Here is a 57671-nt window from a genome sequence, read left to right on the forward strand (position 1 = left end):
AGCCCCTCTCAGCGTGTCGTCAAAACTGTCCGGCTGAGGGAAGTCACCGCCGATGTCGAACCTCGTGAAATAGCGCTTCCCTCCCACCTTCTTGACCTTGCTGAGAGTGATCGTCGCGTCGTACGGATTCGTCTGGCACGCGGGCAGGCACCACGTCCCGCTCAGCTTTCCGCTGCCGACCGCCCTTCCCGGCCCCCAACTCCTCCAGGTGATCCCCTTGAGGGTGCTGAACTCGGACACGACCAGGTTCGCCGGACGCTGGTCGGGCCGCCCGTCCTCGGCCCCGTACAAATTGATCACGTAGACCGGCTCCGCCTCCGGGGACACCACATGAGCCACCGGCTCCTCCCCAAGAGGCGCCACCTGCGACACCCCTGCCCCACAGGCCGCCGACATGAGCCCGAGCAGCGCGACCACCACGGTCACGATGATCCTTCGCATGTGTTCCCCCTTCGTTCTCGTGCACGCCGGAACTCAGACGGGGAGCGCGTCACCACGCCCCCGTATCCGGCACGCCGGTGACAGTAGGAGGGAAACTTCTCGGTCTTCCTGCGGCTATGTAACAGCGCGTCATCACCACATCGAGCCGATCAAGTAGAGGCGATGAGGACCACCACAGAGACCGGCATCGCGCAACCATTCGGCCGTTATGGCCCTTCCGTAGGGGTGGGCGGCAGTTCCACAACGGCGGCGTCGGGCCGTACGGCATGGTGCCGCTGGGGCATGGCGCGCCGGTTTTCCCGGGAGCGGAACGGCGGCGCGAGGCATACGGCATCGGCGGGAAGGGGGGGTCGAGCTGGGGAGTCCCCTCTTCGAGGTGGTGGCCGTGCTGGCCCAGGGGGTCAAGCAGCGGGAGTTGCTGAACTGGGGCGGGGCAGCGTTTCGGGTACTGGGGGTCGCGACGATCGAGCCTCACGCCTTCGAGACGGGCCGGGGCCGGTTCAGGACTTCGACGCCGGTGGTGATGAAAAGGAGCTGACAGCGCCAGAAGTCCCTCGTGTTCGTTGAGCAGAAGTTCTCGCCTCTACGGCACAGCCCACTGTCGTGGGTGGTCCGGCCGGTGCCCGACCACCCACGTGCACCGCGCCCTACCGGCCCAGCACCCGGCGGATCCACGTGCGACGCGTCTGAAGCGCGTACGCCGCCAGTTTGCTGTCCGGGCAGAAGACCTCGAAGCCGTGGAAGCCGCCGCTCCACACGTGGAGTTCGGCCTCGCCGCCCGCGGCCCAGATCCGGTTGGCGTACTCGACCGACTCGTCACGCAGGAGTTCGGCGGATCCGAGTTCGATGTAGGCCGGGGCAAGGCCGGACAGGTCGGTCGCTCGGGACGGCACGGCGTACGGCGAAACGTCGGGATCGCCGACCTTGTCGCCCAGGACGGCCTGCCAGCTGAAGACGTTGATGTGCCGGTCCCAGGTGCCGATGCCGTCGTACTGGTGACTGGAGACCGTCTCGCTGCGGTCGTCCAGCATGGGGACCAGCAGGAGCTGCCCGGCCAGCTTTGGGCCCTTGCGGTCGCGGGCCATCAGGGCCATCGCCGCGCTGAGGCAGCCGCCCGCGCTGCCGCCCATGACGATGATCCGCTCCGGGTCGAGACCCAGCTCCTGTGCGTGTTCGGCCATCCAGACCAGTCCGGCGTAGCAGTCCTCCGCGGGGCCGGTGCCGGGGTTCTCCGGGGCGAGACGGTACTCCACGTTGACCACCACGAAGCCGAACTCGACAACGAGGTCGACCAGGCGGGGGGTGTCCATGTGCCGGTCGCCCATGACCAGGCCGCCGCCGTGCATGTTGTACAGGCCGGGGGCGCCCTGGACCCGCTCCCTCGGGCGCAGGACGGTGACGGCCAGATCGGGGCCGCCAGGCTGTCCTGGAATCGTCCGCTCCTCGACGTCCACCGGGCGGTCGCCGATGACCGCCTCCGGCGGCGCCGCCATGGCCGCCATCCCCGCGCGTGCGGCGGGCAAGGTCTCCAGGGTCACCGGCGCCGGGGCCGGGCCGTCACCGCGCATCGCGGCGAGCATCCGCTCGAGCTCGGGGTCGAAGGGAACGGGGGTAACTGTCGTCATGCGAAACCTCGGCGCTCTGGAACGCGGGCGTCCTCGCCCGTCGCCGTCAGCATAGAAGTCACCCAAGGTCCCGGTTGTCCGCCCCTGCCTTCCTCTTGCTCCGGCTGCCATCCGTCGACCGGCCGGGCGCCGTCCAGTGCCCGCGGCGGGCGGGAGACCCCCGCAGCTTCACGCGGGCGCCCCGATGGCGCCGCCGTTCTCCAGCACGTCGCCCAGTTCGGCGGCCACCGCGTCCGCGCCGCCCAGCGAGAACGCGATCTGGCGACCCCAGAGGAAGTAACGGTGAATCGGGTAGTCGACGTCGGCGCCGATGCCGCCGTGCAGGTGCTGTGTGGCGTGCACGACCCGCAGCCCACCCCGGGACGCCCACCACTTGGCCACGAGCGTCGCGGCCTCCGCCTGATCCTCCTGACCGGTGTCCATCAGCCACGCGGCGCGCTGGGTGGTGAGCCGGATGCTCTCGGTGTCCAGATAGGCGTCCGCGGCCCGTACGGCCACAGCCTGGTTGGTGGACAGCGGCCGGCCGAACTGAACCCGCTCTGAGGTGTAGGCCGCGGTCATCCGCAGCGCCTCCTCGCACACGCCGAGCTGGACCGCGGACATCGCCAGCCGGGCGCGCCGCCGGATCCACCGCGCGATCTCGGCCCCGTCACCGGACAGCACGTCCACGGCCGGTACCACGGCTCCGTCGAAGCGGACGGCGGCGTGGCTCTCACGGCTGGTGACGTGCGCCGCGGTGATGCTCACACCCGGCTGGCCGGTCGAGACGACCATGACCGCGACCTCGCCGGACGTCGTGCCGACCGGCACGACGATCGCGGCGGCGGCCTCGGCGCCGGGGACGGAGGCCAGGTCGCCCCTGAGCGTCCAGTTCTCGCCGTCCCGCTCCGCCCTGACCGCCCAGGAGTCACCCGAGGTGTTCTCGAACGCGCCGGTGAGGATCGCCGAGCCGTCCAGCACACCGGGTAGCCAGCGCTCGACCTGCTCGGCGGTGCCGAACCTGGCGAGGGGCAGGGCCGCCATGCTCAGCGTGGCCCACAGCGGCACCGGAGCCACGCGGCGGCCCTGCTGCTCCAGCAGAGTCACCAGCCCGAGCATGCCCATGCCGGCGCCGCCCGCCTCCTCGGGCAACGGAATCCCGAAGACGCCGGCTTCGGCCAGAACCGACCACAGCCGCCGGTCGATCCCGCCTTCGGAGATCTCAACCTCACGCACCCGGTCAACCGGCGCCAGGTCCCCGAAGATCTTCTCGGTCAGGCTCCGGACCGCCCGCAGGTCGTCGTCGAGTTCGAAGTCCATATGAATTCCTCCTGCTCTTGGCTGGTCACGTGGCGTTCGCGTTGCGTCGGGAGGCCAGCGTCATGCCCAGGCACTTGGCCGCCACGATCTCCCGCATCACTTCGTTGGTTCCGCCGCCGAAGGTGTTGTTCTGCGCCCGGCGGCCGAGGGTCTCCACCCGGCCCTCCAGCGCGGCTCCGGAACTCCCGGGGCGGAGCAGCCCCTGCGCGCCGAGGATCTCCTGCAGCATTCCGTACGCGCTGACGACGGCCTCGGTACCGAAGATCTTGGCGGCGGCGGAGTCTCCGCCGCCGAGGCTGTTGCCCGCCACATCGGCGATCAGCCGCAGGTTCATCAGGTCGGCAGCACTGAGCAGCGCGTAGATCTCCGCGAGTTTGCCGCGCACCCACGGCACGTCGAAGAGCCTGCCGTCTCCGGAGCGCTGCCGCTTGGTCCATTCGAGGACCTCGGAGAACAGCTCGTTGGCGATGCCGCCGCGGGCGGCGAGGGCCACCCGCTCGTGGTTGAGCTGGTTCGTGATCAGCTTCCAGCCGCCGTTGAGCTCGCCCACGAGGTTGACGACCGGCACCCGGACGTCCTCGTAGTAGGTCGCCGAGGTGCTGATCCCGCCGACGGTGTGGATCTCGGTGACCGAGAAACCGGGGGCCGTGGTCGGCACCAGGACGACGGAGATGCCCTTGTGGCGTGGCGCGTCGGGGTCGGTGCGGACGGCCAGCCAGATCCAGTCCGCGTACACGCCGGCGCTGGTGAAGATCTTGTTGCCGTTGATCACCAGCTCATCGCCGTCGAGCCGCGCCCTGGTCTGCAACGAGGCGAGGTCGGTTCCGGCGCCCGGCTCGGTGTAGCCGATCGCGAAGATGAGCTCGCCGGTCAGGATCCGCGGCAGGAAGAAGTCCTTCTGCTCCTGGGTTCCGTGCTTCATCAGGGCCGGGGCCACCGTGTTCAGGGTGACCAGGGACAGCGGCGCGTTGGCCCGGATGACCTCGTCGTAGAAGACGTAGAGGGCCTCGGGGTCCTCACCTCGCCCGCCGTACTCCGCAGGCCAGCCCAGGCCCAGCCAGCCGTCCCTGCCCATCTGGCGCAGGATCCGGCTGAACGTCGGCCCGCCCTCGGTCTGGTCCACCAGGTCGCGGCGGTCCTCCTCGTCGATGAGGCCGGCGAAGTACTCGCGCAGTTCCTTGCGCAGGGCTCTGGACTCCGGGGAAAGGTCCGGGTGCATGGCGTGCAACTCCTTTGTGCGACGGTCGGGACAGGTCGTGCCAGCACGGTGACCTGTCATGGCGTGAGGCCGGCTCACCGGGGGAGGCCGAGGACCCGCTGTGCTATCACGTTGAGCTGGATCTCGATCGTGCCGCCTCCGAAGAGAACAGCCGGAAGCCCGATGTGGTCGATGACGTGATCGGCGTCCGGATCCACGACACAGCCCAGGGGACCGAGCAACCTCAGCAGCTCGCGGGAGCCCTCTCGCTGCGCAAGGGTGTTGTAGACCTTGAGCACGCTGATCTCGGCGCCCACGTCGAGGTTCGACAAGCGGGCCAGGACGCTGCGCAGGTTCAGGGCCGACAACGCGATCTCGCGCGCGACGCCGCGCCCCAGCGCCCGCACCGTCTCCTGCCTGCCGGCGTCGTGCCCGCCGGTTTCGAGGAGTCGCCTGATGCGGTCGGCGGAGCCGTGATGGAGCTTGGTCGAGCCCATGCTGAGCCGTTCGTTGGACAGCGTCGTGACCGCGAGCCTCCACCCATGACCGGGTTCCGCCACCAGGCACTCGTCCGGCACGAAGACGTCGTCGAGGAAGACCTCGTTGAACTCGGAAAGACCCGTGGCCTGGCGCAGTGGCCGCACCTCAACCCCGGCCGACCTCATGTCGACCAGGAAGTACGACAGCCCCTGGTGCTTGGGGACGTCGGAGTCGGTCCTGGCCAGGCACACGCCCCAGTCCGCCTCGTGGGCGAGCGAGTTCCAGACCTTCTGCCCGCTGAGCGACCAGCCGCCGGGTACCTTCCGCGCCTTCGTGGACAGGCCGGCCAGGTCGGAGCCGGCGCCGGGCTCGCTGAACAGCTGGCACCAGACGATCTCCCCACGCAGGGTGGCACCGATGAAGCGTTCCTGCTGGGCGGTGGTTCCGTGGACGAGAAGGGTGGGCAGCACCCACTCCCCGATGACGGTCGTTGGCTGGACCAGGCCGCGACGCGCGAACTCCCCGCCGATCACGGCCTGTTCCGCCGGGCCCGCGCCCAGGCCGTACGGGGGCGGGTAGTGCGGTGACACGAGTCCGGCGTCGGCCAGCCGGGCCCGGCGTGCGCCGCCGCGGCTCGTGGCCCACCCGGAGCCGGTCACCTCCTCCTCGGGGAGCGCGAGAACCTCGTCCAGCGCGTTCCCCACCTGTATGCGCAGCTCAGCGAGGTCGTCCTCGCCGACGAAGGAGAAGTCACGCCGTCCCTTCAGCGCCGCCTCACCCAGACGGGTGGCCCACCGTTCCTCCGCGCCCGCGGCGGAGGCGACACTGATCGCGCGCCGCCAGTAAAGATGGGCGTCGTGTTCCCAGGTGAAACCGATCCCGCCGAGCACCGTGACGCATTCCAGGGCGGTGTCGACCGCCAGCGGCAGCGCGGTGATCGCGGCCTGCGCCGCGGCCAGTTCCTGCTGGAGCGTCGGCTGGTCCGCGGCCCGGGCGGCGTCCCAGGCCGCCGCACAGGTGATCTCCGACCGGACCAGCATCATCGCGGCCTTGTGCTGCACGGCCTGGAAGGCGCCCACGGGGCGGCCGAACTGCACACGGGTCTTGGCGTGCTCGACCGCGGTGTCGAGACACCAGGCCGTGATCCCGCTCGCCTCCGCGGCGAGCAGGGCGTTGACGGTGAGGTCCACGCGGGCGGGCACAAGTCCCCGGAGCACCCGCTCCTCGTCCACCCGGTGCGCGTCGAGTTCGAGGCGGCCGACCGAGCGGGTCAGGTCGGTCCCGTCGTCGGCGCCGATCGCCACCGAGGGTCCCTCTGCCAGCCGGAACCACAGCGACTCACCCGGGCTGTCCTCGACGTCGGCGCGCACGATCACGATCTCGGCACCCGGAAGCCCCAGCACGGGCCCCGTGGTCCCGCTGACGGTCCACCCGTCCCGGCTCCGCGCCGCACTGAGGCCCCGCCCCACCACGAGAGCACCGGTCGCACCCTCGCTGAAGGCCGTCAGCAGTTCACCTGCGGGTTCCAGGGACCCACTACCGGCCTCGCCATCCGTCCGGGCCGAGGCGACCACGGCGCTCGCGAGCACCGTCGGCAGGTACGGGCCGGGAAACAACGCCTTCCCCAGCTGTTCGGCCACCACGGCCAGTTCTGGCAGGCCCGCCCCGCCGCCGCCATACTCCTCCGGCAGATGCAGGCAGTGCAGGCCCAGAGGCAGCATGGCGTCCCAGGAGTCAGGGCGGCCCCCTGCCGCATACTCGGCGAACCGCGCTCGGGTCGCCTCGACCGGGGCGGTACGGCGCGCGAACGCCGCCACGCTCGCGGCGAGATCGCGGTGCTCGTCGTTCAAGGGGAGAGGCACAGGTCATTCCTCGTCATGGAAGGCGTCGCGGAAGGTGTCGGGAAGGTGCGGTGACGGTCCGGCGTCCGTCAGAGCCGTTCGAGGATCAGGCAGGTGGTCGCGGCCGAGGCGCAGATCGCGATCATCGCGGTCTGCCGGTCGCGGCGTTCGAGCTCGTCGAGGGCGGTCGCGATCAGCCTGATCCCGGTCGCGCCCGCCGGGTGGCCGAGCGCGATGGCGCCGCCGTTGACGTTCAGGAGCTCCTCGTCGACGTCGTGGACCCGGGCGAACGACATCGGCACCGAGGCGAACGCCTCGTTGACCTCGAAAAGGTCGATGTCGCCGATCGTCATCCCGGCCCGCTTCAGCACTCTCGAGGCGGCGGCCACGGGACCGTCGAGCATGAACTCGGTGTCTCCCCCGATCACGCACTGGCCCAGGATGCGAGCCCTCGGGGCGACGCCGAGCGAGCGGGCGCGCTCCCGCGACATCAGGACGGCCGCGCTCGCGCCGTCGGACACCTGGGACGACGTGCCCGCGGTGTGCAGGCCGTCCTCCTTTGTCGGGTTGAGCCGCCCCAGGGCCTCCATGCTGGTCTCCCTGATCCCCTGGTCACGGTCGACGACCTGAGCGTCCGCCCCGTCCTCACCCGGCACGGAGACGGGGATGATCTGGGAGTCGAAACGGTGCGCGTCCCAGGCCGCCCGTGCCCGCTCCTGCGAGCGCAGGCCGAACGCGTCGATGTCCTGGCGGGTGAGCCCCCGTCTGCGAGCGATCCGGTCGGCCGCGGTGTACTGGTCCGGCATGTCCACCGACCAGTCGGCCGGGCGCGGAGTACCCGGGCCCAGGCCGACCTTTGCGGTGAGCGGCACCCGCGACATCAGCTCGACACCGCAGGCGACGCCGACGTCGAGCGTGCCCATGGCGATCTGCCCGGCGAGCAGCAGCACCGCCTGCGCGGCCGTTCCGCACTGGGCGTCGATGGTCGTCGCGCCGGTGTCCGTCGGCAGGCCCGCGTGCACCCAGGCGGTACGGGCGATGTTCCCGAACTGCTCACCGATGGGCGTGACACACCCGCCGATCACCTGCTCTACGAGCGCGGGGTCCACATCCAGCCGATCCAGCACCCCGCGCTGGGCGCGGCCGAGAAGGTCGGCGGCGTGCAGCCCGGCGAGCCAGCCGTTCCTGCGTCCGAACGGCGTGCGCGCCGCGTCAACGATGACCGGTTCCACCGGCCTGCTCCTTTCCGTCGAAACCTGTCACGTCGAGTCCTCGTTCCTTGGTCAGGTCGAGGCTCACGAAGCTCTGACCGGTGGCGTCCTGTGCGCAGCCGATGCCCCGGCCTGCGCCGGTCACCGGTGCCCCGCGTCCCCCGAAGCGTCTGGTCCCCGTCGTCCTCGCCGTCACTTCCATGCCGCCGCGAACCGGTGGATGCTGTCGGTGATCCGCTTGACCTCGGCGTCGCTGAGCCCGTGGCTCATGCCAAGGGTCATGCCGCGTTCGAAGACCTCGTCGGCGAACGGCAGTCCTTCCTCCGGCTGCCGGAACTCGACGCCGGCCATCATCGGGTGCCGGGTCACGTTGCCGCTCCACACCGTCCGGGTGTCGATGCCGTCGGCCTCGATGGCCTCCTGCAGGTCGCTGCGGCTGAACGGCGCGTCCTTGCTGATCGTCATCGGGTAGCACAGCCAGGCGGTGTCGAGACCCTCGGTCTCGCGCGGCACGGTGAAGAACTCGGGGTGGCTGCCGTAGGCGGCCGTGTATGCCGCGAAGATCTCCTTGCGCCGTTTGTGGTTGTCCCCCAGCTTGTTCAGCTGCTGCACGCCATAGGCCGCTCCCAGCTCGGACGGCTCGAAGTTCCACGGCAGGACGTCGAAGATGAAGTCGTTGTCGTAGTCGACGCCGTCGAGGTCCTCGCGGAAGACCCTGCCTGCGCCGGAGGTACCGAACAGATTCGGCTCGGACCGGCGACCCCACCGGCGCAGCAGCAGGGCCTTGTCGCGAAGCCCGTCGTCGTCGACCATCACCATGCCGCCCGTGCCCGCGCAGGTGATGATGTGCGCCATTGAGAAGCTCGTGACGCTGATGTCGGCGCGGGCGCCCGTGGGCGTGCCCCTCAGGGTGGGGCCCAGGGCGTCGCAGGAGTCCTCGATCACCTTCAGGCCGTGCCGGTCGGCGATCTCGCGTACGGCGTCCCAGTCGGGGGCGTTGCCGGCCAGGTTCGGCAGCAGGATCGCCCCGGTCCTTTCGGTGACCATCGCCTCGATCTTGGTCACGTCCACGTTGTACGTGTCCGGTTCGACGTCGACGAAGACCGGCACCAGTCCGGCGCGGACGATCGGCGCGACGTCGGTGGAGAAGGTGAGCGGCGAGGTGATCACCTCGCCGCCGGCCGGAAGACCGAGCAGTTCGACGGCCAGGTAGAGCGCGGAGGATCCCGAGTTACACATGACGCCCAGCGCCTTGCCGCTGAGGGTGGGGACGCGCGTCTCCATTTCGTTGACGTGCCGCCCGATTCGCAGGCCCTGGTGCCCGCTGCGCAGCACGTTGAGGACGGCCTGGATCTCCTCTTCTCCGTGCACCGCCCGGGCATAGGTGATTCGTTCGGTCATCGTGACTCCTTGATTCGGGGGGTGAATGTTCTGCGTGGCTCGTTCAGCCGTCGGCGCCGAGCACGAGTGCGCTGTGCGGCACGGGCGATCCGCCGGTCACGAGAACGTTCTCGATCGGCTTGGCCGGCTGGTTCGTCGAGGTGCCGCGGATCAGGCGCACGCCTTCGGCGATCCCGTTGACGCCGTGGATGTAGCCCTCGCCGAGCTGTCCGCCATGCGTGTTGACGGGCAGCAGGCCGTCGACCTCGAGGTTGCCGTCGGCGACGAAGTCCTTCGCCTCGCCGAGTCCGCAGAAGCCGTACTCCTCCAGTTGGAGCAGGACCATCGGGGTGAACGCGTCGTAGAGCACGGCCGCGTCGATCTCCGCTGGCCCGAGGCCTGCCTGACGCCACAACTGGTCGGCGACCAGGTTGACCTCGGGCAGTCTGTCGATGTCGTCGCGGTAGTAGCTGCTCATTGAGATCTGCTGCGGGCCGACGCCCTGGGCGGCCGCCCTGATCACGGCGGGCGGGTTGGGCAGATCGCGGGCCCGCTCGGTGCTCACGATGACCAGTGCCTGCCCGCCGTCACTCTCCTGGCAGCAGTCGAGCAGGCGCAGCGGCTCGGCGATCCAGCGAGAGTTCTGGTGATCTTCCAAGGTGATGGGACGCCGGTAGAACCACGCCTTGGGGTTGTTGGCGGCGTGTTTGCGTGAGAGCACCGAGATCCGCCCGAAGTCCTCGCTGGTGGCGCCGTATTTGCGCATGTACAGCATCGCCAGGAACGCCTCCTGCTGGGCGGGCGTCAGCAGTCCGTAGGGGTTGATCCAGTTGCGGTACTCCTGGTCGGTCGAGGGGGTGTAGGCGAACGGCGGCGGACCGGCGCCGAAGCGGTGGCCTGAGCGCTCGTTGAAGGCGCGGTACACCACGACCACCTCCGCGACGCCCGTCGCCACGGCGAGAGCGGCCTGCTGCACCGGAGCGCAGGCGCCTCCGCCGCCGTGCGGAATGCGGCTGAAGAACGAGAGCCGGGGAATGCCCAGCGCGCGGGCGACGGCGATCTCCGGGTTGTTCTCCATGGTGAACAGGGAGAAGCCGTCCACCTCGGCCGGGTCGATGCCGGCGTCGTCCAGGGCCGCCAGCACGCTCTCGCAGGCGAGCCGCCACTCGCTGCGTCCTGAGTCCTTCGAGAATTCGGTCGCGCCGATGCCTGCGATCGCCGCGGCGCCGGAGAGTCCGTCCCCGGTCATGCCCCGTCTCCTTCCACCCGTTCCACCCGCGCCACCGTCACGTCGGCGGTCACGTGGACTCCCCGTTCGTTGCCGCCGGTCACCCGCAGCGTCACCGTCCCCGTACCGGTCTCGGTGACCTCGCCGGAGAAGCGGAGGGTGTCGCCGGGGAAGGCGGGCACCCCCAGCCGCAACGAGACCCGGGTGATCCGCGAGTTCGGGCCGGACCAGTCGGTCACGTAGCGGTCGACGAAACCGTTGGTCGAGTTGATGCTCAGGAAGATGTCCGGTGTGCCGCGCCGCCGCGCCTTGCCCGGGTCGTGGTGCACATCCTCGAAATCCTGCGAGGCGATGGCGGCGGCCACGATCGTCGTACGGTTCAGGGGCAGGTCGAGCGTCGGCATCGGTGTGCCGACGGCGCAGTCGTCCAGGTTCATCGCTCTCCCTCTCCACGGCGACGGAGCCGGGGCAGGATCTCGCCGTGCGCGTGTTCGGCGAAGCACACCTCAAGCTCCATGCCGAACTCGATCTCCTCACGGTCGACGCCGGAGATGTCGGCGACGAGCCGGGGCCCTTCCTCCAGGTCGACGAGGCCGACGACCAGGGGGTAGTCGAACGCGTCGTCGCGGGGATGGTGGATGACCGTGTAGCTGTGCAGGGTGCAGCGCCGGCTGGCCTCCAGCGTGTCCCAGTCGAAGGACCGGCACTTCGGGCAGGCAGGCGCGGGCGGATGGCGCAGGGTGTGGCAGTCCGCGCATCGCTGGATCTCCAGGCGTCCCGCACGCGCCGCCCGGAACCAGAACTCGTTGTCCTGGGTCACCACCAGCCGCGGGACCGCGGTCCGCACGGCGCTCTCCCGGGCCTCGCTCATACGGCCTCCGCCCTGGAGTCCGGAGCGAATCTGAGCAGCCGGAACCGCTCCTTCACCAGGAGATCGCCGTCGGAGTTCAGATACTCCTTCAGCAGGGTGACGAAGCACCCCTCTCCCAGCGCGGTCCTCTTCAACGGCGAGATCGCCTCGATGGTGAAGCGCGCGGTGACGTGGTCACCCGGGTGCAGTTCCCGGACGTACTCCTGCTCCACGTTGGTCGCGACCACGGACGTGTAGCCCGCTTCGTCGAGCATGTTCATCAGCCGCGAGTACGCGAAGTCCTCGACGGCTCCTTCGGCCCGCAGCCGCTGGATCTCACGGTGTCTGCGGTAACCGGCCATCACCCATGTCGAGACCATCGCGGGCGGGCAGACGACGTCCGGCCTGCCGGTGGCCCTGGCGGCTTCCCTGTCCACGTATATCGGGTTATGGTCGTCGTGCGCCTCCACCCAGTTGCGGATCATCGCTTCGTTGACGGCGTATCTCGCGACTCGTGGTGGCTCGGCGACACTGCCGACGAACCGGCCGAGCTCCGCTTCGAGACTCTGGACGGGCACCTTCACCCCTTCACTTGAGCAAGCGCTTGATCCGGGAAGGTAACACCGGCCGGGGAAGCCCGGACAAGGCCGGTCCCACTGAGTGGGCGCGATCCCGAGGACGGCGCGCCGGATCCGGGAGACCGCGGACGCGCGGCGGTGATCCGGCCGCCCGCACGGGACCGACGTCCCGCACGTCCACAGCTCCTCTACGCTCATCTGTGAGCACGCACGAAGCACCGCGAACTGAAGGAGACCACCTTGGGCTCGATGCCAGACCGGCGCGAGAAGATTCTCGCCGTCTCGGCAGAGTTGTTCGCCACCAAGGGAATCGCGTCAACGACCGTACGCGACATCGGCGAGGCGGCCGATGTGTTCTCCGGCAGCCTCTACCACCACTTCAAATCCAAGAACGCGATCGTCGCCGAGATCCTCGCCCGGTACATGAACGACATCCAGCGGCGGTTCGCCGAGGCCGTTGAGCACTCGCAGCAGCCGCAGGAGGTCCTGCGCGGCCTGATCCTGGAAACACTGGTCATCATCGAGCAGCACCCCCACCCCACGGTGATCTACCAGAACGACCGGCGTTACCTGCGTGACAACGGCCTGCTCGAGCCCGTGGACCATGCCTCTCGCTCGGTCCGGGAGTACTGGATGACCGCGATCCGCGCCGGTGTCGCGGACGGGAGCCTGCGCGACGACATCCCCGCGGAAGTCTTCTACCGGTCCGTGCGCGACTCGCTGTGGGCGTCGATGCACTGGCCCATCCGCGGCGGCTACTCCACCGCCGAGTTCGCCAACCTGCTCGCGAGGTTGTTCTTCGGAGGATTCGCCACCGAACGCTGACGGCCGCGACAGCCTGCTCTTCGGGATCCGCGTGCACCTGTCCGTCCCCCTGAAGGGGCGCCGTACAGGGACACAGGCCGCCGCCGCGCACGAAGCGGGGCCCGTGTCCTGGGATCGGTTCGACGCGGGGCGGCGGTTTTCAGGCCGGGGACGGGTCCGAGGCGTCCGCCGCCCCCGATCGGTAGGTGATCAGCCGGATCGCCGGGGCGGAGAGCACGTCGACGTGGCCGCTGCCCGGGACCTCGACGTGCGCGAACCCGCCCTCGAAGGCGACCAGCGCCTCCTGCACGCGGTCGGTCCGCCCGCCGTCGGGCCCCGTCAGGTGGTAGCCGGGGACGAGCTCGACGGAGGCGGTGCGCCAGGTGAGGTTCACGCGATCACCTCGGGGAAGTCCAGGTCGGGCCGGGCCAGGTGGTTGAAGTGGTTGGACAGGGTGTTGAGCGCGACATGGGCGACGATCTCGGCGAGCTCGGCATCGGTCACCCCGGCCTTCCTGACCAGGGCAAGATCCTCGTCGCCCACCCTGCCGCCCGTCCGGACGACCTCCCGGGTGATCCGCAGCACCGCTTCCGCGTGCGGGTCGTCGTCCCGGGCGTCACGGGTCCGTTCGAGCTCCTCCCGGCTCATACCCAGCAGGCCGCCGCGCAGGGTGTGCGCGCTGACGCAGTAGGTGCAGTGGTTCTCCTGCGCGACCAGCAGGGCGATCTGCTCGCGCAGTCTCGCCCTGAGCACACCGCGGGCGAGCGCGTCACGCATCGCCAGGTAACCGCGCAGCGCGGCGGGACCGTTGGCCAGCGCGGCGTACAGGTTGGGCACCCGGCCGAGCCGGCGTCGCGTCTCCTCAAGCAGGCCGTCAGGGTCTTCGGTCAGCTGTGGCAGCCGAGGCATGGTTACCTCCAAAACAGTACCGATCAGTTCCGTTTAAATACGGTACCGATCAGTTCCATTTGCGTCAACGGCGGCTAGAATCGGTGGTGTGCCGACCCGAGCCCGTGAACGCCTGCTGGACACCGCCGAAGAGCTCTTCTACGCCCAGGGCATCCGCGCCGTCGGCGTTGAGCAGATCCTGACCGTCTCCAAGGTCGGGCGCGCCTCGTTCTACCGGCACTTCTCGAGCAAGGACGCCCTGGTGGTCGCCGTGCTCGAACGCCGCGACCTCCAGTGGCGCGAGTGGCTGGCCGAACGGGTCGCCGCGCACGGCGGCGGGCCGCTCGCGGTCTTCGACGCGCTCGCCGAACGGTTCGCCCGCGCCGACTTCCGCGGCTGCGCGTTCATCAACACGATGATCGAGACGGCCGATCCCGGCAGTGCGGCCCATCAGGTCGCCGCAGGCCACAAGAGCCGGGTGACCGGCTACGTCGAGTCGCTGCTCACCACGGCGGGGCACCACGCCCCCGCCGCGCTCGCCCCACAGCTCGTCATGCTCATGGACGGCGCGATCGTCACCGCGCTGCGCGAGCGCTCCACCGCCTCCGCCACACAGGCCCGGGCCATCGCCGCGGTCCTCCTGGAGTCGACCGAACCCCTGACCGCCTCCTGAACGCCGGCGGGACGCCGCGGGGAAGGCCGTGCCCGGCCTCCCCCGCGGCGGGAGCGCTCAGGAAAGAGCCCTCCCGGTGGGGACGGCCCGTCTGCGGGGTTCGTCCGCGACGTCCGCCCGCGGAGGACGGGGCCCAACCGGGACGACGAGGTGCGTCGGCGGCGGCGCCGTCTCGTCGACGCTCGCGGTGAACGTCTTGCGGTCGTCCCGGCAGACGAACTGCATGACGTGCCTGCCCGCGGCGGCGGCGCGGATCAGGCCGCCCGTCGTGGCCCACACCCCCGACTGATAGAAGTTCTCCAGCCCCGGCAGTCCTGGTCCGTGCTTCTTGACCAGTTCCTCCAGGGTCTCCCCGCTCTCCACGAACGGCTGCCAGCCGAGAACGGTCCCGTCGTAGTTGCCGGTGTAGCGGACCTGGGTGAGCGGGGTCGACACGTCACGCACGGCGATCGCGTCCTTGATCCCCGGGAAACGCCGCTCCAGGAAGTCCGTGAGCGCGATCCTCGCCCGGCGTTTGGCCGCGGAGTACTCGCGCCCCCGCCGTACCGGCATGGTGTGTATCTCCTCCCCCCGGTGCATGCGGCTGGCCTGCTCCGGCCCCTCGGCCAGGGCTCGCCATGGGGCGATGTCGCAGAAGTAGGTCGCGTAGACCACGGTGCTGTCCCGTGGCGACAGCTCGGGATAGTGCGCGCTGCGGAACTGCACGTTGATGCTCGGGTGCCTGATGCCGGTCAGGTCGGCGGCCTCGGCCTCGCTGAGCAGGTAGGTCGTACAGGGGTCCCCTTCGGGGAAGGGGCGCCGCAGGCCGAGGAACAGGCAGAAGTAACCGGGGAACACCATGCCCGCTTCCTTGATGGTCGTGGTGTAGAGGTGCCGGTAGGCGTCGTCGAGGTAGCGGCCCTTCAGGAACTTCGTCATCGTGGTGTGGCCGTCGCAGGCGGAGACCACGATGTCGGAGCGGAACTCGCCGCCGTCGCTGAGCCGTACCCCGACCGCACGGTCGTTTTCGACCAGCACCTCCTCGACCTTGGCGTTGTAGGTCACCTCGCCGCCGAGCCGCAGGTAGCGCTGCTCGATCGACCTGGCCAGGCCGAGCGAACCGCCCTGCGGCACGCCCGCGGACAGGTTCGCGTGTGAGGCCAGCTGGAAGTAGAACGGCAGCACGGGGAACGCCGGATGCTTCTCGTAGAGGATGAAGTTGAACGCCTCCCGCAGCAGCGGATCGGTGAACCTCGCCGAGTAGTCCGTCATCAGCACCGCCATCGACTTGCGGATGACGTTGAAGTACGGGACGAAGGAGGCCAGCATCCGCAGGCGCTCGACGCGCCCCATCAGGCCGACCGGCTTGAGGAAGGGATAGACGGCCAGGCACTTCCTGAACGCGCGCAGGCCCGCGCAGAAGTCCCTGATCAGCTTGGCGTCGGCGGGTGCGAGGTCGAGCAGGTGCGCCTGGAGCCGGTCGGGGTCGGAGTAGAAGTAGACCGCCCGGCCGTCCCTGCCCCGCACGATGTTGAACACGTCGAAGTGACGCATCTGCTTGCCCTGGAGCGCGCCGAGTTCGAGCCAGATCTGGTGCATCTCGTTGCCCGGCCCGTTGCCGAGCAGCCAGCTGATGCAGCAGTCCAGCGTGAAGTCGCCCCTTTCCCAGGCCGTGCAGCAGCCACCGGGGATCTCATGCATCTCGAAGATCCGGGTCCTGTAGCCGTTCATCTGCGCGTAGCAGCCGGTGGACAGGCCACCGAGACCGGCGCCGATGATGATCATCGTTTCTCTGTTCCGCTCCGGCCCTGACACGTCCTTGGTCTCCTTGGTGGTCACCTGATCGCCGCCTATCGCACGAGTCGCTTGTCGAGTTGCGGCATGTGCCCGAACTTTCCGGGGTGCCAGGCATCGTGGCCGGGGCTCTCCCAGGCCCTGAACTCCACTCCCAGCTCCTCGCACAGGTACTGGACGGCGAAACGCCCGGTGGACGCGGCGCGGATCAGGCCACCCATGCCGACCCACTGACCGGCCATGGAGAAGCCGCGCAGCCCCGGCAGCCGCATGCGGTCCTTGTTGACCAGCTTGGTCGCCAGGTCATCGGCGTCGGAGAAGGCCTTCCAGGCCAGGATGCTGCCGTTGAAATTGCCGGTGTAGCGCCTGGTCGTCGCGGGCGAGGCGACGTCGATCAGGTCGATGTGTCCGACCAGGCCCGGATGGCGCCGCTCGAGGAAGCCCCGCACGAAGTCGGCGACCTGGCGCTTGCGCGCCCAGTACTCCCTGCGGTTCTCCGCGCGCAGCGTCTTCCAGTAGGCGAAGTCGCTGAAGTAGGTGCAGTGGATCACCGATTTCCCCGGCGGCGCGAATCCGTCGGAGTAGCGCGAGCGCAGCTGCACCACCAGGCTGTTCTGCAGCGCGCCCGGCAGCCCAGCCCCCTCCTCGGCGGACAGCAGGTAGGTCGTGCTGTGCGCGCCGCCGGGGTCGAGGTCACCGTCGATCCCGACGAAGGCCGAGACCACGGCAGGGAACAGGATGCCGGGCCGGTTCAGCATCTCGTCGTAGAGTTCGCCGATCCTCGGGCCGGTGTATTCGCCCCCCAGAAGGCCGTAGACGGTGGTGTGGCCGTCGCAGGCCGACACCACGTGGTCGGCGTAGTAGCGCTTACCGCCCCTGAGCTCGACCCCGACCGCGCGCCCGTCCTCGACCAGGATCCTGTCGGCACGGGCCCGGTAGGTGATCTCGCCGCCCAGCGAGGTGTACCGCTCCTCGATCGAGCGGGCCAGTCCCAATGACCCGCCCTGTGGGAAGCCCGCGTTGCCGTTGTGGGCGCAGGCCATGTTGAACAGGTACGGCAGCAGCGGGAAACCCTCGGGGTCCTGGAAGAAGATGTTGCGGAACGCGCGACGCAGCAGCGGGTCCTGGAACCTGTCGGCGAAGGCGTGCATCTGGGTCGCCGCGGTGCGCCAGAACAACCGGAAAGCGGGCAGCACCGTGCGCAGGGTCCTGGCCTTCTCCCGCGCCGTCTGCAGCGGGGGCGGTTTCAGGAACGGGTACAAATCAATGGCGACGAAGCGCCGCAGGTCACGGCAGAACGACCGGATCAGCGGCGCGTCGGCCGGTGAGAGCTCCAGCAGGTGCCGCTCGAGGCGGTCCGGGTCGGTGTAGAACGTCACCGACCTGCCGGTCTCGTCGGTGACCTTGTTGAACATCTCGAAATTCGTGATCGTCTTGCCGTCGAGCGCACCGAGCTCCCGCCACACCTGGTTGGCGTTGTTGCCGGGAGCGGTGCCGATCAGCCATTCGATGCAGTAGTCGAAGACGTAGCCGTCGCGGGCCCAGGCCGTACAGCAGCCTCCCGGCAGGACGTGCCTCTCCAGGATGCGGGTCTCCATCCCGCTCATCTGCGCGTAGCAGCCGGTGGCCATGCCCGCGACGCCCGCGCCGATGACGAGAACGCGTGGCCTGCCTCCTGGAGAGCGCTCACGGGTGCTCCAGTCCTGGCCGGGATCATGCGACATGGGCTCCGCCTCCCGCCAGGATGTCGCGCACCAGGTTCGCGTTGCGCGCGATGTAGTCCTGGTCGAGCATCTCGGCGTGCGTGCCGAAGCCGCGGAGAACCGCGGTGCGCGCGGCCGAGCTGCCGTGCCAGGTGCCGCGCTCCGCCGCGGCGTAGAAGGCGACCTTCTCCTCGTCGGAGATCACACTGACCGCGGCGGCGACCGTCCCGAGGTTCGGCGTGCGGCTGGAAAAGTCGATGTACTCCCTGGCCTGGCCGAGCGTCTCCTCGGCGACGATCTCGGAGCCGGTGTGCCTGAGCAGGTGCTCGCCCAGCTCGCGTTCGAAGATCTCGAAGTGCTCGTCGCCCAGCTCGAAGGCCTCGGAGATGCGGTAGGAGTCCATAATGACCACGTTCGGCACCTCGCGCCCCCGTCCCTGGAGCTCCTTGGCCACCTCGAACGCGAGGTTGCCGCCCAGCGAGTAGCCGAACAGCTCGCAGGGACCCTCGGGCTGGACGGACTCGATCAGGTCGGCGTAACGCGTGACCTTGTCCTCGCCCGCCACGTAGTTGAACGCGACGAACCGGTACTCGGGAAGGTGGGCGGCCAACTGCCGGTAGACCAGGCCGTGGCCTCCCGCGGGCGGGAAGCAGAAGATCGTCTTGTCCCGGTCGGGGTTGAACCACAGGTACGGCTGCGCACCCGCCAGCCTGCCCGTGATGATGTGCTCGACCGTCATGGCCATGCCGTGCAGGGTGGTGACCTTGAACAGGTGGCTGACCGGGATGGTGACGTTGAACTCGGCCTGGAGCCGGTAGATCAGCTCGATCAGCTTGATCGAACTGCCGCCCACTTCGAAGAAGTCGTGCTGCAGGCCGATCCGCTCAAGGCCGAGGAGCGACCTCCAGTGCTCGGCCACGCGCGTCTCGTAGAGCGTCACCGGCGGCTCGTGGGCCTGCTCCCCCGTGTCCGCCGCCGGTGCGGGCAGCGCGGCGACGTCGACCTTGCCGTTCGGTGTCAGCGGCAGCTCGGCCAGCTCGACGTAGTACGAGGGGATCATGAACGTCGGCAGGTATCCGGCGAGGTGCCTGCGCAACGCGCGCCAGTCCAGGCCCGCGCCCGCCGCGGGCACGCAGTAGGCGCACAGCCCGGTGTCGCCGCGGGCGTCCGTGACGACCGTGACCACCGCCTGTGCCAGCGCGGGCCAGGCCGCGAGCCGCGTCTCGATCTCGCCGATCTCGATGCGGTGGCCACGCACCTTGATCTGCGCGTCGACGCGTCCGAGAAGCCGCACGCCGCCGCGGGAGTCCCAGCTCGCGAGGTCGCCGGTGCGGTAGAGGCGCACGGGCTCGGCTCCGGCCTCGCGGCTGAGCGTCATGGTGAGGAAGCGGTGAGCGGTGTGCTCGGGATCGCCGACGTAGCCGGTCGCGACGCCGTCGCCGCCGACCCACAGCTCACCCGGCACGCCGGGCGGCACCGGCTCGCCGTGCTCGTCGAGGATGTAGAGCGCGCTGTTGGGGAACGGCCGCCCGATCGGCACCATCTGGCCCGGCTCAAGCCCGTCGGCCGGGCCTTCGAAGTAGGCGCTGTCGATGGTGGCCTCGCTGAGGCCGTAGGAGTTGACCAGGCGGGTCTCCGGGCCGCACAGGCCGCGCAGGCGCTGGTACTCCTCCACCTTCCAGGCGTCCGAGCCGACGACCAGCAGGCGCATGAAGTCCAGCCGCTCGCCCTCCCGCTCGCAGTAGGCCATCAGACCTCGGACGATCGCGGGCACGAACTCGCCGCAGTCGACCCGTTCGGCCAGCATCGTCCGGTGCAGGCGCGCGGTGTCGAACAACAGCTCGCGGCGGACCAGAACCAGGGTGCCGCCGGAGCACAGCGCGCGGACCAGGTCTCCGGTGAAGACGTCGAACGAGAAGCTCGCCATCTGCAGGTGCACGCGGACGTCGTCGTCGAGGCGGTACTCCTCGTGCCACGCGGCGTAGGCGGAGGCGAGGTTGCGGTGGCTGACCTGTACGGCCTTCGGCCTGCCCGTCGAACCCGAGGTGTAGATGACGTAGGCGGGGGCATCCAGCCCGACCGGGATCTCCCCGTCGTCCCCGTCCGCCTCCGCCCCGGCGCCCCGGTGCAGCTCTTCGAGGGTCAGCGTCTCCCCGGCCGGCCCAGCCAGCCCGGCCAGCCGCTCCCGGCCGGACTCGTCGACGACGACGAGTGCCGCGCCCGCGTCACGCACCATGTAGGCCAGGCGCTCCACGGGGTAGCCGGGGTCGAGCGGCAGGTAGGCGCCCCCGGCCCTGAGCACCGCCAGCAGGGTCACGATCAGCTCGGGGGACTTGTCCAGGCACAGCGCGACCACGGCACCGTCGCGGACGCCCAGCCCACGCAGCCTGCGGGCCAGCGCCCAGGAGCGGTCCTCGAGCTCGGCGTAGGTCAGCCGCAGCGTCTCGCCCGTCTCCGTCGGCGCGCAGACGGCGACCGCGCCGGGGTGCCCGGCGGCGGCCTTGCTGATCAGCTCGTGCACCGGCGTCTCGTGGGCGGCCCGCCGCCTCGCCCCGCTCCAAGCGTGCAGGAGGTGCTCGCGCTCGCCGGGGGCGAGCAGTTCGAGCCGGGTGGCAGGCTGTGCCGAGGGCGCGCGGGTCAGCGCGTCGAGCAGGTTGACGTAATGCGCCGCGAGGCGCCGCGCCGTCTCGGGCAGGAACAGGTCGGTGTTGTACTTGAACACACAGTGGAAGCGCTGGTCCGCCTCGTCCTCGTAGGCCGAGAGCGTGAGGTCGAACTGCCCCTCCTCCTCGGGCAGCTCGATGTACTCCAGGCGGTAGCCGTACTTCTCGGTGGCGACCTTGTGGGCGAGCAGGATGAACATCGCCTGGAACACCGCGGAGCGGCTCGGGTCGTGCTGCAGGCCGAGTTTCTCGACCAGCAGCACGAAGGGGTACTCCTGGTTGTCCAGGCCGTTGAGCACCGTCGTGTGGACCCGGGCCAGCAGCTCGGAGACCGAGGGGGCGCCCGCGAGGCTCACGTGCAGCGGCAGCGGGTTGACGAAATAGCCGTAGAGAGAGGCGAACTCCTCCTGGGTACGGCCCGTCACCGGGCTGCCGACGATGATGTCGTCCTGCCCCGAGTAACGGTGCAGCAGGAGGTAGTAGGCGCTCAGCAGCACCATGAACACGGTCACGTTGTGCTCACGGGCCAGCGCGTGGACGCGCGCGCTGAGCTCGGTGTCGAGCACGAAGAACTCGGAGGCGCCGTTGTGGGTCTGGACGGCCGGGCGCGGCTTGTCGACGGGCAGGCTGAGCATCGGCACCTGGGCCGGCAGGTGGCCCTGCCAGTAGTCGAGCATCCGCCGCGCTTCGGGCCCCGCCAGGAACCGGTCCTGCCAGTTGAGGAAGTCGAGGTAGGTCGCGGAGATCGGCGGCAGCTCGATCCTTTCCCCCCGGCGCAGCCCCTCGTATATCGCCAGCAGCTCCTCGATGAAGGTGAACGTCGAGATCGCGTCGGAGATGATGTGGTGGACCGCCTTCATGATCACCCAGCGGTCGTCGGCGCGCTTGAAGAGGCGGAAGCGGACCAGGGGGTCCCTTTCCAGGTCGTACGGCTTGCGGTACTCGCGGATGATCATCTGGTAGACGTCGTCCCACTCCTCCTCCAGGACGTCGAACAGGGCGAGGTCCTCCCTGTTCTCGGTGGAGATCCGCTGGAGGGCACGCCCCTCCTGGAGGACGAAGTTGGCACGCAGGATGGGATGGCGCCGGATCAGGGCTCGTACGGCGTCGAACATCAGCTCGGGGTCGAGCTCCACCCGCACCTCGACGGCGCCGCCGATGTTGTAGGCGAAGCCGTCCGGGTTGAGCTGCTTGAGAAACCACAGCGCCTTCTGGTTCTGGGTCAGGGGGTAGCGGTGCTCGTCCAGGAACACCTCGGTCTCAGCGGCCTCGGTGGCGTCGGCGCCGTCACCGGCGTCCGCCGCGACCAGGGCGGCCAGGCCGTCGTGCAGCTGGGCCGTCAGGTCGCCGACGGAGGTGCCGCTGAGCAGGGCGACGACCGGCAGCGCGACCTTGAGCTCGGCCTGGACCCGGGCGCGCACCTCCATCGCGAGCAGGGAGTCGAGGCCCAGCGTGTTGAGGCTGACCTCCGGCTCGACCTGCTCCGTCCTGACCCGCAGCACGCCCGCGACCAGCTCGGTGAACCGCTCGGTCACCAGCAGGACGCGCTTGTCCTCGTCGGCCTCGCGGAAGGTGTCGAGGAAGCCGCCGCTCGTAGCGGGCGAGGGAGTGTCGGCGGAGCGGGCCAGTTCGGTCACCAGCGGGGGCGGCGAGTCGTACCAGGCGAGGAAGACCTGCCAGTCGACGACCGTCGCGACCAGCAGCTGGGCCCTGTCCTGGCCGATGACGCGTTCGAGCACTGCCATTCCCGCGTCCGGCGGCAGCGAGCTCATCCCCCGGCTGTTGCGGTAGTGGTCGACCAGCCCGAGTTCCTCGATCATGCCGGTGGCCCACGGCCCCCAGTCGAGGCTCAGCGCGGGCAGGCCCCGCGCGCGCCTGTGGTGCGCCAGCGCGTCCAGGAAGGCGTTGCCCGCCGCGTAGTTGGTCTGGCCCGCGGTCGTCAGCAGCGAGGCGATCGAGGCGAACAGCACGAAGTGTTCGAGCGGTTCGTCCCGCAGGTGACGGTGGAGCAGGTAGGCGCCGACGACCTTGGGATCGTGCACGGCATCGAAGACCTGCCGGTCCATCTCGGGGACCAGCGTGTCGCGGACGTGGCCTGCGAGGTGGAACACGCCGCGGATGGGCGGCGAGTCGCGCCGCCGGTAGTCCTCGAGCCAGGCGGTCAGGGCCGTCTCGTCGGTGATGTCGAGCGGCGCCAGGATCGTCTGCGCGCCGAGCGCCTCCAGCTCCCTGACGAACCGCACGCTACGCCCCGCCACGGTGTCCGGATCCGTCTCGCGCCACCGATCGCGCTCCGGCAGCCTGGTGCGGCCGACCAGGATGAGCCTGCGGGCGCCCCGGGTGACGAGCGTGCGACACAGCAGCCTGCCGAGCGCGCCGAACGCGCCGGTCACCAGGTAGCTGCCGTCGGCACGCAGGCGCAGCGGCAACGGGCGGGTGAGGTCGGTGGCCTGGGTGAGCCTGCTGGTGTATCGGCGGTCGCCGCGCAGGGCGATCTCGTCCTCGTCGTCGGTCAGCACCTCGCGCAGCAGCGCCTCGGCCTCGGCCCGGCGCGCGGAGGCGTCCTGGCCGCCCGCGGGATCGAGGTCGATCAGCTTGCCTCGCCGGGCGACCAGCTCCTGGTACCACAGCACCCGGCCGACGCCCCACACGGGCGCGCCCAGTGGTTCGACCGGGTCGCCGGCGGCCACGGCCTGCGTGCCGCGTGTGACGATGTACAACCTGCCGTCGTTCTGCCCGGACAGCGGCGACTGGGCGAGCGCGATCAGCGAGTAGGTGCCGAGGCTGCTGTGCGGGCCGAGTTCGCCGCGGTCCGTCGCGTCGATCGGCGGCAGGTCGAGGTTCCACAGGTGCACCACGGTGCCGAACGACGCGCCGTCCGCGCCCAGATCGGCGAACAGGCGCCCGAGGTCGGCCGCGGAGCCCGGCACGACCGTCGACTCGCCGTCCTCCAGCCCGGCGTGGTAGCCGGCGCCCGGACGGACCAGGTGGCACCGGCCGCCCCGCTCGGCGACCAGTGCCGCCAGCTCGGCGGCGACGCCCCGCGCGTCGGCGAAGATCAGCCAGTCCCGCGGTTCGCGCGGGGCCGGCGCCGTCTCGGCCCGGTCGCGCTCCGGGCGGCCCTCGCCGAACGGCCTCTCGGCCCAGGTCACGTCGGCCAGCCAGCCGTCGATCGTGCCCCTGCCGACCGTCGTCGAGGCCTTCTCGACGTCGGCGGCGCGGAATCCGGTGATCCGGCCGAGCGACGTGCCGCCGTCGGAGTACACGGCGATGTCGCCGACCAGTTCGTCGCCGTCACGCCGCGCGACGGTCGCGTGCGCCCAGAGCGGCCGGTCGCCGACGGGGTGGACGCGCACCTCCTCGATCGACAGCGGCAGGAGGATGCCGGAGCCCGGCCCGTCCGCGGACCCGCGGAGGATCAGCGGCGTCAGCAGCGCCTGGAAGCAGGCGTCGAGCAGCGCCGGATGGAAGTGGTCTCCGGCGGCGTCACCGCCGAGGACCTCGGGCGGCCTGATGCGGGCGAGCGCCTCGCCCCGGCCGATCCACACCTCCTCGATCCCCTGGAACGCCGGTCCGTAGTGGTAGCCCATGTCGGCCAGCGCCGAGTAGCATCCCGCGCCGTCGAGACGGCGTTCGCCGCGCGCCTTGATCGCCTCGATGTCGAGCTCCGGGTTGAGCATGCGGTTCTGGGCCGCCCGTACGACGCCGCTCGCGTGCACGACCCTGTCGTGGGCGTTGTCCGAGGCCGTGGCGACGGTGAAGGCGGCCCCCTCTGAGGAGAAGGACAGCTGCACCGTCCTGGCCTCCCCTTCCGGCAGGAACAGCGCCTTGCGCAGCTCGATGTCGGCCAGCGCCGCCTCCGCGCCGCCGGTCATCGCCCGCACCGCCTGCGTCGCCATCTCCAGGTAGCCCGCCGCGGGGAACAGCGCATTGCCCTGGATCCGGTGGTCGCCGAGGTACGGCATCGCCTCGATGTCGAGCCTGGCCTCCCAGGTGGGCTCGGCCATGGCCAGGCGACGACCCAGCAGCGGATGGTCGAGCCTGCCGAGCCGAACCTGCTCGACCGGTCTCGGCTCCGCCCAGTAGCGGTCGCGCTTCCACGGATAGCGCGGCAGCGTCACCGGGCTGCCCACCGGGTACAGCCTCTCCCAGGCGATGTCGACGCCCAGGTTGTGCAGGGCGGCCAGCGACATGGTGAAGCGCGCCGCCTCGTCCTCCTGGCGGCGGATCGACGGCAGCGTCCTGCCCTCGAGGTTCCTGTCCGCAAGGCATTCCTTGATCGAATGGGCCAGCACGGGATGCGGGCCGATCTCGAGGAACAGTCCATGGCCGTCGTCGGCCAGGCGATCGACCGCGGCACGGAAGCGGACGCTGTCGCGGACGTTGCGCCACCAATAGGCGGCGTCCAGCTCGGTGCCGTGCGCGAGTCCCTCCTTCCCGGTCAGGTAGAGCGGCACCCGCGCGGCGCGCGGCTCGAGCCCGGCCAGCGAGGACAGCAGCTCGTCCTTGATCAACTCCATCCGCGCGCTGTGGTACGGCACGCGCACGGTGAGGAACTTGGCGAAGACCTGCTCTGCCCGCAGCTCGGCGGCGAGCCGCGTGAGCGCCTCCTCGTCCCCCGCCAGGGTGATCGCGGTCGGGCTGTTGACCGCGGCCACCGACACCAGGTCGCCGTAGGGCCGCACGCGGCGCGCCGCCTCGTCCTCCGGCAGGCTCACGGCGAGCATGGTGCCGGTGCCGACCAGCTTCTGCTGCAGGCGGCTGCGGTGTACGACAACCTTGACCGCGTCGCGCAGGCTGTAGACCCCGGCCTCGTGGAACGCCGCGACCTCACCGGTGCTGTGCCCGACCACGGCGTCCGGGCACACGCCGTACGAGCGCCACAACGCCGCGAGGCCCACCTGCACGGCGAAGTTCGCCGGCTGCGCGAGCCAGGTCTCCGCCATGTTGGAGTCGGCTTCCTGCGCGTTCATCTCCTCGGTCAGCGACCAGCCGGTGAGCTCGCGGATCTCGTGGTCGCAGCGCTCGACCGCCTCGCGGTAAACCGGCTCGCTCTCGAAAAGCTCGCGCCCCATCGCCCACCACTGCGGCCCCATGCCGGTGAAGACCCAGACCAGCCCGCGCTGCCGCCTTTCACGCCGCTGGTCGAGGAGCACGTGCGGCCCCTCCTCACCGCGGAGGTACTCGGCGAGGCGCTCGTCCAGCGACGCGCGCGACGAGTACACGACCGACAGGCGCGACTCGAGGTGCTGGCGGCGGCGGGCCAGCGTGTAGCCGAGGTCGGGCAGTGAGACGGCCTCGCCGTCACCGGCCGCGAGCTCCCGCCTGATGCCCCTGACCATCTCGGGGAGGGCGGCCGGGTCCCGCGCGGTCAGCGGCAGGATGTTGCATCCGGCCTTCGCCTGGGCCGGGGGCCGCTGCGCGGCCTCCCGCGCCGGCGCCTCCTCGAGCAGGACGTGCGCGTTCGTGCCGCCGAAGCCGAAGGAGTTCACGCCCGCCCGCGCGGGTCCCTCGTGCTCGGGCCAGTCGGTCAGCGCGGCCGGGATCTCGTACGGCATCCCCGCCAGGTCGATGTCGGGGTTGACCTGTTCGAGATTGATGTGAGGCGGGATCTTCCCGTGCTCGAGGGCGAGCGCCGTCTTGATCAGCCCGGCGATTCCCGCGGCCGACTCGGTGTGCCCGATGTTCGTCTTGACCGAGCCGACGTAGCACTTGGCCCCGGGCCTGCGGCCGATCGACAGCGCGCGGCCGAGCGCGCCGGCCTCGATCGGGTCGCCGACGGGCGTCGAGGTGCCGTGCGCCTCCATGTACTGCAGGCTGCCCGGCTCGACGCCCGCCTCGGCGCAGACCCGCTCGATCAGGCTGACCTGGGCGTCCGGGTTCGGCACCGTGATGCCGTTGGTGCGGCCGTCCTGGTTGACCCCGCTGCCCACGATCACCGCGTGGATCGGGTCACCGTCCCGCAGACTGTCCTCAAGACGCTTGAGGGCGACCACGGCGACGCCCTCCGCGCGCACGTAGCCGTTGGCGGAGGCGTCGAAAGTGCGGGAGCGGCCCTCGGGGGACAGGAAACCGCCCTTCGTCTCCGCGATGGTGTACTGCGGCGTCATGTGCAGCAGCGTGCCCCCGGCGAGCGCGAGGCTGGTCTCGCCCCGGCTCAGGCTCTGGCACGCCAGGTGCACGGCCACCAACGACGAACTGCACGCCGTGTCGAGCGAGACGCTGGGGCCGCGGAAGTCGAAGCAATAGGAGATGCGGTTCGAGACCATCGTCATCATGGTGCCGGTCGCGGTGTGCGCCGCCAGGGTCTCGAAGCTGAGGTCGGCGAACTGCAGGATCTTGTAGTCCAGCGTGAAGGCGCCGACGAACACGCCGACGTCGAGTCCCGCGAGCTCGGCGGGCTTCTGGCAGCCGTCCTCCAGCGCCTCCCAGGCCACCTCGAGCAGCTTGCGCTGCTGCGGGTCCATGTGGTCGGCCTCGCGCGGGCTGATGCCGAAGAAGGCCGGGTCGAACTCGTCGAAGCCGTCGATGTAGCCGCCCCGGCCGCCGACCAGCCTGCCGGGCTTGGCCTTGTCCCGGCTGCCGAGCGTCGCGACGTCGTATCGATCGGCCGGTGTCGGGGTGATGCAGTCCTTGCCGTCGATCAGGTTCTGCCAGAACGCCCGGTGGTCGGAGGCGCCGCCGGGAAACCTGCAGCCGATACCGACGATAGCTATCTTGTCACGGAGAGTAGTGATAATTGGGTCCGTCACCATTGGATCCTTGTGTGATGGCGCTGTGCGCGAGCAGGGAGGGGATGGCGAATGTCGGGACGCGCCGGCTGGGCGCGCCGACCCGGGCCGGTCAGACGGACTGTCCGCCGGATTCCGTTGGCGCCGCGGGAGAAGGCCGGCGCCAGGGATGTACGAAGGTGGCGACGACGGCGCCGGTCCCCGGGAAGGACGAGGGGTCCCGCAGCCCGACCGCGACCGGCGCTCGACCGGGATGCCAGGTGAAGCTGCCGAACATCAGATCCCAGATCGACAGGTCGGAGCCGTAGTGGCCCGCCTCGGACAGGTCGGTGCTGTGGTGAAGACGATGCTGTTCAGGACTCGCGAGGACGTAGTTGAGCGGGCCGATGCGGACGTCGACGTTGGCGTGGACGAAGTAGCCCTGCGCGATGACGAACAGGCCGACCGCGAAGACGGACTCCTGCGAAAAGCCGAGCATCGCCAGGGAGAACTGCACGGCTCCCTGCGCGAGCAGAACGTCGAAGACGTGGTTGACGCCGTTGTTCGCGACGTTGACCTTCTCCGGCACGTGGTGGACCCCGTGCAGGCGCCACAGCAGGGGGCGGGTGTGCCCGAGCCGGTGCACCACGTAGCCGGCCAGCGAGCCGAGGAGCAGGGCCGACGGGATCTCCGCCCACAGGGCGATCCTCGGGGTGGGGAGTGAGAGGGCCCCGACGAGGGCCATCACCGGTAGCTGCGCCAGGGCGCCGGTGATCACGGTCAGCAGGAAGTAGAGGCCGTACCAGCCCCATTCGCCGCGGACGGGGTGCCAGCCGCGCTCGTAGGGGATCACCCGCTCGAGCACCGCCAGATAGGCGATCACGCCGATCATGAACAGGGAGCCGACCTGACCGGGGTCCAGATGGCGACGCAGTGTCACAACGGACGTCGTGACGACAGCGGCGAGCAGAACCGGATATGCGACGTGGCGAATGAGGGAGCACAGTGGGAACGCGAAACCATTCAATCCTTGCCGCGACTGCGGCGTATTTTCGGGCATAATATCCATGCCACGCATCCACCTATAAGGTCTCGAACGGCCGCGTAGCGACCAGGAAAACGGCGGATACGGAAATCAGGGTGGCGGCCTGCGGCAGAGCAAAGGCACCCCTCCGAAGCTCGCCATCGTGACCCCTCCTTCCCCGAAGACCGCTCCCGGGCACGAGATCCCCTCATTGAGAGACCGGACAACGTCACAGTACTCCAAAAGGGCTTTGACCTGGGCAGATTTGAGCTCGTAGCAATTTCTCCACATACAGAGAATACGACAATTCACCGCAATATCTCGACATTCAGACGTAGTCACAGGCACCCATAGGAATCAATATGGCGCGAACCACGTTTTCCACACAGGCCACCCGGCACAGCACCACTACCCCAGTAAATTCATTTTTTGGACATACAGCGCAATGTGTGGCCGTAGATGTGGACCGCCGTCACCGTGTCGTCATCCCGTCGGCCTCGCCGCGGCCGGGGGCAGCAGCCGCAGCATGGACCCGGTGTCAACGGAACCATCGGTGTAGCCGTACTCCCGCAGGAGAGCGGCGACCCGCTCCAACCTTGCGGGGTCGAAAGTGGTGGGATAGGCGCCCAGCGTGACCAGTTCCGCGTCCCGGGGACTGATCCTGGTGTAGACGGGGAGGATCTTCGTGATCACCTTGCGGTCGCTCGCCGCGACCTCCTGGCCCGCGGTGATCGCGCGCTGGAAGGCGGCGACGGTCTCGGGAGCACGCTCGGCGAACGCGGCGGTCGTCCCATACCCAGAGACGGGGAAGCGGTCGGTCGGACCGGCCATCACATCGGCGATCTTCTTCGCGCCCTGTCTCTTCGCCGCCGTGATGAAGGGCTCGGTCATCCAGGCGGCGGCGACGGTGCCCGCCTGCAGGGCCGCGGGCATGTTCGGCAGGGGCATCTCCACCAGCTTCACGTCAGCCGCCGTCAGGCCGTGGGCCTTGAGCGTGACCTCGGTGGTGAAGGTCCCGATGCTTTTGAGGGTGGCGACGGCTATGGTCTTGCCGCGCAGGTCGGCAGGCGTGCGCAGCGGGGAGTCCTTGCGCGCCATGAGCAGGAAGGTTTCCGGGGCCGCCTGGTAGGCGTCGGCGACGTACCTGAGGTCGACCACCCCGCTGTCCTGCGCGACCAGCGCGGTGACGTGGTTGAGCAGGCAGAAGTGCAGATGCCCCGCCCTGAGGTCGGGGATGGCGGCCGTCGACCCCTGGATGATCTCCTTCCTGACCTTCAGCCCCTCACGCTCGAAGAAGCCGCAGTCCGTGGCTATCTCCAACGCCGCCGTGTCGGGAATCGGAATGTAACCGACATTGACCTCGGTCACCACTCCGGAGTTTCCCGGCGAGGCGAGCTTTTGTGTGTGATTGGCGCAGGCGGCGCCAATCACACTTCCGGACATTACGGATTCAGGTGAAGCGCATGCACTTACCATAAAAAGCACTGCCATAAGTGCAAAAAACAGCCGACGCATAGAGCGCTCCATTGAACCGGCGAAGCCGGTCGGCGACCGGTCCCCGCATCCGATGAGCCCGGTGAGCCACTTTCCTGGTATCGGTGGCACGAGGTCATGGTAGTGCCGGGAGACATCTCACAGGAGGGAAAGACGATGGGAAAGAAAGAAACGAGATTCTCCTTCCCTCCCTTTTCCGCATCCTACCCGGAAACGCCCATACACCTCCCGATGAGGCGTTTCCGGGTGCTGCCTCAATGGCCGGTTTTCGCGATCTGGATGGATTCGAGGACGAGGTCGTCGCCGCCCTCGGTTTCGATGTCGACGCCCCCGCATTCGGGGCAGGTGGCGAGGGGGGCGGCCGAGGCGGCCGTCTGGCCACAGGCGCGGCAGATGAGCTGCACGGGGACGATGACCAGCTCCACCTGGGCCCCCTCGGCCAGCGAGCCTTCCGCGACCACGGCGAACGCGTGGTTGACCGCCGGTTCCGTGACGCGGAGCATGGCGCCCGCGTACACCCGTGCCCGCCGTACCCTGCGGCCGTCGGCGCGGTCCTCCACCGCGGTGAGGATCGCCTCGGCGATTCCGAATTCATGCATGACTGACTTCACCTGGTTCGTTGTGATGTTCGTCGCGGTGTGATCGCGCCGCGCGCCGTACGGAGGTCTCGGAAGAGCCGGAGCCTTCACATCTTTCTGATCCTCAGATAGCGCCTGATGTCGGGAAGGGCCTGATAGACCACAGCCCCGGCCCCTATCACCAGCGCCGCCGTGAACAAGCCTTTCAACGTGGCCGCTCCTCCTTTTCGCCCGCGACGGCAGGCACCGTCGTGATCCGCCGCCCGGCCGATTCGGGGAGCGACCCCACGATTGCGCCGGGCGTTCGCACTGTTCGCCGCGAAGGTCCTCACGCGATGGCCTCCTCATCCCCTGAACATCCAAGGTCGTCCGGGTAGTCGGACAGAGTGACGGGTGAGGACAACACCACGTCACGGTGCCCTGGCTCGCCGACTAGGGCGGGCCAGGTGTGCTCGTTGCGACAGCCCTCGGCGAACGGCCTGGCCCACTCGGGGGGATCCGCCAGGGAGACGAAGCCCCCGCCGTCCACCCCGATGATCAGATGCGCCGAGAGCAGCGACCGCCGCAGGACGTGCTCGCGCGGAGCGTCCCGCTCCGCCTGGACCGTGGTGTTCCGCACCCGGACGCGCAGCCGGATGAGGCCGTACGGCCCGGCGAGACGCTCGGCCCCCACAGTGAGCGCCGCGCGCACCGGCAGATGTTCGCGGACCACGCGGCCCTCCGTCCTGCCTGACGGCCCCCGGACCGGCTCGGCGAGGCGGTCACCGGGGACGCGTACCTCGACCGTCCGCTCCCCGCCCAGCAGGACGGCGACCGGAAACGCCGCCTCGACCTCGCGCCTGGTCGTCTCATCGAAGGTGAGATACGTCCCCCCACCGCCCGCCTGCGTGCCGACAGGTGTTGGCGGGCCACCATCGCCCCCGACGTGCTCGACGTCGCAGTTCCTCATGTGGAGGAAGCGCAGGCACAGACTGACCGTGGCGCTCTCGGCCCGTTCGAGAAGGCATTCGGTCATGCTCCCCGAGGGCTCCGTGGTCGCGGCGCAACCGGGCGGTACCAGCGCTCCTGGCCGTCCGCCCCTGTCGTCCTCCGCGACGCGGGCCTGGCAGGGGGTGAGCGGGCGCCCCTCGTACAGCACGGCCTCCGCGATCCTGCGGGCGATCTCCGCGGGCACGCTCATCGGTTTCTCTTTCCGGACAGCGCCTCGGCGCTCTTGTCCCCCGGCGGCTCCGTCCGCGCCGTCATGCCAACTCACCACGTTCCTCCAGGATGGACGCCCCGTCCTTCAAGGCGGGAAGGAAATGCGGAACGGTCCCTTCCCGGCGACGGCCGCCTTCAGCCCGAGTCGGGGGCCTGGGGGGAGGAGACCGCCCCGAGCGCGTGCTGGGTGAGCTCCCACAGCACGTGGTAGACCGTCGTCTGCGCCTCCTGAATCCGGTGCACCGACGACGACGGGATGACGAACAGGTAGTCGAGCAGGTCGAGGGCGGCCAGCCTGCCTCCCTGGTCACCGGTGAGGCCGATGGTGAGCATGCCCTGGCTCGCGGCCTCCTCGAAGCCCTGTAGGACGTTGAAGGAGCCTCCGCTCGTCGACAGGCCGACAGCGATGTCCCCGCGCCGTCCCAGCACGGCCAGCTGATGCGCGAAGACGACGTCGAACCCCACGTCGTTCGAAAGCGCGGTGACCACGGCGACGTCGCCGGTCAGGGAGAGGGCGGGCAGGGAGAGGCCGTACGCCGGATGCAGGAAGGTTGTCGCGACCTCCTGCGCGCCGGTGCTGCTCCCGCCGTTGCCGAAGGCGAACAGCCTGCCACCGGAGGCGAACCGGATGGCCATCTCCTCTGCACACTCCGCCAGCTCGTCGCCCGCGACCTCGGCCACCTGCCAGCGCAGCCGTACGATCTCGGACGCCTTCTCCTCGGTCGACCTGCGGGCCTCCGCCAGCACCGAGCCGAAGTCGGCCTGCCCCGGACAGCGGAGCGGGCGCAGGCCGTGCACTCCCCCGGCCAGGGGATCCTCGAGAGTGCTCACCGCGACTCCTCTCGGTGATCCGGCTCACCGCGCCCCCCGCCGGTGCGGGTGACGCGCGCTCCCGCTGAGCGGTTCGCGGGCCGGGTCATCCGGCCGCCTCCTCGCCGATCAGGCCGGGCTGCTCGAAAAGCACGTGGACCAGCTCCCACAGGACGTGGTACTGGGTCACGTGGATCTCCTTGACCACGGCGGGGTCGTCCGAGGCCGCGGTCAGGAGGTGGTCGGCCACCCCACGGCGTGCGATGGCTCCTCCGTCGCCTCCGAGCAGCGCGAGGGTGAGCAGGCCCAGCTCCCTCGCGGTCTCCAGGGCCCGCAGCACGTTCTCGCACCGGCCGTCGCGGGAGATCCCCAGCGCCATGTCGGCCGGGTCCGCCCACTGGCGCACCTGGTGGGCGAAGGTCTCGGCAAGACCCTCGCGGTTGCTCACCCCGGTGACCGTGGCCGAGTCGTTGTTGAGCGCCATCGCGGGCAGTGCCTTCTTGCCGACGATGACCGGGTGCATGAACTCGACGGTGATGTGGGCCGCGTCCGTACCGCAGCCGCCGTTGCCGAAGACGATCAGTTTTCCGCCCCTGCGGAATCTCGCCGCCAGCTCGCGGCACGCCAGGGCGATGCGCTCGGAGTCCGCAGCGAGGGCGCGCCCCGCGCGGTCACGCTTGAGAAAAGCCTCGCCGACCGCCGGATGCATGGTCGATGTCACTGGCATATGTGAACACTCCGTTATCTACGGTAGCCGTAAGGCTACGTTGCGTATCCGAAGTGCCGACACCTTCGACGTCGCAAGCAGGAGTAAAGGTCTGATCATGGACATGCACCACGACCCTGGAGTCCGGGATCAAAAAAATCCCCATATACCCTCTAAATTGGTAGGCAATATTGACAATAAGGAATCGATCTGATCAAGTGATGATGTGGCGGGGAGTGATTCGGCAGGTCAGCGGCAGCAGGTCCGAGTCCGGCGCGACGGCCGGAACCGGCCGCCGCCCTCCGGCAGGCCCTGTGAAGGTTCGAGCGGGATCTCCGCCCCCCTGACGCGCCTGCCCGCGAATCGGGAACGCGAGCATCTGGCGACCCTGGTCAGTGCCGCGGAGGCCGTCATGAGGTCGGCACCGGAGACCGCCGCCTGCTGGCTGCGGGCCGCGCTGAACGCCTTTCCTCCGGAGCGCCGTGGCGACCTCGACCACGTCTCGCTGCTCGATCTGCTCGGTCGCGCGCTCGTCCTGGTCGAACGGCCCGTGGAGGGCCGGGACCCGCTCCGCTCGCGCTGAGCCGTGGGAGCGCGCACCGCGCGAGTTCCCGACGCCCGCTAGCTCGCACTCTTGGTGATCGCGGACGTTCCCGGCTATCTTCCTGACATCGGGACCGACGGGACGGGGGCGACGGTGCTTGACGACGGGGAACCACAGAAACCCGCCTCTGCCCTGACGGGCCACGACCACCGGGCCGCCGTGGCCCGGATGACCTCTGAACCACCGAGGGCGGTGCACGCATGACCTCGCTGCTGGCCATCAGCGACCTGCACATCGGCTACCGGGAGAACCGAAGGATCGTCGAGGAGCTGCGACCCACCTCAGACTCCGACTGGCTGCTGGTGGCCGGGGACGTCTCCGAGGCCGTCGCCGACGTCGAGTGGGCGCTGAGCCTGCTCGCGGACCGCTTCGCGAAGGTGGTGTGGGCGCCGGGCAACCACGAGCTGTGGACCCATCCCAGCGACCCCGTCCAGCTGCGCGGTGAGGAGCGCTACCGGCATCTGGTGAAGATCTGCCAGAACCTCGGGGTGGTGACTCCGGAGGACCCCTACCCGGTGTGGGAGGGGCCGGGCGGGCCGGTGGCCGTCGCCCCGCTGTTCGTGCTGTACGACTACACCTTCAGGGTGCCGGGCGCCGCGACCGAGGAGGAGGCGCTCGCCCTGGCGTACGAGAAGGGGGTGGTGTGCTCCGACGAGATGTTCCTCCACCCCGATCCCCATCCCTCCCGCGCGGCCTGGTGCCGGGCCAGGATCGCCGAGACCGAGCGCAGGCTGCAGGCCCGCCCCCAGGGCATGCCGACCGTGCTCGTCAACCACTACCCGCTGGTCCGCGAGCCGACCATGATCCTCCGGTACCCGGAGTTCGCGATCTGGTGCGGCACCGAGCTGACCGCGGACTGGCACCTGCGCTTCGAGGCGGCGGCGGTCGTCTACGGTCACCTGCACATCCCCAGGACCACCTGGCACGACGGCGTGCGCTTCGAGGAGGTCTCGCTGGGCTATCCCCGTGAATGGCGGCCCCGTCCGACTCCACCGGGCAGGCCACGCCAGATCCTGCCCGTCCCCCAGGCCGCCTCATGATCGAGAAGATCCTGCCGTCCTGGGTGGCGAGCGCGGAGGCGTTCGACGACCCGCCGGAGGCCACGCTGTTCCCCGAGGAGGAGGCGGTCATCGCCCGCGCGGTCGACAAGCGGCGACGTGAGTTCACCACCGCCCGCCACTGCGCCAGGCAGGCCCTGGGCAGCCTCGGGCTGCCACCGGCGCCGATCCTGCCCGGCGAACGCGGCGCGCCCGGGTGGCCGAGCGGGGTGACGGGCGCCATCACCCACTGCGCGGGGTACCGCGCCGCCGCCGTCTCCCTGGAGGCGCTGACCATCGGCATCGACGCCGAACCCCATGAGCCGCTTCCCGACGGGGTCCTGCCCGCCGTCTCCCTGGAGCAGGAGCGGGCCGAGCTGGGACGGCTCGGCGGGGACGTCCACTGGGACCGGCTGCTGTTCAGCGCCAAGGAGAGCGTCTACAAGGCCTGGTTCCCGCTCGCCCTGCGCTGGCTCGACTTCGAGGAGGCCCACGTCACCTTCGACCCCTCCGGCACCTTCACCGCCCGTCTCCTCGTCCAGGGGCCACAGGTCGCGGGGCGACAGCTGACGGGGTTCACCGGACGGTGGCTCGTGGCCGACGGCCTGCTGGTGACAGCCATCGCCGTACCCGGCGGCCCGCGTCCCGCCGAGTGACGCCCCGGCAGGACGGGAAGCCCTCCGCACCAGCCCTGCTGTTGCGCCTCTACACCGACGTCGTCCGCGAGATCATGTTCCCGTGACCCGCGGACACGCGGCCCGTGTTCACGGCTGGAAGCGGTAGCCCATGCCCGGTTCGGTGAGCAGGTGAACCGGGCGGGCGGGGTCGGGTTCCAGCTTCTTGCGTATCTGGGCCATGTACTGGCGCAGGTAGTGGGTCTCCTTGAGATATTTGGCGCCCCAGACCTCGGTCAGCAGCTGGCGCTGGCTGATGAGCTTGCCGGGGTTGCGCAGCAGGATCTCCAGCAGGTGCCATTCGGTCGGCGTCAGCCGTACTCCCCCGGAGATCGTCTTGCCCGCCAGGTCGACCACGTGCTCGCCGACCTGGATCCGGGCCAGCTCCGAGTCCTGGACGGCGGTGCGGCGGGTCACGGCCCTGACGCGGGCCAGCAGCTCGTCGATGTTGAACGGTTTGGTGACATAGTCGTCCGCCCCGGCGTCCAAGGCCTCGACCTTGTCCTGATTTCCCGCCCGCCCGGAGAGCACGATGATCGGCACGGTGGTCCAGCCGCGCAGCCCGTGGATGACGTCGACCCCATCGATGTCGGGCAGCCCGAGGTCGAGAACGACCAGGTCGGGATGCCAGTCGGCGGCCTCGCGCAGGGCGGCGCCGCCGTCGGCGGCGACCGCGACCTCGAAGTTCCGGGCGACGAGGTTGATGCGCAGCGCGCGCAGGATCTGCGGTTCGTCGTCGACGACGAGGACGCGTGTCATGCGTGCTCCCGAGGGGCGATGGGCAGTGTCAGGATCATAGTGAGACCTCCCCCTGGTGTTTCCTCCGGCAGCAGGGTGCCGCCCATCGCCTCCGCCAGTCCCCTGGAGAGCGCGAGACCGAGGCCTACACCGGTGTGGTTGTCGCGATCGCCGAGACGCTGGAACGGCATGAAGACCCGCTCGTGCGCCTCGCGCGGGATGCCGGGCCCCCGGTCGATGACGCGGACCTCGACGCTGTCGCCGTACCAGCTCGCGGTGACGAGGACCTTGCCGTCCCGCGGGCTGTAGCGCACCGCGTTGGACATCACGTTGACCAGGATCCGCTCGACCAGGGCGGGGTCGGCGACAACCTCGGGCAGGTCGGGCGGGATGTCGCCCTCGACCCGGTCGCTGAGCGGCCCCAGGTCGTCGATGGAGCGCGGGAGGATCTCGCCGATCGCGATCGTCTGCAGGGCCAGGCCCAGCACCCCCGCCTGCAGGCGGCTCATGTCGAGCAGGTTGGCGACCAGCCTGTCGAGCTTGGCCAGCGACTCGTCGGCGGTGGCCAGCAGTTCCCGCCGGTCCTCCTCGTTCCAGTCGATCTCGGTGCCGAGCAGGCTGTCGACCGCGACCCTGGCGGAGGCCAGCGGCGTGCGCAGGTCGTGGCTCACTGCGGCGAGCAGGGCGGTGCGCATCTTGTCGGCCTCGGCCAGCGGCCCCGCGAGGTCCGCCTCGTGCCGCAGCCGCTCCTGGCGCAGCGCGACCGCCGCCTCGGCGGCGAACGCCTCCAGCACCCGGCGGTCGGCCGCGTCGAGCAGCCTGCCGCACCCGGCGAGCACCAGATCCCGGTCGATCACCACGTCGGTGTCCGCCGCTCCCGGCGTGACACAGGGCGGTCCTCCCGCCGTCGCCACGATCCGCCACGCCTCGGGTTCCGAGCGGTCGTCGGGGGCGGGCTCACCGGTGCGTTCGAGCAGCGTGACGGAGGCCAGCCCGAAGGTCTCGCGCAGCCGGGCCAGCAGGGACGGCAGCGCCGCCTCCCCGCGCAGCACGTGACCGGCCAGTGTGGAGAGCACCTCGGCGTCCGCGCTCGCGCGGGCCGCCTCCCTGGTCCGCCTGGCGGCCAGGTCGACGACCGCGCTCACCATGACGGCGACCAGCACGTAGACGCTGAGCGCGAGCAGGTTCTCCGGATCGGCGATGGTGAACCGGTCGACCGGCGGGGTGAAGAAGTAGTTGAGCAGTAGGAACCCCGCGACGGCCGCGGTGACGGCGGGCCACATGCCGCCGACCAGGGCGACGCAGACGACCATGAGCAGGAACAGCAGGATCCCGCTCGACAGCTTCAGGCCGTCCCTGATCGGGACCAGCAGCGCGGTGATCACCGGAATGCCCAGCAGCGCCATGACCCAGCCGGTGATCCTGCGGCCGCGGGTGAGCGCGGCCCGCGACCGGTCGCGCCCGGCCCCCTTCCCCGCCTGGGCATGAGTGATCATGTGGACGTCGATGGAGCCGGACAGCGCGGTGGTCGTGACCCCGACCCCGCGGGAGAACAGCTGGGCGAACCGGCCCCTGCGGGAGGCGCCGAGCACCAGCTGGGTGGCGTTCACCCCGCCTGCGAAGTCGAGCAGCGCACGTGGCACGCTGTCGCCGACCACCTGGTGGTAGGTGCCGCCCAGGCTCTCGACCAGGGCGCGCTGGCGGGCCAGGTTCGCCGGATCGGTCCCGTTCAGCCCGTCGGAACGGGTCACGTGGACGGCCATCAGGTCGGCGCCCTTGGTGCGGGCGGCGATCCTGGCGGCCCGCCGTACCAGGGTGTCGCCCTCGGGCCCGCCGGTCAGCGCGACCACGACGCGCTCGCGTGCCTCCCAGGTGCCGGCGATGCCGTGTTCGGCGCGGTAGCGGTCGAGCTGGTCGTCCACCTTGCCCGCGACCCACAGCAGCGCCAGCTCCCGCAGGGCCGTCAGGTTGCCCACCCTGAAGTAGTTCGACAGGGCCGCGTCCACCTTCTCCGGGAGGTAGACGTTGCCGTGGGCCATCCGGCGGCGCAGCGCGTCCGGCGCCATGTCGACCAGCTGCACCGCGTCCGCCTGCCGTACCACCTCGTCGGGCACGGTCTCGCGCTGCGGGACTCCGGTGATCTGCTGGACGACGTCGTTGAGCGACTCCAGGTGCTGGATGTTGACGGTGGAGATGACGTCGATCCCGGCGTCGAGGATCTCCTCGATGTCCTGCCAGCGCTTGGCGTTGCGCGAGCCGGGCACGTTGGTGTGCGCCAGCTCGTCGATCAGCGCCACCTTGGGCTTCCTCGCGATGACGGCGTCCACGTCCAGCTCGGTGAAGCTCGCCCCCCGGTGGAGCAGGGTCCTGCGCGGGACGGTCTCCAGGCCCTCCAGCAGCACGGCGGTGCGGGGCCGGTCGTGGGTCTCGACGAGCCCCACGACCACGTCCGTGCCGCGCGCGAGGCGCCTGTGCCCCTCGTCGAGCATCGCGTAGGTCTTGCCGACACCGGGGGCCGCGCCCAGATAGATGCGCAGCTGCCCGCGCGTCCCGTTCATTGCCCTATCCCCCTTTCCACCTGGTTCGCCTGCCTACGATCATCCCCTGTCGAGGGCGAGGTTGAGTTCCAGGACGTTGACGGCCGGCTCACCCATGAAGCCGAGCGCGCGGCCGGTGGTGTTCTGCTGGATCAGGGCCCTGACCTTCGCCACGTCGAGGCCGCGTTCCCTGGCGACGCGGGGGGCCTGCAACTGCGCGTAGGCGAGTGAGATGTGCGGGTCGAGCCCCGAGCCGCTGGCGGTGACCGCGTCGGCGGGCACGACCGCCGTCGCCGAGCCCCGGACCGGGACGGTACGGCCCGCGGCCAGGTTCTCGCCCGGCTTGGCGCACTCCACCTTCACCCCCTGGTAGTCGGCGACGAACGGGGCGGCGGGGCAGGCCTGGTTGGCGCTGACCACCCGGGTGGGAGTGCCGACGGCGGGGAAGACCTTCAGCACCGCGCCCACCCCGTCCGGTGTGCAGTACGGCCTGGCGCCGCTGACCCCCTCCAGTCTGCCGACGGCGGTGCTGCGGGCGCACACCCGGGTCAGCAGGGACTGTTTCCCGGTGTCGGGGTTGCCGTCGGCGTCCTTTGCGCCCGGCACGGCAAGGACGTCAAGGACGCTTTCGGGGCCGAGGTTACTCGCGCCGGTCGAGAGCGTGTCGTAGCCCTTTCCCGCCGCCGAGGGGCGGCTCTGGAAGTACCTGCCGACCGGGGCGCCGCTGGAGTCGGTGAAGTTCTGGCCGATGAGCGCGCTGCCGACGTCGCGGCCGTCCTTCTGGACGAGCGAGCCGTTGGCGTTTCCGTTGAAGACGGCCTGGGCGACCCCGGTGACCAGCAGCGGATAGGCCCCGCCGAGGATCAGGGTCAGGACGAGCAGCGCGCGCAGCGCGGCGAGGTGCTGGCGGACCCAGCTGGGCAGGCGTTCCATTTAAGACATCCCCGGAAGGAACTGGATGAGCAGATCGATGAGTTTGATACCGGCGAACGGCGCGACGATGCCGCCCAGGCCGTAGAGGTAGAGGTTGCGGCTGAGCAGTTTGGAGGCGCTGGAGGGCCGGTAGCGCACCCCGCGCAGCGCGAGCGGGATGAGCGCGACGATGACGATCGCGTTGAAGACGACCGCGGACAGGATCGCCGACTGGGGGCTGGCCAGCCGCATGATGTTGAGGGCGTCCAGGCCGGGGTAGACGGCGGCGAACATGGCGGGGATGATCGCGAAGTACTTGGCGATGTCGTTGGCGATGGAGAAGGTGGTCAGCGCGCCCCGGGTGATGAGCAGCTGCTTGCCGATCTCCACGATCTCGATGAGTTTGGTCGGGTTGGAGTCGAGGTCGACCATGTTGCCGGCCTCCTTGGCGGCGGAGGTGCCGGTGTTCATCGCCACCCCGACGTCGGCCTGGGCGAGCGCGGGGGCGTCGTTGGTTCCGTCGCCGGTCATCGCGACCAGCCGCCCGCCCTGCTGCTCCTTCCTGATCAGCGCGAGCTTGTCCTCGGGGGTGGCCTCGGCGAGGAAGTCGTCCACGCCCGCCTCGTCGGCGATGGCCTTGGCGGTCAGCGGGTTGTCACCGGTGATCATGACGGTGCGGATGCCCATCCTGCGCATCTCGTCGAACCGCTCCCGCATGCCTTGTTTGACGACGTCCTTGAGGTGGATCACCCCCAGCACGCGCGCCGTGCCGCCGCTGCCGCCGACGATCGCGCCGGAGCCACCGGGATCACTGCTCTGGCCGGGGACCGCACCGACGATCTCGCCGACGACCAGCGGGGTGCCGCCGGAGCCCGAGATGGCGTCGACGATCGCGCCGACCTCACCGGTGGGGTGGCCGCCGTGGTCGCGGACCCACTTCATCACCGCGGTCGCCGCGCCCTTGCGGACCTGGCGGCCGTCCACGCTCACCCCGGACATGCGGGTCTGGGCGGTGAAGGGTACCCACTCGGCGTGCGCCAGCTCACCGGGCTGCCGTTCGCGCAGGCCGTAGGCCTGCTTGGCGTAGACCACGATCGAGCGGCCCTCCGGGGTCTCGTCGGCCAGGCTGGACAGCTGCGCGGCCAGCGCCAGTTCCTCGGCGGACACGCCCGGCACCGGCATGAACTCCGACGCCTGCCGGTTGCCCAGCGTGATGGTGCCGGTCTTGTCCAGCAGCAGCGTGGACACGTCCCCGGCGGCCTCGACCGCGCGGCCGCTCATCGCCAGCACGTTGCGCTGCACCAGGCGGTCCATGCCCGCGATGCCGATCGCGCTCAGCAGCGCGCCGATCGTGGTCGGGATCAGGCAGACCAGCAGCGCCGCCAGCACGATCCCGCTGACCCCGTCGGCGGTCAGCGCGAGCGAGTCGGGCACGCCAGGATTGCTCGCCTTGGAGTAGATCGCCAGCGGCTGCATCGTCGCGGTGGCCACCAGGAAGATGATCGTCAGGGCGGCCAGCAGGATGTTGAGCGCGATCTCGTTGGGCGTCTTCTGCCGGTTGGCGCCCTCGACCAAGGCGATCATCCGGTCGATAAAGCTCTCCCCCGGCTTCTGGGTGATCCGCACGATGATCCGGTCGCTCAGCACCTTGGTGCCACCGGTCACGGCGGAGCGGTCGCCGCCGGACTCGCGGATCACCGGCGCGGACTCGCCGGTGATCGCCGACTCGTCGACGCTGGCGATGCCCTCGACCACGTCACCGTCCCCGGGAATGATCTCCCCGGCCTCGACGATCACGAGGTCACCCTGCCTGAGTTCGGGCGCGCCGACCTGGTCGAAGGAGACGTCCCGCAGGCCCGGCCGCCAGCCGGTCAGCCTGCGGGCGGTGGTGTCACGCTTGGCGGCGCGCAACGTGGCGGCCTGGGCCTTGCCACGGCCCTCGGCCACGGCCTCGGCCAGGTTGGCGAAGACCACGGTCAGCCACAGCCACACCACGATGGCCCAGGCGAAGAACGACGGGTCGACGACCGCGAGGACGGTGGTGAAGACCGCGCCGATCTCCACGATGAACATCACCGGGTTGCGCCACAGCGTGGCCGGGTTGAGCTTCCTGAGCGCGTCCGGCAGCGACCTGACCAGTTGCCCGGGGTCGAGCAGCCCGCCGCCGACCCTGCCGTTTCTCTGCGGGGCGGGGGTACGGCCGGGCGTCTGGAGTGTTGGGGTGGACATGTTCAACGGATTCCTTCTGCGAGCGGCCCGAGCGCCAGGGCGGGGAGGAAGGTCAGCGCAACCAGGATGATCGTCACGCCGACGACCATGCCGACGAACTGCGGCCGGTGAGTGGGCAGCGTTCCGGCCGAGGCCGGGACCGGAGCCTGCCGGGCCAGCGAACCGGCCAGCGCCAGCACGAACACGATCGGCAGGAACCGGCCGAAGGCCATGCACAGGCCGAGCGCGGTGTCGTACCACGGGGTGTTGACGGTCAGGCCACCGAACGCCGAGCCGTTGTTGTTGGAGGCGCTGGTGAAGGCGTACAGCACCTCCGACAGGCCGTGCGGGCCGCTGTTGAGCATGCTGGAGCGCTGCTCGGCCGAGCCCATCGCCAGCGCCGTTCCGACGAGCACCAGCACCGGGGTGACCAGGAAGTACATCGAGGCGAGCTTGATCTCGCGTGAGCCGATCTTCTTGCCCAGGTATTCGGGGGTCCGGCCGACCATCAGTCCGGCGACGAACACCGTGATCACCGCCAGCACCAGCATGCCGTACAGGCCCGAGCCCACGCCGCCCGGCGCGACCTCGCCGAGCATCATGTTGAACATCGTGATCATGCCGCCGAGCGCGGTGTAGGAGTCGTGGAAGGAGTTCACCGCGCCGGTCGAGGTCAGCGTCGTGGCGGCGCCGAAGGTCGCGGAGTTGGCCACCCCGAACCGCGTCTCCTTGCCCTCAAGCGAGGCGCCGACGGCCTGCGGCACGGTGCCGTGGTGCGCGAGTTCGAGGCCGGTCAGCACGCAGACGCTGACGACGGCGATCGTCGCCATGATCGCGGCGATCGCGTAGCCCTGCCGGTTGTCGCCGACCATGCGGCCGAAGGTGCGCGGCAGCGCGAACGGGATCAGCAGGATCGCGAAGATCTCCACCCAGTTGGTCCAGCTCGTGGCGTTCTCGAACGGGTGGGCGGAGTTGGCGTTGTAGAAACCGCCGCCGTTGGTGCCCAGCTCCTTGATGATCTCCTGGCTGGCCACCGGGCCGCCGGTGATCGCCTGGGTGCCGCCGGTCAGGGTGGCCACCTCGTGCGGCGCCGCGAAGTTCTGCACCAGGCCGCCCGCGACCAGGACGAGCGCGCCGACGAAGGCGATCGGCAGCAGGATCCGGACCGTGCCGCGGACCAGGTCGACCCAGAAGTTGCCCAGTTCCTCGCTCTGCCTGCGGGCAAAGCCGCGCACCAGCGCGATGGCCACCGCCATGCCGACCGCGGCCGAGACGAAGTTCTGCACCGCCAGGCCGGCCATCTGCACCAGGTGGCCCATGGTCGACTCGCCGGAGTAGGCCTGCCAGTTGGTGTTGGTGACGAAACTGACCGCGGTGTTCCAGGCGATGTGGTCGGTGACCGGGGGCATGCCCAGGCTGAGGAACAACTTGTCCTGCAGGCGTTGCAGGCCGTACAGGAACAGGACCGAGACCCCGGAGAAGGCCAGCACGCTGCGGGCGTAGACGCTCCAGCGCTGCTCGGCCTCCGGGCGTACCCCGACCAGCCGGTAGATCACCCGCTCGGCGCGGGAGTGCTTCGTGCCGGTGTAGACCCGGTACATGTAGTCGCCCAGCGGCCGGTAGGTGACGGCCAGGGCGAGAACGAGGGATCCGATGAACACGATCCCCGCGACGGTCGGTGACATCAGAAGCGCTCCGGGAACAGCAGGGCGGCGACCACGAAGACCACCAGGCCGATGACCATGACGAGACCGATGGCGTTGACGGCGCTCACAGCCGTTCCACCGCCCTGACGACAAGCCCGAGGATCGCGAAGACCGCGATCGTCAGGGCGACGAAGATGACGTCGGCCATCCCCACTCCTTGATGAGCACACGCGTTTCCGGCCGCCGGACGGAGGCCTTGCTATAAGCAAAACGTGAGGTTTATGGGTTTTTGCGCGTCTTGATGGGTTCCATACGCCATCGCACCGTTTATTGACGCGTTCCCTACGTCCGGCCCTCCGGCCCACCGATACGGGCCGGAACGTGTGGCCAGAAATATCCCGCCAAATCCGGCTTCACAAATCCCATCGCACGGTCAACTTTTCCGGTATTTCCCGCGTCACATCAGTCAGAACAGGGGACGCCGCAGAAGTTCGGGGATGGCGGCGATCATCGAATCTCACAACGGGGAGATCGTCATGACCGCACAAGTGATCATTGAGGCGATCGGCAGAGCGGGGCTGTCCGCCGATCAGGTACGGCAGGTAGCGGGGGCGCATCCTGCCGTACTCACCCATCTGGAGCACACCGACGCCGACCAGCTCATCCTGGGCGAGGCGGTCGCGCTGGGTCACGAGCCGGGCGAGGACGCCGAGTTCAGGGCGAACGTCTTCGACCCGGTCTCCAACCGGGGTGTCGAACTGCGCGGCACGATCGACCGGCCCGAGGAGGCGCGGGTCCTGCCGAGCGCCTACCGGCCCAACCCCCGCCCGGAGGAACTGCGGGCGGCGGCGGCGATCCTGCGCGCCGACGAGCGCTTCCCCGCGGGCGGCGACGTGGTGATCTACCAGCCGATGCCGCCACTGGCCGACCTGGAGAGGCCTGACGGCACCACCGTCCGCCGCCCGACCCTCGGTGTCTACTCCCCCGGCGACGACAACAGGCACCGCATCGTCGCCGTCGACGTCGCGGCGGGCACCGTCGACTGGTCTCCCGCCGGGGTCACCGCGGCCCTGCACCCCGGCGACTGCGAGTCGCACCTGCCCGAGGGGGTGGAGAGCCTGCGTGACCGGGGCGGCCCGGACGCGGTACGGCTGCGTGTCGTCGACGAGGGGACCGAGCTGTGGAACCTCGTCGTGGTACGGCCCCGCGCCTCCGCGCCGCAGAACCCCGGAGACGGATCAGGGGTCGAGCTGCGTGACGTCCGCTACCGGGGCAGGCTGGTGCTGCGCCAGGCGCACGTGCCGATCCTCAACGTCCAGTACGAGGAGGACGGCGTCACCTTCCGCGACTGGCAGAACCAGGAGACGCGTTTCTCCGCCGTCGGAACCGACCCGGTCGGCTGGGGCTGGCGGATCTGCGACCGGTCGCCAAAGACGATCCTGGAGCGTCCGGACAACGACGCGGGCAACTTCCAGGGAGTCGCCCTCCACTACGCCGACGGCGAGCTGCGCATCGTCAGCGAGATCTCGGCGGGCTGGTACCGCTACGTCTCCGAGTGGCGCCTGGCCGAGGACGGCGTGATCAAGCCGCGTTTCGGCTTCGCGGGAGTCCGCAACCCGCGCACGTGCATGCGTCACCGCCACCACGTCTACTGGCGCTTCGACTTCGACGTCGAAGGGTCGGCCAACGACCTGATCGAGCAGTTCGACGACACCCCGGCGGGTCCCAAGCCGACGCCGATCGTGCGCGAGGTCTCCAGGAAGCGGCGCAAGCCCGCCCGTTTCTGGCAGGTCACCGACAAGTCCAGCGGCAGGGGCCACCGGATCGTGCCGGGTGAGCACGACAACACCGCCGACGCCTACGGCATCGCCGACCTGTGGTTCCTGCGCCACCGGGCCAGCGAGCTCTACGACGGCAACCCGGGCGAGAACAACCAGGTGGCGCTCGACCGGTTCGTCAACGGCGAGGACGTCGGCGGCACCAACGTCGTCGTCTGGTACGCCGGGCACTTCCGGCACGACCAGAACGCCCCCGACCACCACCAGGGCCACATCGTCGGCCCCGACCTGATCCCGATCCCGGGCCCCGGCATCTGACGGCCCGGCCCGGTCACGGAGCGGACGGGCCCAGGGAGCTCAGGGAGCCGGATCGGGGCCCGTTCCCCGGTCCGCCTCCCAGCCCGTCTCCGGCTCGGCCAGGCCGTGGCGGTAGGCGTAGGTGACGGCGTGGACGCGGTCGCGCAGGCGCGCCTTGGCGAAGAGGTTGTTGATGTGCGTCTTGACGGTGGCCTCGCTGATGAAGAGGACCGTGGCGATCTCGGCGTTCGACAGTCCTCTGGCGATGAGGCGCAGCACCTCGGCCTCGCGTGGGGTCAGGCCGTCTGGCGGAGAAGGGGCAGGCACGTCCCGGGAGCGCGGAGAGCCCGCTCCCGGCGCGGGGCGGGCCGTCCTCGGCGACCGCGGACGGCCCGCCTGCCCCGTCGGCTCCCCGGGGGCCGCCGCCGGAGGTGACGCGGGCCCGGCGGTCTCCCGCGGCTCCTGGTGGCCGGTCACCGTGTTGAGAAGGCGACGCTGCACGCTGGGGTCGAGCTGGGCGTCGCCGTTCATGACCGCCGCGACCGCTCTGGCGATCTCCTCGGCGTCGGCGCTCTTGGTGAGGAAACCGCGGGCTCCGGCCCGCAGCGCGGCGAAGACCGACTCGTCGTCCGAGTAGGTGGTCAGGACCACGACCTGGGTCTCCGGAAACCCGGCGCGGATCCTGCGGGTGGCCTCGACCCCGTCGACCCTCGGCATCCGCAGGTCCATCAGCACCACGTCGGGGCGCCGCTCGGCGACCAGCCGCAGCGCGGCCTCCCCGTCACCGGCCGAGCCGACCACCTCGATGCCGGGCAGCAGGCCGAGCAGCAGGACCAGCCCGTCGCGGACCACGGCCTGGTCGTCGACCACCAGCACCCGGGCGGTCACGACGGCACCCGCAGGCGGATCATGAAGACCTCGTCGTTCTCGCCGGCCTCCAGGGTCCCGCCGAGGAGTTCGGCCCGTTCTCGCATGCCCACGATCCCGTATCCTCCCCCGGGCGTGCCCGGCGAACGCCCGGCGGGGTTGGTGACCTCCAGCTCGCAGGAGCCGCCGTGGAAGCCGAGCCGTACGGTCGCGGCGGAGCCGGGGGCGTGCCGTCGCACATTGGTGATGGCCTCCTGGGCGGTACGGATCACCGCCAGCTCGGCCTCAGGCGGCAGCCGGCGCTCGTGGCCCGACAGCAGGAGCGTGCACTCCTTCCCCGTGGCCGCGTGGAACTCCTCCGCCAGCCTTCTCAGCGCGGCGGGCAGCGGCGGCAGGTCCTCCCGCAGGGCGGACACGGCTCTGCGCGCCTCCTCGAGGCCGTTCTTCGCCAGGTCCCTGGCGCGTTCGACCCGGTCGAGCGCCTCCTCCTGCCGGTCGGCGCGCAGCAGCAGCCTGGCGCCCTCCAGATGCACGATCTGCGCGGACAGGGAGTGGGCGAGGATGTCGTGAATCTCCCTGGCGATGCGGGCGCGCTCGGCCAGCACCGCCTCGCGCTCCTCGGCGCTCCTGACGGCCCTGCGCTGCCTGATCGTGTAGGCGATCATGAAGACCAGGCAGAGGCTGAACGCCAGGCCGAGGTCCCGGTCCATGTCGCCGGTCACCATCCCGGCCGTGATCGGCCCCGCCAGTGCGAGCAGCCCGATCGGCAGCGAGTACTGGAAGGGATGTCTGACGGCGGCGGTCCCGACGCAGAAGAGCAGCACGGCGACGGCCGGGCCGTCGTTGACGATCGTGTCCAGGCCGATGGAGAGCACGACGGCGAGGCCGAGGGCGACGACCTTGACGGGAACCCCGATGAGCGGGACCGGAGGTGACTGGCTGTCCCCCGAGGGCAGGATCGCGACGGCCAGCAAGCCCGCGACGGCGACGGCGAGGAGAGTGACCACGAGCCCCTCTCCCGTCAGGCCGAAGCCGGGCCTCGACCTGGCCTGCGCGATCAGGAACAGCACGATCACCCCAGCCCGCAGGACAATGGGGATGATCGTGTTCTCCTGGCGCTCCGTCGTCACGCTACGACGCTACCGCCTGTCAGGTCAGCGGCCATGAGTACTCCTTCTGCCCTACCTGCCCTACCGTGGCGGACAGGAGCCGGCCCCGGTAGGCGACCAGGAGGGCCTGTGTCGCGACGGTAAGGCCCGCGAAGATCAGGGCGGCGGTGGGCCTGAAGGCGAGACCGAGGGCGTTTCCCACGGCGAACAGGACGAGGCGGGCGGTGAACGAGAACAGCCAGGCCAGCATTGTCCATCCGGTGCCCTTGGACCACGTGACCCCGGCCTCGTCCCGCCATACCCGCACGGTGGAGGCGCGCAGGGCGCCGAAGGCGATGGCCGTGACCACCTCGGCGGCGACCACGACCACGCTGAGGACAGAGGGATGAAAGTCGAGGACACCGCCGCTCCCCAAACCGGCCGCCACCAGGACGAGGGCGAAGATGAGGATGCCACGCTTGGCGGTCGGCCGCGTCACCATCTGGCGGTAGACGACGAAGACGACGATGGCGACGGTGGCGATAGCGATCTGCGTCGATTCCATGGCTCAGACGGTAGGGACGGCGTCCGCGGCCCGGATCGGAGCAGGGGTGGAGACAGGCGATCTCCACCTCCGGGTGGAGAGGGCGAAGCGGCGAGGGGCCGGAGTACAGAGGACGGACGGAGACGGTGAGGCCGGGCGAGCCGGAGGCCATGGGAGAGGGCTCGAGTGGACGGGGGAAAGGCGATGGGAGAGGGCGGTCCACGGCTCGTGTGGCCTTGATGGCAGGGGAGGCCCACTTCCGGGACAGTTGCCGGAGCCCCGGAGGCCGCGGACACTCTGATGGTCACCGCACGCCGGACGGGGGACACCGAGCCGGCTGAGCGTTCACGGGCCCGCACCGCGAAAAACCGTTTGACGGGGGTTTTAGCCTTGTCGGGCCTTCACCTGGAGTGATGGCCATCTCAACTGAAGACCGTGAGGAGCGTGCTGCCTGCTGATGCCCCCCGATACCGTCGCCCCCGAGCGAGAACCCGGTACCCTTCAGCCTCCGACCCCCCGCCCGCGACGCGCCAGGACGAACTCCCTGTGGCGCATGAAGTCCTACCTACGCCCCTACGCGACCCAGCTGGCCCTCATCTGGTTGCCCGCCCTCGCCGGAGTCGGGATCGGCATCGTCATCCCGCTGATCGGCAGAGAGATCATCGACGGCCCCGTCGCCCGCGGCGAAACCAGCGCCCTGCTCCCCCTCTCCCTGCTCGCCCTGGCGCTCGGCGTGATCGAGGCGCTGCTGGTCCTGATACGCAGGTGGCTGCTGTCCGAGGCCGTCCTCGGCCTGGAGACCAGGATCCGTGACGACCTCTACGAACACCTCCAGCGGCTGCCGATGAGCTTCCACGGCGCCTGGCAGTCCGGGCAGCTGCTGTCCCGCGCGACGACCGACCTGTCCGCGATCCGGCGCTTCCTCGGCTTCGGCATGCTCTTCCTCGTCCTGATCAGCATCCAGATCGTGACGGTGACCGGCCTGCTGCTGAACATGTACTGGCCGCTCGGCCTGCTGGTCGCCGCGTCGGCGTTGCCCATCACGCTCACCTCGCTGCGTTTCGAGCGGGGGTACATCGAGGTCTCGCGCCAGGTGCAGGACCAGCAGGGCGACCTCGCCACCGTGGTCGAGGAGTCCGCCGTCGGCATCCGCACGATCAAGGCCTTCGGCCGGGGCCCACACGTCTTCGGCGTCTTCGAGGAGGGGGCGCGGAAGGTCTACCGGACCTCGATGGAGAAGGTACGCCTCTCGGCGCGCTTCTTCACCTTCCTCGAGGTGGTTCCCAACGTCACCCTCGCCATCGTGCTGCTGCTCGGCGCGCTCGCGGTCGGCTCGGGACTGCTGACACTGGGCACGCTGGTGGCCTTCACCACCCTGATGCTGCAGCTGGTGTGGCCCATCTCGGCGCTCGGTTTCATCCTGGTGATGGGCCAGGAGGCGATGACCGCGGCAGACCGCGTAATGGAGGTGCTCGACACCGAACCGGAGATCGTCGGCGGCACGGGGGTGATCGAGCGGCCTCGCGGGCACCTGCGCTTCGAGGGTGTGGGGTTCCGGTTTCCCGGTGCGGCCGAGCCGGTGCTCCACGACGTCTGGCTGGAGGTGCGTCCCGGTGAGACGGTCGCCGTCGTCGGTGCCACGGGCTCGGGCAAGACCACGCTGACCTCCCTCGTCCCCCGCCTCCACGACGTCACCGCAGGCCGGATCACCGTCGACGGCCACGACGTGCGGGAGCTGTCGCTGTCCGCGCTCCGCACGATGGTCGCCACGGCCTTCGAGGAGCCCACACTGTTCTCGATGAGCGTCAGGGAGAACCTGACGCTGGGGCGGCACGACGCCACGGAGGAGGAGATGGAGGCGGCCCTCGAGATCGCCCAGGCCGGGTTCGTCCACGATCTGCCGTGGGGCCTGGAGACCAGGATCGGCGAACAAGGGATGTCACTGTCCGGCGGCCAGCGCCAGCGCCTCGCCCTGGCCCGCGCCGTCCTCGCCAGGCCGAAGATCCTGGTCCTCGACGACACCCTGTCCGCCCTGGACGTCGAGACCGAGGCCCTGGTCGAGGAGGCGCTCAGGCACGTGCTGCGGGACGCGACCGGGATCGTCGTCGCGCACCGGGCCTCGACCGTACTGCTCGCCGACAGGGTGGCCCTGCTGCTTGACGGCACGGTCGCCCACATCGGCCCGCACCACGAGCTGATGGCGACCGTACCGGAGTATCGCGCGCTGCTGGCCGCCGACCTGGACGAGCGGGAGGCGCTGCGATGAGCGGGACGGAAACGCGAAGCTGGCGCGGCGTCGCCGCGGAGAACCAGGACGAGCTGTCCGAGCAGGTGTCGTTCCTGCTCCGCGCTCGGTCGAGACGGCTGCTCGCCGACCTGCTGCGGCCGTATCGCAGGGAGATCGTCCTGCTCGTCGCGGTCATAGTGATCTGCAACGGAGCCTCACTCGCCATCCCCTTCCTGATCAAGGTGGGCATCGACGACGGCATCCCGCCGATGGCCTCGGGCCAGGGACCGGGCACGCTGGTCACGGTGGTCGTGGCGGTGCTGGCGGCGGCGGCAATCCAGGCGGCAACCCGTCAGGTGTTTCTCAAAAGGACGGGCCGCGTCGGCCAGGACGTCCTGCTGGAGCTACGGCGGCGGGTCTTCACCCACTTCCAGAGGCTGTCGCTGTCCTTCCACGACGACTACACCTCCGGACGGGTCGTCTCCCGGCTCACCTCGGACATCGAGGCCATCTCCGAGATGCTGCAGTCGGGTTTCGACGGGCTCGTCACCGCGGTGCTGACGCTGACCGGCACCGCGGTCCTGCTGCTCGTCCTGGACGTGAAACTGGGCCTGGTCGCCCTGCTCCCGCTGCCCGTCCTGCTGCTGTTCACCCGCTGGTTCCGGCGGCAGTCGAGCATCACCTACCGCAGGACCCGGGAGACCGTGGCGCTGCTGATCGTCCACTTCGTGGAGTCGATGACCGGCATACGGGCGGTCCAGGCCTTCCGCAGGCAACCGCGCAACCAGGAGATCTTCTCTCAGCTCAACGCCGACTACCGGGACGCCAACGTCCAGGGCATGCGCCTGGTCGCGATCTTCACGCCGGGTGTCAAGCTGATCGGGAACGTCACGATCGCGGCGGTCCTGCTCTACGGCGGGTGGCTGGCCGTCGGCGGCGGCGTCACGGTCGGCGTGCTCGCCGCGTTCCTGCTCTATCTACGCCAGTTCTACGAGCCGATGCAGGAGATCAGCCAGTTCTACAACACCTTCCAGTCGGCGAGCGCGGCACTGGAGAAACTCTCCGGTGTGCTTGAGGAGACGCCCGCCGTGGCGGAACCGCGTCATCCCGTGGCACTGGAGCGGCCACGCGGCCAGGTCAGGTTCGAGGCGGTCGAGTTCTCCTACCTGGACGGCACCCCCGTGCTGCCCAGGATGGACCTGACGATCCCGGCGGGGCAGAGCGTGGCACTGGTCGGCACGACGGGGGCCGGGAAGACCACCCTGGCGAAGCTGGTCGCCAGGTTCTACGACCCGGTCGCGGGGCGTGTGCTGCTGGACGGGGTCGATCTGCGCGACCTCGGGGAGGAGCCACTGCGCGCCGCGGTGGTCCTGGTGACGCAGGAGAACTTCCTGTTCACCGGCTCGGTCGCCGACAACATCAGGTTCGGCAGGCCCGGCGCGACCATGGCCGAGGTCGTCGAGGCCGCCAGGGCCATCGGTGCCCACGACTTCGTCTCCACACTTCCCGAAGGCTACGAGACGCAGGTCGGCAAGCACGGCGGCAGACTGTCGGCGGGACAGCGGCAGCTGGTGGCGTTCGCCCGGGCCTTCCTCGCCGACCCCACGGTGCTGATCCTCGACGAGGCGACCTCGAGCCTGGACGTGCCCGGCGAGCGGCTGGTACAGCGGGCGATGCGCACGATTCTCGCCGACCGGACCGCCCTGATCATCGCGCACCGGCTCTCGACCGTCGAGATCGCGGACCGGGTGCTCGTGATGGACCGCGGCGGGATCGTCGAGGACGGTCCTCCGCAGCGGCTCATCGAGGGCGCGGGCCGCTTCGCGGGCCTGCACCGGGCGTGGCTGGACAGCATCTCGGACCTCCCGAGCGTCCCAGAATAACGCGGTGACCGGGACGTTCACCGGGTCCCGCGCCGTTCCCCGGCTCCGGGCAGGCCGATGCCACCGCTCACCGTAGGCGGCGCCGTGGATGTCCCAGCGGGGACGAGGCAGCGGGCCGGATGGGGTGACCAGGCCGGAAGGCGAGCGGTCCGGCCGGAGGGCGAAACGGGCAGTGGCCCGGACCAGAGGGTCCGGGCCACCACCGCGTGCTCCGTTCGATGTTCTCCGTTCGTTGAGTTCGGTGGGCGTGCCGTCAGAAGTCGAGACTCCAGGAGTTGACCACTCCCGTGTCTCCCTGGAAGTAGTCGCCGACGACGAGCGACCAGGTGCCGTTGCCGAGGCGGCCGGTGTTGTTCACCGTGAAGCTGACCGGCCCGTTGTACTCCGTGCACTCCTCGTAGGCCTCGTACTTCAGCACCCGGGACGTCCCGTTCGGCTGGACCAGGGTGAGACGCAGGTCCTGCGAGCAGGTGTGCTGGATGTCGGCCGTGACCGTGAACGTGCTGCCGGGGGCTCCGTCGAGGTTGACGTCAATGTCGGTGGAGTCCTGGTAGCCGTCGTTGATCTCGAAGGGCGTGTCGTTGGTGAAGGTGCGCCCGCCGCCGGACCCGCCGACGGTGAGGGTGAAGGCCGCCGAGCGGTTGGCGCTCGTGCCCGTGCCGTTGAGGCTGATGTTGTAGGTGCCCGGCTGGATTCCGGCGGTGGTGGAGACGCTGACCGAGGAGCTCTGGCCGCTGGTGATGGTGGCCGGGCTGAAGTCCACCGTCGCGCCTGAGGGGACACCGCTGGCGCTGAACGAGACCGACTGGGCGTTGCCCGAGGTGGTCTGGGTGCTCAGCGTCGCCGTTGCCGAGCCGCCGGGCTGGACCGTGGCCGTGGACGGGTTGACCGAGACCGAGTAGTCATTGGTCGGGGGCGGGGTGTCACCGCCGACCGCGCCCTTCCAGATCGCGTACGCGGCGGCGTCGGCGGCCCGGTCGAGGACGGTGTCGTTGATGTTGCTGGTGGTGTCACAGGCGGAGTGGTAGCAGGAGTCGTACGCCCTGCCCGACTGGCCGCCCCACTTGGTGGCCTGCGCCGAGGTCTTGGTGGCGCTTGCGCCCGCCGCCACACCGGAGGTGGGGATGCCCGCGTTGCGGAAGGAGGCGTCGTCGGAGCGGTTGGCGCCCTCGACGTTCTCCTCCGGCTGCAGGTTCAGCTTGGTGTAGAACGCCTTGAGGTCGGTGGCCGCGGCGGTGTTGATGTTGTTGATGAAGTAGCCCGCGTTGGTCGAGGCCACCATGTCGTAGTTGTAGTAGGCCTTGATCTTGGAGCGCTCGGTTGAGCTGAGCGAGCTGACGTAGAACTTCGAGCCGTTGAGGCCCTGCTCCTCGTCGGTCCACCAGCCGAAGCGCACGTGCTTGGTCATGGTGGGCTTCTTGTCGGCCAGGGTCAGCGCGACCTCGAGCAGGGTGGCTGAGCCCGAGCCGTTGTCGTTGATGCCGGGCCCGGCCGCGACGCTGTCGAGGTGGGCACCGGACATGATGACCTGGTTGGCGTCACCGCCCGGCCAGTCGGCGATCAGGTTGGGACCGGCACCGCCGGTGCAGCCGGAGGTGCAGCTCTGGCGGCTGACGGTGTAACCCGCCGCGGTCAGCTTCTGCTCGATGTAGCTGACCGACTGGGTGTAGCCGGCGCCGGTGGACCTGCGGGTACCACCGTTGTTGGTGGCGATGGTCTGCAGCTGCTGCAGGTGCGCCTTGACGTTCGCGACGCTGATGTCCGGCGGATCGACGGTACCGGGCCCGCCTCCACCGACGGTCAGCGTGTACGTCGCGGTCTTGTCGACGTCGGCGCCGTCCGCGGTGACCGTGACCGACGAGGTGCTGTTCGGCGTGGTCGACGAGGTCGTGATGCTCAGCGTCGCGGTCTGGCCCGCGGTGATGGTCGCCGGGCTGAAGGAGGCGTTCGCCCCCGACGGCAGGCCACTGGCCCGCAGCGTGATGGACTGGGCACTGCCGGCCGTCACCGCGGTCCTGACGGTCGAGGTCGCCGACTGGCCTGCCTGGACGCTGCCGGAGGCGGGGTCGAGGGAGACGGAGAAGTCGTTGCCGGGCGGCTGCGCGGTGCAGGTGCCCTCACCGCTGCCCGCGGAAACGCTGACGGCGCTCCAGGCGGCCCTGACCGCGTTCCACTCCACGCAGCTGTTGGGGAACAGCTGCTTGGCCGCCGCCACCGTGGCCGCGCGCGCCTTGGCGTGGGTCCACGGGGAGGTCTTGGTCTGCAGCCCGGACAGGAAGATCTGACCGGCCTTCTGGATACCGATGCCGGTCAGGCTCGACGAGCCGGAGCAGACCGGGCTGGTCGGCTTGCCGCCACCGGGGTTGGTGCCCTCGGCCAGCAGGTAGAACCAGTGGTTCTGCGGGCCCGCCGCCTTGTGCACCTCGGTGTTGGGGATCGAGGAGGTGTAGCAGTTCGGGTCGCTGACCTTGGAGGGGTCGTACATGTAGCGGATCGGGCCGTTGCCGGTGAGGTTGACCTCTTCACCGACGCTGTAGTCCGGCGGGTCGTTGGGGTTGTTGGCGTAGGCCTCGGTGAGGGCGCCGAAGATGTCGCCGGTGGACTCGTTCAGGCCGCCGGTCTCGTTGCCGCTGCCGCCGTCACTGCCCGAGTACTCGAAGATGGCGTGACCGAACTCGTGGCCGACCACGTCCATCGGGGTGGCCTGCTGGTTGTTGGCCTGGTTGTGACCGAAGTTGGTGTACGAGCTGTTCCAGAAGGCGTTGACGTCGTTGAGGCCGACGCGGATCGGGAACGCGGCGCCGCGGCCGTTGAAGCCGTTGCGGCCCAGCCAGTCCTTGAGCATGTTCCACTCGGTCTGCGCCGCGTACAGGGCGTCGACACAGGCGGTCTCGAGGTTGGTGCCCTGGCCGGTGCCCCAGGAGTCGGTGCTCTTGGTGTACGGCGAGCCGTTCTGGCCACCACACGACAGGCCGGAGCGGGTGGTGTCCCGCATGGTGTACGAGCTGCCGGACCCCGAGGTCTGGATGGTGACCGGGTTGCCGTTGTAGAAGCTGTTGCCCGTACCGGCGTGAACCTGGTCGTAGGAGTCCAGCACAGAGCCGTTGAGGGCGTCGACGAAAACGTGCAGGATGCTGGGCGCCTTCTCGGTGGCGCCGGTGACGACGACCTCCCATGCCAGCTTCGGCTGGGTGCCGGCGGCGTGCACCAGCAGGGTCGGGGTGCCGACGCTCTCCACCTTGGGAAGCCTCGCGCGGGCGGTGGCCGCCGCGGCAGAGGCCTTGACCTTGGCGGTGACGCCGACCTTGATCTCCGCGCGCTGTCCTGAGGCGACCTGGCCGAGCTGCTCGCCGGCGCGGTCGGTGGTCACGATCACGTCGCCGCCGTAGACCGGCAGCCCGCGGTAGGTGCGGGCGTAGGTCAGGTACTGCAGGCCATGGGCGCCGTCTATGGTCTTCGCCAGCTTGAACTCGTCCTGCGAGGTCTTGCGCAGCGCCTTGGACTCCGATACCAGCGCCTTGTCCGCGGTGGCGACCGCACGCTTGCGGCCTTCGGTGTTCGGTGGGGTGAAGGCCCGTTCGAGCTTCGCCGCGGCTCCCACGGGGGTGGGTTTAGCCGGTGCCGCGGCCTTCTCCGCGTAGGCGCCAGGCGCGTTCGCGAGCGTCGAGGCCGCCAGTGCAGCTGTCGCCAGTAGGGCGACGGCGCCTGTTTTGAGCTTGGATCTCACTCTGGATGACTCCTCTCACAAGTCCCCTGGGGGGAAGGGACTAAAGGAGCCGTGGCCGGCCAGGGCTGGACCAAAGGTGCCATTACTGAGTCCTGTCAGGAACCCTCCAGCTCTCCATAGCGCACTGCTATGGGGTGATCACGGTGGAAAGTGCAGCGGCTGTCCGTGTCGTTCGAGCCAGGACGCGTAGACCGGGATCTTCAACGCCTCACTCCAGTACCTGCGGATCGCGCTGCTGATCAGGGAGACCACGCTCTCGGCCAGCGGGCCGTGCCTGGTCCAGGCGATGATGTAGCGGAACAGCATCGGGGTGCCCACCAGCGGGCGGACCGCGATCCCGGGATGCGGCTGGTAGATCGCCTGGAACATTCCCACGCACCTGCCCGCCCTGATCAGGTCGTAGGCCAGGGCTGGGCTGACAGAGAAAGTCAATCTCGGCGCGAAGCCGTGCCTCCTGCAGGCGTCCCAGAAGTGCTCCCGATGGCCCATCTCCACCTGTGGGGGCATCGCCCAGTCCTCTTCGGCCAGATCCGCCAGGTCGATCTCCTCGCGATGGGCCAGCGGGTGGGACTCCGCGAGCCCCACGAAGATCGGCTCGATCACGGGGATCTCGTACACCACGCCGGGGGGCGGTATCAGCTCGTAGCCCGGATAGTCGCCCAGGACGGCCAGCTCGAGCCTGCCCGCCTCCATGAAGGAGTGCAGGGTGTCCATGGAGTCCTCGGTGCGGATGGTGAAGTCGACGCCGGGCACCAGGTCGTACATGCAGTTGCTGACATACCCCGCCAGTGACATCGGTGCGCAGCCCACCCGCACGAGAGCCTTGCCCGTGCCCCGTTCGACATAGTGGCGCGCGTCCCGCTGCAACGTGCCGAAGGCGTGAAGCAGCGAGCCGGAGCGCTCCAGGATCCATCCGCCGAGCGCTGTCGGGCGGCTGCCCTCGTGGGCCCGCTCGAACAGGCGTCCGCCGAGCATGCGCTCGATGCGCTGCAGCTGACCGGCCAGCGCGGGCTGTGACAGTCCGAGGGAGGAGGCTGCCTTGGAGATACTGCCGTGCTCGGCGATCGCATGGATAACCCGAAGATGGCGCATTTCCATGTCCATGCGGCGATGATAGGAAAAAACCCTATCTTTTTAGTGAAAATCCAATAGCGATTTCACAGGCTCCCAAGACTGTGCATGTCTTGCCGGGCCAAACGAGAGAGCGCTCACCCGGCACCGGGAAGCTCCCGCGTGACGTCGGCCAGCCTGGTGGGATTGAGCACGGACCAGAGCCCGGTGACGCGGTCCTCGACGATCTCCATCACGATGACTCCCGCGAGTCTCCCGTCGACGCGCACGACGAGGGCCGTCTGTCCGTTCGCCTCGGTGTGCCGTGTCTCGGCCGCGTCGCCGAACCTGCCGAGCACGCTCACGGCGTAGCGGGCGACCTCACGCCTGCCGGTCAAGGGGGTGACCACCTCGCCGCCGTCGGCCCACGCGACCACGTCGCGGGCGAGGATCCGCTTCACCTCGGCCAGGTCGCCCTCCGTCGCGGCCAACATGAAGCTGTCGGCGATCCATCGCCTGCGCGTGCCGGACTCCTCGAACGCGCAGGGCCCGCCGACGCGCTCTCTGCCCCGGCGGTGAAGCTGCCTGCAACCGGCCTCGGACAGATCAAGGACCTCGGCGATCTCACGGTAATCGTAGGAGAAGGCCTCCTTGAGCACGAAGACCGCCCGCTCAGCCGGCGTGAGCCTCTCCAGCG

General features: G+C 69.8%; 43 protein-coding genes (2 of these 43 only partly in view). 8 read left to right on the plus strand and 35 right to left on the minus strand.

Annotated features, from left to right (window positions below; genetic code table 11):
* The 12 genes from AB0395_RS08490 to AB0395_RS08545 all read right to left on the minus strand — a co-directional run.
* Positions 1 to 441 carry the 5' portion of a hypothetical protein gene (locus AB0395_RS08490; protein ID WP_366278289.1) on the minus strand. Its footprint begins 27 nt before the window's first position, so 441 of the gene's 468 nt are visible here — the first part of the coding sequence; it begins with the start codon at positions 439 to 441; the stop codon falls past the left edge of the window.
* Positions 442 to 1088: 647 nt separating this feature from the next.
* Complete coding sequence (locus AB0395_RS08495) at positions 1089 to 2066, minus strand: alpha/beta hydrolase (RefSeq protein ID WP_366278291.1); 978 nt, start codon at positions 2064 to 2066, stop codon at positions 1089 to 1091.
* Between the two features lie 168 nt (positions 2067 to 2234).
* Positions 2235 to 3365, minus strand: a complete 1131-nt coding sequence (locus AB0395_RS08500; RefSeq protein WP_366278293.1) for an acyl-CoA dehydrogenase family protein — start codon at positions 3363 to 3365, stop codon at positions 2235 to 2237.
* 25 nt (positions 3366 to 3390) lie between these two features.
* Entirely contained in the window at positions 3391 to 4584 is a 1194-nt protein-coding gene (locus AB0395_RS08505) for an acyl-CoA dehydrogenase family protein (protein WP_366278295.1), read from the minus strand.
* Positions 4585 to 4658: 74 nt separating this feature from the next.
* Positions 4659 to 6905 (minus strand): acyl-CoA dehydrogenase, encoded by a 2247-nt coding sequence (locus AB0395_RS08510; RefSeq protein WP_366278297.1) that lies wholly within the window; start codon positions 6903 to 6905, stop codon positions 4659 to 4661.
* A 68-nt stretch (positions 6906 to 6973) separates the two neighbouring features.
* Complete coding sequence (locus AB0395_RS08515; RefSeq protein WP_366278299.1) at positions 6974 to 8116, minus strand: steroid 3-ketoacyl-CoA thiolase; 1143 nt, start codon at positions 8114 to 8116, stop codon at positions 6974 to 6976.
* Positions 8097 to 8240, minus strand: a complete 144-nt coding sequence (locus AB0395_RS08520) for a hypothetical protein (protein WP_366278301.1) — start codon at positions 8238 to 8240, stop codon at positions 8097 to 8099. The genes AB0395_RS08515 and AB0395_RS08520 overlap by 20 nt, the downstream gene beginning before the upstream one ends.
* 47 nt (positions 8241 to 8287) lie before the next feature.
* Positions 8288 to 9496, minus strand: a complete 1209-nt coding sequence (locus AB0395_RS08525) for a DegT/DnrJ/EryC1/StrS family aminotransferase (RefSeq protein ID WP_366278303.1) — start codon at positions 9494 to 9496, stop codon at positions 8288 to 8290.
* Between the two features lie 43 nt (positions 9497 to 9539).
* The gene (locus tag AB0395_RS08530) at positions 9540 to 10724 is read right to left on the minus strand and encodes a lipid-transfer protein (RefSeq protein WP_366278305.1); all 1185 of its coding nucleotides are present in this window, start codon (positions 10722 to 10724) and stop codon (positions 9540 to 9542) included.
* On the minus strand, positions 10721 to 11140 hold the full coding sequence (locus tag AB0395_RS08535; protein WP_366278307.1) for a MaoC/PaaZ C-terminal domain-containing protein: 420 nt from the start codon (positions 11138 to 11140) through the stop codon (positions 10721 to 10723). Before AB0395_RS08535 ends, AB0395_RS08530 begins: the two co-directional genes overlap by 4 nt.
* Positions 11137 to 11574, minus strand: coding sequence for an OB-fold domain-containing protein (locus AB0395_RS08540; RefSeq protein ID WP_366278309.1), 438 nt, complete (start codon positions 11572 to 11574; stop codon positions 11137 to 11139). The genes AB0395_RS08535 and AB0395_RS08540 overlap by 4 nt, the downstream gene beginning before the upstream one ends.
* Entirely contained in the window at positions 11571 to 12131 is a 561-nt protein-coding gene (locus AB0395_RS08545; RefSeq protein WP_366278311.1) for a MaoC family dehydratase N-terminal domain-containing protein, read from the minus strand. The genes AB0395_RS08540 and AB0395_RS08545 overlap by 4 nt, the downstream gene beginning before the upstream one ends.
* Before the next feature lie 249 nt (positions 12132 to 12380).
* Between AB0395_RS08545 and AB0395_RS08550 the strand changes: the two genes are divergently transcribed.
* Positions 12381 to 12956 (plus strand): TetR/AcrR family transcriptional regulator, encoded by a 576-nt coding sequence (locus AB0395_RS08550; RefSeq protein ID WP_366278396.1) that lies wholly within the window; start codon positions 12381 to 12383, stop codon positions 12954 to 12956.
* A gap of 139 nt (positions 12957 to 13095) precedes the next feature.
* Here the strand turns inward: AB0395_RS08550 and AB0395_RS08555 are convergent, their stop codons facing one another.
* A complete protein-coding gene (locus tag AB0395_RS08555) occupies positions 13096 to 13329 on the minus strand; it encodes a hypothetical protein (protein ID WP_366278313.1) in 234 nt (77 codons plus the stop codon).
* The gene (locus AB0395_RS08560) at positions 13326 to 13844 is read right to left on the minus strand and encodes a carboxymuconolactone decarboxylase family protein (RefSeq protein ID WP_366278315.1); all 519 of its coding nucleotides are present in this window, start codon (positions 13842 to 13844) and stop codon (positions 13326 to 13328) included. Before AB0395_RS08560 ends, AB0395_RS08555 begins: the two co-directional genes overlap by 4 nt.
* Positions 13845 to 13932: 88 nt before the next feature.
* On the opposite strand from AB0395_RS08560, the gene AB0395_RS08565 reads away from it, so the two are divergent.
* The gene (locus tag AB0395_RS08565; protein ID WP_366278316.1) at positions 13933 to 14496 is read left to right on the plus strand and encodes a TetR/AcrR family transcriptional regulator; all 564 of its coding nucleotides are present in this window, start codon (positions 13933 to 13935) and stop codon (positions 14494 to 14496) included.
* A 57-nt stretch (positions 14497 to 14553) separates the two neighbouring features.
* Here AB0395_RS08565 and AB0395_RS08570 read toward each other — a convergent pair whose 3' ends face one another.
* From AB0395_RS08570 to AB0395_RS08610, 9 genes are all read right to left on the minus strand, one after another.
* A complete protein-coding gene (locus AB0395_RS08570; RefSeq protein ID WP_366278318.1) occupies positions 14554 to 16314 on the minus strand; it encodes an NAD(P)/FAD-dependent oxidoreductase in 1761 nt (586 codons plus the stop codon).
* An 11-nt stretch (positions 16315 to 16325) separates the two neighbouring features.
* Entirely contained in the window at positions 16326 to 17993 is a 1668-nt protein-coding gene (locus AB0395_RS08575) for an NAD(P)/FAD-dependent oxidoreductase (RefSeq protein ID WP_366278319.1), read from the minus strand.
* Positions 17983 to 27390: an amino acid adenylation domain-containing protein gene (locus tag AB0395_RS08580; RefSeq protein WP_366278320.1), complete on the minus strand. Its 9408-nt coding sequence runs from the start codon at positions 27388 to 27390 to the stop codon at positions 17983 to 17985. Before AB0395_RS08580 ends, AB0395_RS08575 begins: the two co-directional genes overlap by 11 nt.
* 88 nt (positions 27391 to 27478) lie before the next feature.
* A complete protein-coding gene (locus tag AB0395_RS08585; protein WP_366278322.1) occupies positions 27479 to 28285 on the minus strand; it encodes a sterol desaturase family protein in 807 nt (268 codons plus the stop codon).
* Positions 28286 to 28852: 567 nt separating this feature from the next.
* Complete coding sequence (locus AB0395_RS08590) at positions 28853 to 29737, minus strand: ABC transporter substrate-binding protein (protein WP_366278324.1); 885 nt, start codon at positions 29735 to 29737, stop codon at positions 28853 to 28855.
* A gap of 380 nt (positions 29738 to 30117) precedes the next feature.
* The gene (locus tag AB0395_RS08595) at positions 30118 to 30462 is read right to left on the minus strand and encodes a hydrogenase maturation nickel metallochaperone HypA (RefSeq protein ID WP_366278326.1); all 345 of its coding nucleotides are present in this window, start codon (positions 30460 to 30462) and stop codon (positions 30118 to 30120) included.
* Between the two features lie 307 nt (positions 30463 to 30769).
* Entirely contained in the window at positions 30770 to 31621 is an 852-nt protein-coding gene (locus AB0395_RS08600; RefSeq protein ID WP_366278328.1) for a hypothetical protein, read from the minus strand.
* Between the two features lie 155 nt (positions 31622 to 31776).
* Positions 31777 to 32472: an SIS domain-containing protein gene (locus tag AB0395_RS08605; RefSeq protein ID WP_366278330.1), complete on the minus strand. Its 696-nt coding sequence runs from the start codon at positions 32470 to 32472 to the stop codon at positions 31777 to 31779.
* Between the two features lie 85 nt (positions 32473 to 32557).
* A complete protein-coding gene (locus AB0395_RS08610; RefSeq protein ID WP_366278332.1) occupies positions 32558 to 33178 on the minus strand; it encodes an SIS domain-containing protein in 621 nt (206 codons plus the stop codon).
* 391 nt (positions 33179 to 33569) lie between these two features.
* Here AB0395_RS08610 and AB0395_RS08615 point away from each other — a divergent pair, with 391 nt between their 5' ends.
* From AB0395_RS08615 to AB0395_RS08625, 3 genes are all read left to right on the plus strand, one after another.
* Entirely contained in the window at positions 33570 to 33740 is a 171-nt protein-coding gene (locus AB0395_RS08615) for a hypothetical protein (protein WP_366278334.1), read from the plus strand.
* Between the two features lie 221 nt (positions 33741 to 33961).
* On the plus strand, positions 33962 to 34801 hold the full coding sequence (locus AB0395_RS08620; RefSeq protein ID WP_366278336.1) for a metallophosphoesterase: 840 nt from the start codon (positions 33962 to 33964) through the stop codon (positions 34799 to 34801).
* A complete protein-coding gene (locus AB0395_RS08625; protein ID WP_366278337.1) occupies positions 34798 to 35454 on the plus strand; it encodes a 4'-phosphopantetheinyl transferase superfamily protein in 657 nt (218 codons plus the stop codon). The genes AB0395_RS08620 and AB0395_RS08625 overlap by 4 nt, the downstream gene beginning before the upstream one ends.
* 108 nt (positions 35455 to 35562) lie before the next feature.
* Here the strand turns inward: AB0395_RS08625 and AB0395_RS08630 are convergent, their stop codons facing one another.
* The 6 genes from AB0395_RS08630 to kdpF are packed head-to-tail and all read right to left on the minus strand — an operon-like array spanning position 35563 to position 43641.
* Positions 35563 to 36231 carry a response regulator gene (locus tag AB0395_RS08630; RefSeq protein WP_366278339.1) on the minus strand — a complete coding sequence of 223 codons (669 nt, stop codon included), beginning with the start codon at positions 36229 to 36231 and terminating at the stop codon, positions 35563 to 35565.
* The gene (locus AB0395_RS08635; protein ID WP_366278341.1) at positions 36228 to 38768 is read right to left on the minus strand and encodes a sensor histidine kinase KdpD; all 2541 of its coding nucleotides are present in this window, start codon (positions 38766 to 38768) and stop codon (positions 36228 to 36230) included. Before AB0395_RS08635 ends, AB0395_RS08630 begins: the two co-directional genes overlap by 4 nt.
* A 39-nt stretch (positions 38769 to 38807) precedes the next feature.
* Positions 38808 to 39680 (minus strand): potassium-transporting ATPase subunit C, encoded by an 873-nt coding sequence (locus AB0395_RS08640; RefSeq protein WP_366278342.1) that lies wholly within the window; start codon positions 39678 to 39680, stop codon positions 38808 to 38810.
* Positions 39681 to 41888, minus strand: a complete 2208-nt coding sequence (gene kdpB, locus AB0395_RS08645) for a potassium-transporting ATPase subunit KdpB (protein WP_366278344.1) — start codon at positions 41886 to 41888, stop codon at positions 39681 to 39683.
* Positions 41889 to 41890: 2 nt separating this feature from the next.
* Positions 41891 to 43552, minus strand: a complete 1662-nt coding sequence (gene kdpA, locus AB0395_RS08650; protein WP_366278346.1) for a potassium-transporting ATPase subunit KdpA — start codon at positions 43550 to 43552, stop codon at positions 41891 to 41893.
* Entirely contained in the window at positions 43552 to 43641 is a 90-nt protein-coding gene (kdpF, locus tag AB0395_RS08655) for a K(+)-transporting ATPase subunit F (RefSeq protein ID WP_366278348.1), read from the minus strand. The genes kdpA and kdpF overlap by 1 nt, the downstream gene beginning before the upstream one ends.
* Positions 43642 to 44049: 408 nt before the next feature.
* Here kdpF and AB0395_RS08660 point away from each other — a divergent pair, with 408 nt between their 5' ends.
* A complete protein-coding gene (locus AB0395_RS08660; RefSeq protein ID WP_366278349.1) occupies positions 44050 to 45609 on the plus strand; it encodes a hypothetical protein in 1560 nt (519 codons plus the stop codon).
* 39 nt (positions 45610 to 45648) lie between these two features.
* On the opposite strand, the gene AB0395_RS08665 is transcribed toward AB0395_RS08660, so the two are convergent.
* The 3 genes from AB0395_RS08665 to AB0395_RS08675 are packed head-to-tail and all read right to left on the minus strand — an operon-like array spanning position 45649 to position 48108.
* Positions 45649 to 46476: a response regulator transcription factor gene (locus AB0395_RS08665; protein ID WP_366278350.1), complete on the minus strand. Its 828-nt coding sequence runs from the start codon at positions 46474 to 46476 to the stop codon at positions 45649 to 45651.
* Entirely contained in the window at positions 46473 to 47585 is a 1113-nt protein-coding gene (locus AB0395_RS08670; RefSeq protein WP_366278352.1) for a sensor histidine kinase, read from the minus strand. Before AB0395_RS08670 ends, AB0395_RS08665 begins: the two co-directional genes overlap by 4 nt.
* Before the next feature lie 19 nt (positions 47586 to 47604).
* Positions 47605 to 48108, minus strand: coding sequence for a hypothetical protein (locus AB0395_RS08675; protein WP_366278354.1), 504 nt, complete (start codon positions 48106 to 48108; stop codon positions 47605 to 47607).
* A 532-nt stretch (positions 48109 to 48640) separates the two neighbouring features.
* Between AB0395_RS08675 and AB0395_RS08680 the strand changes: the two genes are divergently transcribed.
* Both AB0395_RS08680 and AB0395_RS08685 read left to right on the plus strand, forming a co-directional pair.
* The gene (locus AB0395_RS08680) at positions 48641 to 50353 is read left to right on the plus strand and encodes an ABC transporter ATP-binding protein (RefSeq protein ID WP_366278356.1); all 1713 of its coding nucleotides are present in this window, start codon (positions 48641 to 48643) and stop codon (positions 50351 to 50353) included.
* The gene (locus AB0395_RS08685) at positions 50350 to 52197 is read left to right on the plus strand and encodes an ABC transporter ATP-binding protein (protein ID WP_366278358.1); all 1848 of its coding nucleotides are present in this window, start codon (positions 50350 to 50352) and stop codon (positions 52195 to 52197) included. Before AB0395_RS08680 ends, AB0395_RS08685 begins: the two co-directional genes overlap by 4 nt.
* Positions 52198 to 52450: 253 nt before the next feature.
* On the opposite strand, the gene AB0395_RS08690 is transcribed toward AB0395_RS08685, so the two are convergent.
* The 3 genes from AB0395_RS08690 to AB0395_RS08700 all read right to left on the minus strand — a co-directional run.
* Positions 52451 to 55924, minus strand: coding sequence for a M28 family peptidase (locus AB0395_RS08690; protein ID WP_366278360.1), 3474 nt, complete (start codon positions 55922 to 55924; stop codon positions 52451 to 52453).
* Positions 55925 to 56062: 138 nt separating this feature from the next.
* The gene (locus tag AB0395_RS08695) at positions 56063 to 57028 is read right to left on the minus strand and encodes a LysR family transcriptional regulator (RefSeq protein ID WP_366278361.1); all 966 of its coding nucleotides are present in this window, start codon (positions 57026 to 57028) and stop codon (positions 56063 to 56065) included.
* A gap of 104 nt (positions 57029 to 57132) precedes the next feature.
* On the minus strand, positions 57133 to 57671 hold the 3' portion of the coding sequence (locus tag AB0395_RS08700) for a sigma factor-like helix-turn-helix DNA-binding protein (RefSeq protein WP_366278363.1). 46 nt of this gene lie beyond the right edge of the window; 539 of the gene's 585 nt are visible here — the last part of the coding sequence; the start codon falls outside the window, past its right edge — the gene reads right to left on this strand; the stop codon is at positions 57133 to 57135.

Origin of the sequence: Streptosporangium sp. NPDC051023 (genome assembly GCF_040689595.1) — a bacterium.
In the GTDB taxonomy this organism is placed as follows: domain Bacteria; phylum Actinomycetota; class Actinomycetes; order Streptosporangiales; family Streptosporangiaceae; genus Streptosporangium.

Bases quoted from the DNA above. Each gene is read 5' to 3' on its own strand.
- kdpB (WP_366278344.1), bottom strand. From the start codon at position 41,888: ATGTCCACCCCAACACTCCAGACGCCCGGCCGTACCCCCGCCCCGCAG.
- AB0395_RS08680 (WP_366278356.1), top strand. From the start codon at position 48,641: ATGAAGTCCTACCTACGCCCCTACGCGACCCAGCTGGCCCTCATCTGG.
- kdpA (WP_366278346.1), bottom strand. From the start codon at position 43,552: ATGTCACCGACCGTCGCGGGGATCGTGTTCATCGGATCCCTCGTTCTC.
- AB0395_RS08660 (WP_366278349.1), top strand. From the start codon at position 44,050: ATGACCGCACAAGTGATCATTGAGGCGATCGGCAGAGCGGGGCTGTCC.
- AB0395_RS08560 (WP_366278315.1), bottom strand. From the start codon at position 13,844: ATGCCTCGGCTGCCACAGCTGACCGAAGACCCTGACGGCCTGCTTGAG.
- AB0395_RS08620 (WP_366278336.1), top strand. From the start codon at position 33,962: ATGACCTCGCTGCTGGCCATCAGCGACCTGCACATCGGCTACCGGGAG.
- AB0395_RS08525 (WP_366278303.1), bottom strand. From the start codon at position 9,496: ATGACCGAACGAATCACCTATGCCCGGGCGGTGCACGGAGAAGAGGAG.
- AB0395_RS08600 (WP_366278328.1), bottom strand. From the start codon at position 31,621: ATGAGCGTGCCCGCGGAGATCGCCCGCAGGATCGCGGAGGCCGTGCTG.
- AB0395_RS08575 (WP_366278319.1), bottom strand. From the start codon at position 17,993: ATGTCGCATGATCCCGGCCAGGACTGGAGCACCCGTGAGCGCTCTCCA.
- AB0395_RS08580 (WP_366278320.1), bottom strand. From the start codon at position 27,390: ATGGTGACGGACCCAATTATCACTACTCTCCGTGACAAGATAGCTATC.
- AB0395_RS08500 (WP_366278293.1), bottom strand. From the start codon at position 3,365: ATGGACTTCGAACTCGACGACGACCTGCGGGCGGTCCGGAGCCTGACC.
- AB0395_RS08615 (WP_366278334.1), top strand. From the start codon at position 33,570: ATGAGGTCGGCACCGGAGACCGCCGCCTGCTGGCTGCGGGCCGCGCTG.
- AB0395_RS08550 (WP_366278396.1), top strand. From the start codon at position 12,381: ATGCCAGACCGGCGCGAGAAGATTCTCGCCGTCTCGGCAGAGTTGTTC.
- AB0395_RS08610 (WP_366278332.1), bottom strand. From the start codon at position 33,178: ATGCCAGTGACATCGACCATGCATCCGGCGGTCGGCGAGGCTTTTCTC.
- AB0395_RS08540 (WP_366278309.1), bottom strand. From the start codon at position 11,574: ATGAGCGAGGCCCGGGAGAGCGCCGTGCGGACCGCGGTCCCGCGGCTG.
- AB0395_RS08640 (WP_366278342.1), bottom strand. From the start codon at position 39,680: ATGGAACGCCTGCCCAGCTGGGTCCGCCAGCACCTCGCCGCGCTGCGC.
- AB0395_RS08635 (WP_366278341.1), bottom strand. From the start codon at position 38,768: ATGAACGGGACGCGCGGGCAGCTGCGCATCTATCTGGGCGCGGCCCCC.
- AB0395_RS08505 (WP_366278295.1), bottom strand. From the start codon at position 4,584: ATGCACCCGGACCTTTCCCCGGAGTCCAGAGCCCTGCGCAAGGAACTG.
- AB0395_RS08530 (WP_366278305.1), bottom strand. From the start codon at position 10,724: ATGACCGGGGACGGACTCTCCGGCGCCGCGGCGATCGCAGGCATCGGC.
- AB0395_RS08695 (WP_366278361.1), bottom strand. From the start codon at position 57,028: ATGGACATGGAAATGCGCCATCTTCGGGTTATCCATGCGATCGCCGAG.
- AB0395_RS08685 (WP_366278358.1), top strand. From the start codon at position 50,350: ATGAGCGGGACGGAAACGCGAAGCTGGCGCGGCGTCGCCGCGGAGAAC.
- AB0395_RS08630 (WP_366278339.1), bottom strand. From the start codon at position 36,231: ATGACACGCGTCCTCGTCGTCGACGACGAACCGCAGATCCTGCGCGCG.
- AB0395_RS08675 (WP_366278354.1), bottom strand. From the start codon at position 48,108: ATGGAATCGACGCAGATCGCTATCGCCACCGTCGCCATCGTCGTCTTC.
- AB0395_RS08495 (WP_366278291.1), bottom strand. From the start codon at position 2,066: ATGACGACAGTTACCCCCGTTCCCTTCGACCCCGAGCTCGAGCGGATG.
- AB0395_RS08595 (WP_366278326.1), bottom strand. From the start codon at position 30,462: ATGCATGAATTCGGAATCGCCGAGGCGATCCTCACCGCGGTGGAGGAC.
- AB0395_RS08535 (WP_366278307.1), bottom strand. From the start codon at position 11,140: ATGAACCTGGACGACTGCGCCGTCGGCACACCGATGCCGACGCTCGAC.
- AB0395_RS08625 (WP_366278337.1), top strand. From the start codon at position 34,798: ATGATCGAGAAGATCCTGCCGTCCTGGGTGGCGAGCGCGGAGGCGTTC.